This is a genomic window from Nocardioides sp. Soil777, assembly GCF_001428425.1.
Lineage (GTDB): Bacteria > Actinomycetota > Actinomycetes > Propionibacteriales > Nocardioidaceae > Nocardioides > Nocardioides terrigena.
Genome location: NZ_LMSN01000003.1, coordinates 1 through 55,956 on the forward strand (window position 1 = coordinate 1; position 55,956 = coordinate 55,956).

Genomic DNA, 55,956 nt, shown 5'->3' on the forward strand with positions numbered 1-55,956 from the left:
CGCCGATGGTACTGCAACCGAGAGGCTGTGGGAGAGTAGGACGCCGCCGGACATACATTGGGAGAGGGGCCGCCACCAGGCGGCCCCTCTTTCCCATTTGCCCACCTGTCCCAGCCTGCGCTGCAGGCAGTACCGTGGGCCGCGGTCGCCGCGAGCGACCGGCCCGCGCGTCAGCACGCCCAGCACCGCCCCCACATCTGCACAGTGAGTCATCACCCCCGGAAGGACCATCGACGTGGCCGAAGATCGTCGTAGCCAGCGCCCCACCCGCAGTGGAGGCGGCAAGCCGCCTGCCCGGGGAGGTGTCTCCGGTGCCGCCGGCGGGCGCGGAGGCAGGCCCACGAGCGGCGGGCGTTCGACCTCCTCCCGCTCGGGCGATGCCCGCTCCGGTGGGGGCCGCGCGGGTGGGCCCCGGACCGGGGACTCGCGCGGCGGTGACCGCAAGCCGCGCCAGGGCGACTGGAAGCGACCGCGGGAGGAGCAGGGCCCGCGCACGGTCGACCAGGCCGTGTACGACGGTCCGCCGCTGCCCGAGGAGATCACCGGGCGTGAGCTGGACCGGGGGATCGCCGCCCAGCTGAAGGGGCTGCCCGAGAAGCTGGCCGCTCGCGTCGCCCGCCACCTGGCCGCGGCCGGGATGCTGATCGACGAGGACCCGGAGACGGCCTACCAGCACACGCTCGCTGCGCGAGCGCGTGCCTCTCGGATCGCCATCGTGCGCGAGGCCGTGGGGGAGTCGGCGTACGCCGCCGGCCACTACGCCGAGGCGCTCTCCGAGCTGCGTGCCGCCAAGCGCATGAACGGTGCCACGGACTACCTGCCGATCATGGCCGACTGCCACCGCGCCCTCGGCCAGCCCGAGCAGGCGCTCAAGCTCGCCAAGAGCCCCTCGGTCGCCAACTTCGCTCCGGAGGCCAAGGCCGAGATGACCCTGGTCGAGGCCGGTGCCCGTCGTGACATGGGCCAGCTCGACGCCGCCCTGCGCACCCTTGAGCTGGCTCCGCTGCAGTCCAAGAGCCGGGGCACCTGGGTCGTCCGGCTGCGCTACGCCTATGCCGACACCCTCGAGGCGGCCGGACGCGAGTCCGACGCGCTCGCGTGGTTCCACCGTACGCACGCCATCGACAGCAACGAGATCACGGACTCGGCCGCGCGCGCCGAGCTGCTCGAGAAGCGGATGGACTGAACCACTGACGCGACTTGCGGCGTCCCACTGGTAAACGCCCGCAACTTCCGCCACAATGGAGCCACTAATCACATACGTGTCACTCGACTGACTGAGGACCGCTGCAGGCCGCTGGGGAAGGCGCACCTGGGCGCCGGTACTCAAGGAGGTCACGGTGACCACACGCACGCACGCCCGCCCGGACGGACCCGGGACGCGGGGCATTCTCTACGTGCACTCAGCTCCCTCTGCCCTGTGCCCCCACATCGAGTGGGCGGTGGGTGGAGTCCTCGGCGTTGCCGTGAGCCTCGACTGGACCCCCCAGCCGGCCCAGCCGGGCACCTACCGTGCCGAGCTGTCGTGGAGCGGCTCGGCCGGCTCCGCGGCTGCGGTCGCGTCCGCGCTGCGCGGGTGGAACCACCTCCGCTTCGAGATCACCGAGGAGCCGACTCCCTCCAGCGAGGGCACCCGCTTCTCCTTCACCCCCGAGCTCGGCGTCTACCACGCCGTCACCGGCCTGCACGGCGACATCATGATCCCGGAGGACCGGCTCAAGGCGGCGGTGGTCAAGGCGGCGCTGGGCGAGACCACGCTGCTCAACGAGATCGACAAGCTCCTCGGCAAGCCCTGGGACGACGAGCTGGAGACCTTCCGCCACGCCGGCGACGGTGCTCCGGTCCGTTGGCTGCACCAGGTGGTCTGACGATCGGCGCGGTGTGAGAGGTTGGCCGCATGGGGGCCCACCACTCTCACCGCGCGCTGCGGGTGCGCACGTCCGGCCCGGTGACCAGGATCCTCCTGGTCGGACTCGCGCTCGCCGGCCTCGCGACCATCGTGGGGCTCGTCGTGCTGTGGCCCTCCGGCGACCGCCCGGCGAGTCCGTACGCCGCCGAGGGCGTCACCTACCCACGGGCCGAGGTGGTCGAGATCGGCGAGCCCTGCCCCGTCATCACGTCGGAGACCGGTGGGGAGTTCCCGGAGGGCTGCGACCGCATCAGTGTGCGTCTGGTCGACGACCCGGGCGTCGAGTCGACGGTGGCCGTTCCCCCCGGCACAGCGGGAGGGGTGCTCGAGGTCGGTGACCGGGTGGTCCTGGCGTCGCTGCCGCAGGAGGGTTCGACCCAGTACGCCTTCGTCGGTGTGGACCGGACGATGCCCATCGCGGTGATGACGGCCGCCTTCGTGATCATCGTCGGCCTGATCGCCCGGCTGCGCGGCCTGCTGGCCCTCCTCGGCCTCGTGCTGGCCGGCGGGGTGGTGGGCTACTTCATGCTGCCCGCGCTGATGACCGGTGCGCCCGGTCTGCTCGTGGCGCTGGTCGGGTCCAGCGCGATCATGTTCATGGTGCTGTACCTCGCCCACGGGGTCTCCGTGCGCACGTCCACGGCGCTCGCCGGGACGCTCTTCGGGCTGCTGGTCACCGCGGCGCTGGGGGTGGTGGCCATCGACGCCGCCCGACTCACCGGGCTCGGTGACGAGTCGGCCCTGAACCTGCGCCTCAACGCGACCGGGCTGGACTTCCGTGGCCTGCTGACCTGTGCCGTCATCGTGGCCGGGCTCGGCGTGCTCAACGACGTGACGATCACCCAGAGCTCAGCGGTGTGGGAGCTGCGGTCGGCCGCGCCGGAGATGTCACGGGCGCGGATCTTCGCCTCGGGCATGCGCATCGGCCGCGACCACATCGCCTCGACCATCTACACGATCGTCTTCGCCTACGCCGGGACCGCGCTCGCCTCGCTCCTCCTGATCGCGCTGTACGACCGGCCGCTGCTGGACGTGCTGAGTGACGAGCTCATCTCCGAGGAGATCATCCGCACCCTCGCCTCGGCCATCGGCCTGGTGCTCGCCGTGCCGGTGACCACCGCCATCGCGGCCGCGACGGTCGCGCCGGCCGTCCACCAGCGGGAGGAAGCGGCGGCGCCGGTGGGGTCACCGGTCACGTAGCCAGGGGTCGCGCGAGGGCCGGGGCGTCGTACGCCGTCCGGAGCGCTCCGCGGACGATGTACGACACCCGGTCAGAGCGGGATGTTGCCGTGGTGCCCGCGGTGCACGCCGGAGGTGTCGATCTCGTGGCGGAACGCCGCGGCGATGGCACTGCGGGTGCGAGACGGCTCGACCACCTCGTCGACGACGCCGATCTCGACGGCCTTGTCGACGCCACCGGCGATCCGCTCGTGCTCGGCGGCCAGCTCGGCCTCGACCTGCGGCCGGATCTCGGGGGAGACCTCCGCCAGCTTGCGCCGGTGCAGGATGCGGATGGCGGCCACGGCGCCCATGACGGCGACCTCCGCGCCCGGCCAGGCCAGGACGCGGGTGGCACCGAGGGAGCGCGCGTTCATCGCGATGTAGGCGCCGCCGTAGGTCTTGCGGGTCACCAGGGTCACCCGGGGGACGACGCACTCGCCGAAGGCGTGGAGCAGCTTGGCGCCGCGGCGTACGACGCCGTCCCACTCCTGGCCCACGCCCGGGAGGTAGCCCGGGACGTCCACGAGCACGATCAGCGGGACGCCGAACGCGTCGCACATGCGCACGAAGCGGGAGGCCTTCTCGGCCGACAGCGAGTCGAGGCAACCGCCGAGGCGCAGCGGGTTGTTGGCGACGACGCCCACGGTGCGACCGCCGAAGCGGCCGAGCGCGGTGACGATGTTGGGGGCCCAGCGGGCGTGGAGCTCCTGCATCGTGCCGTCGTCGAGCACCGCCTCGACGAGGGGGTGCACGTCGTAGGCACGCTTCTTGGACTCCGGAAGGAGCGCCTCGAGGTCGCGGTCCTCGACGGCGTCGGCGTCGAGGCTGTGCTGGGCTCCGAGGAGGGACGCCACGGTGCGCGCCCGCTCCAGGGCCTCGGTCTCCGACTCGGTGAGGATGTGCACCACGCCCGAGCGGCGACCGTGCGGCTCGGGTCCGCCGAGGCGCAGCATGTCGACGTCCTCGCCGGTGACCGACCGGACGACGTCCGGGCCGGTGACGAAGATGCGGCCCTCGGGACCGAGGATGACCACGTCGGTGAGGGCGGGGCCGTACGCCGCGCCGCCGGCGGCGGGGCCGAGCACCACGGAGATCTGCGGGATCGTGCCAGACGCCTGGGTCATCACCTGGAAGATGCGACCCACGGCGTGCAGCGACAGCACGCCCTCGGCCAACCGGGCGCCACCGGAGTGCCACAGCCCGATGATCGGCACGCCGTCGGTGATCGCGCGGTGGTAGGCGTCCACGACGACCCGACAGCCCACGTCACCCATGGCGCCGCCCATCACGGTGGCATCGCTGCAGAAGGCGACCACGGCGGTGTCGTTGACCCGGCCGGTGGCCGCGAGCATGCCCGAGTCGTCGTCGGGCGTCAGCAGCTCGAGGGTGCCCTCGTCGAAGAGCGCGGTGAGCCGGTGGACGGGGTTGCGCGGGTCCTGCTCGCGGGGGAGCTTGGCGGGCTTGGCCGGATTGGCGGTGGCAGTCACGGTGGGTCCTTCCGGAGGGTGGTTCAGGCGCTCCCGAAGGCGACGGCGACGTTGGCGCCCCCGAAGCCGAAGGAGTTGTTGAGGGCGACGATGTCGCCGTCGGGGAGCGAGCGGGCCTCGGTCGGGATGTCGAGGTCGACCTCCGGGTCCTTGTCGTCGAGGTTGATCGTCGGCGGGCTGGTGCGGTCGTGCAGCGCCAGCACGGTGGCGATCGCCTCGAGGGCCCCGGCACCGCCGAGCAGGTGGCCGGTCATCGACTTGGTGCTGGTGACCACGCACCGGTCCACGTGCTCGCCGAGGACGGCGTGCAGCATCAGGCCCTCGGCGATGTCGCCCTTGGGCGTGGACGTGGCGTGCGCGTTGACGTGCACCACGCTGGCCGGGTCGACGTCGCCCTCGCGCATGGCCATCTTGATCGCACGGGTGCCGCCGCGACCCTCGGGGTCGGGCTGGGCGATGTCGTGGGCGTCGTTGCTGATGCCGGCGCCGAGGGCGTAGGCGTAGATCTTCGCGCCGCGGGCCCTCGCGTGCTCCTCGGACTCGAGGACGAGCACGGAGCCGCCCTCGCCCAGCACGAAGCCGTCGCGCGCGACGTCCCAGGGGCGGGAGACCGAGGTGGGGTCTCCACCCTCCTCGCTGCCGGTCTTGGAGAGCGCCATCATGTTGGCGAACGCCGCCATCGGCAGCGGGTGGATCGCGGCCTCGGTGCCGCCGGCCAGCACGACGTCGGCGCGGCCGAGGCGGATCAGGTCGATGGCCATCGCGATGGCCTCGTTGCCCGACGCGCAGGCGGAGGTGGGCGCGTGGACAGCCGCGCGGGCGCCGTACTTGAGGCTGACGTTGGCCGCCGGCGCGTTGGGCATGAGCATCGGGACGGCGAGCGGCGAGACGCGGCGCGCGCCCTTCTCGAGGAGGATGTCGTAGTTGGCGAGCAGCGTGGTGACGCCGCCGATGCCGGAGGCGAGCGCCACGGCGAGGCGCTCGGGCTCGAGGCCGGAGTCCTCCAGGCCGGAGTCGGCCCAGGCCTGGTCGGCCGCGACCATGGCGAACTGGCTGGAGCGGTCGAGGCGGCGGGCCTTGACGCGGTCGAGCACGTCGCCGGGCTCGACGGCCACGCGACCGCCGATCTTGACGGGCAGCTGGTCGACCCAGTCGTCGGTGAGATGGCGGATGCCGGACTGTCCGGCCAGCAGCGCCTGCCAGGTGGTGGGGACGTCACCGCCGACGGGGGAGGTGGTGCCCAGTCCGGTGACCACTACGCGGGTCGAGCTCATCTGGTCTTCCGTTTCTCGAGGAGGATGGTGCGACGACTGCCGGTGGCCGGGCGGACCCGGCCACCGGACGGGGGTCGTCAGCCCTGGGCGCGCTCGATGAAGGCGACGGCGTCGCCGACGGTCTTGAGGTTCTTGACCTCGTCGTCGGGGATCGTGACGCCGAACTTCTCCTCGGCCGCCACGACGACCTCGACCATCGAGAGCGAGTCGACGTCCAGGTCGTCGACGAACGACTTGTCGAGCTGCACGTCGTCGGCGTCGATGCCGGCGACCTCGTTGACGATCTCGGCGAGGTCGGCGCGGATCTCTTCGGTGGTGGCCATGGGGCCTTCCTTTCTGATGGCTACTGCGGTGGTGGTGAAACGGGGAAATCTGGCGGAGCTGGTGACAGGCGGGTGGCGGTCAGGGGACCGTGACGACCTGGGCGGCGTACGAGAGTCCGGCGCCGAAGGCGATCAGGAGAGCCGTGTCGCCGGACCTGGCCTCGCCCTCGGCGATCATCCGGTCGAGCGCGAGCGGGACCGAGGCAGCCGAGGTGTTGCCCTGGTCGGCAACGTCGCGGGCGATCCGCACGGTGCTGGGGAGCTTCATGGAGCGGGCCATCGCGTCGATGATCCGCATGTTGGCCTGGTGCGGGACGAAGACGTCGAGCTCGTCGAGGCTGATGCCGGCGCTGTCGAGCGCCTGCTGGCCGATCTTGGCCATGGCGAAGGACGCCCAGCGGAACACGGGGTTGCCCTGCATCACCAAGTGGGGCATCACGCCGCTGCCGGGGACCTCGGGGCTGCCCACGACGTCGCGCCAGTCCTCGCGCTGCCGGATCAGGTCGAACTGCTCGCCGTCCGACCCCCACACGACCGGGCCGATGCCCGGGGTGTCGCTGGGACCGACGACCGCGGCACCCGCGCCGTCGGCGAAGATGAAGGCCGTGCCGCGGTCGGTGAGGTCGAGGATGTCGGTGAGGCGCTCGACGCCGATGACCAGGACGTGCTTGGCGCTGCCGGCGCGGACGAAGTCGGAGGCCAGCGAGATGCCGTGGCAGAAGCCGGAGCACGCCGCCGAGATGTCGAAGGCAGCGGCCTGACCGGTGCCGAGCTCGTGGGCGATGGCGGTGGCCACGGCGGGGGTCTGGAGCAGGTGGCTGACGGTGGCGACGACGACGCAGTCGATCTGGCTGGCGTCGAGGCCGGCGCGCTCGAGGGCGATCCGTGACGCCTCGACCGACATCATCTGGACCGACTCCTCGGGACCCGCCCAGCGCCGCGTCTTGATGCCCGAGCGCTGCTGGATCCACTCGTCGCTGGAGTCGATGGCGTCGACGACGTCGGCGTTGGGGACGACCCGCACCGGGCGGTAGGCACCGATGCCGAGGATCGCCGCGTGGGGTGCGCCGGTGGTCGTGCTGATGGTGGCGCCCATCAGGCGGCACCACCCTGCGGGTGCAGGCGCACGAGGGGCTGGCCGGGGGAGACGATGTCGCCGTCCTCGACGAGCCACTCGACGACCTGTCCGCCGTGCAGGGCCGTGACCGTGGTCCGGTCGCGCGTGCTGGCGACCTCGCCGATCACGCAGCCCGCGGGCAGGACGTCGGCGTCGGCCGCCTCCGCGGAGCGGTGGAAGGTGCCCTTGCCGGGGGAGACGACCATCCGCCAGGTCGGCGTGGTCTCGATGACGGACCGCTCGCCGTGCTTGTCGACGAAGGCCCGGGCGTCGTCGAGCTGGTCGGGGGTCTTGAGGGCGAAGGTCTCCACGCCCTTCATGGCGCGCTTGGCGATGCCCGTGAGGGTGCCCGCCGGCGGCATCTCCAGGACGCCGGTGACTCCGAGGTCGAGCATGGCGTCCATGCACAGGTCCCAGCGGACCGGGGCGGCGATCTGGCCGACGATCCGGGCCAGCACCTCACGCCCGTCGTGGACGACCTGGCCGTCGCGGTTGGAGATCACCGCCGTGCGCGGGTCGTGCGTGGACACCGAGCGGGCCAGGCCGGCGAGGTGGCCCACGGCCGGCTGCATGTGCGTGGTGTGGAAGGCGCCCGCGACGCTGAGCGGGATCAGCCGTGCCTTGGCCGGGGGAGCGTCGGCGAACGCCGCCAGCTGCTCCATGGTGCCGGCGGCCACGATCTGGCCGGGACCGTTGTCGTTGGCAGGGGTGAGGCCGTGCCGCGAGATCGACTCCAGCACCTCCTCGCGGTCGCCACCGAGGACCGCGGTCATGCCCGTCGGGGTCTGCGCGGCGGCGCCGGCCATCGCCTTGCCCCGCTCGCGGACCAGCACCATGGCCTGCTCGGCGGTGATGACGCGAGCGCCGGCCGCGGCCGCGATCTCGCCGACGCTGTGGCCGGCCACCGCGCCGACGCGCTGGAACGCGTCACTGGGGTGCGGGAAGAGGTCGAGCGCGGCGATCAGGCCGGTGGCGACCAGCAGCGGCTGGGCGATCTCCGTGCGCCTGATGGTCTCGGCGTCCGCCTCGGTGCCGTAGTGGGCCAGGTCGAGGCCCGCCACGGTGGAGAGCCAGTCGAACCGGCTGGCGAACGTGGGGTCCTCGAGCCAGGGCGTGAGGAATCCGGGGGTCTGGGCACCTTGGCCGGGAGCGACGATGACGAGCACACGTCAAGACTGGCGGGTCGAGCCCCCGCCGCGCCGGGTCGACGTCCACGAAAAGAGGACCCCTTTCTTTGTGGGATCCCTACAAAGATGTGGAGGTCGTCACTCGCGACCGGACTGGCGGCCGAGGATCAGGGCGATCTGGACGGTGAAGGCGTCGCGCGGTCGGGTCGGGGTGAGGCCGGTGACCTCGGCGGCCTGCTTGAGGCGGTAGCGCACCGTGTTGGGGTGCACGAACAGGGTGCGGGCGGTGGCCTCGATGGAGCCACCGTGGAGGAAGTACGTCGAGAGCGTCTCGATCAGGGTCCCGCGCGCTCCCAGGAGCGGGAGGTAGACGTCGTCGACCAGGCTGCGCCGCGCATGGCCGTCCCCGGCGAGGGCCCGCTCGGGCAGCAGCTCGTCGCTGCGGACCGGTCGGGGCGCCTGCGGCCAGCCGGTGGCGGAGCGGTGGGCCGACAGTGCCGCCCGGGCCGAGCCGTGCGCGTGGGACAGGTCCGGGGCGACCGGACCGACCACGACGGGACCCTCGCCGAAGTGCTCGACGATGCGCAGCGCGGACTTGTGGGGATCGTCCACCCCGCCCAGGATCACCACGAGCTTCTCGCCCTGCGTGGCGCAGAGCGCGTCCATGCCGCAGGCCAGGGCCGTGCGGCGTACCTCCTCGAAGACATCGGTCTCGGTGCGCTGGGCCGGGACCCGGCCCAGCACCACCGCGACGTCGCCTCGCGCGCCCCACCCGAGGGCGCTGGCGCGGGAGAGCACCGTCTCGTCGGCCTCCGAGCGCAGCACGGCGTCCACGACGAGTGCCTCGAGGCGGGCGTCCCAGGCTCCCCGCACCTCTGCGGCGCGGGCGTAGACCTCCGCGGTGGCGAAGGCGACCTCGCGGGCGTAGCGGAGCACCGCCTCGTGCACCGACGGCGCGTCGTCGGGGCCGAGGATGTCGTCGATGTTGGCCTCGACCACCTCGATGGTCAGCCGGACCAGCTCGACGGTCTGCTGGAGGTTGATGGCCCCGGTCAGCTCGCGGGGGGCCGCCCCGAAGACCGACGCGGACAGGGGGGCGGAGCTCACGCCGCCGGTGTCGCCGTACCAGTCGACGAACCCCTTCACACCGGCCTGGACGATCACGCCGACCCAGGAGCGGTCCTCCGCGCTCAGGTCGTCCCACCACGTCATCCGGGTCGACATCGCGGCCGTGGCGGCCGTGCTCAGGCTGCCGGTGGCGCGCTGGAGGGCGGCCGAGATCCGGTCCCGCTTCTCCTGCTCCGCCCGGCCCATGGACCGAGGCTAGTCACACCCGCACCAGCCGTCACGCGCCGGACGGGCCTGAGCCTCGTTCAGGTAACGAAATCGCGACGTTGCGCCCGTCCGGACGAGGTTCGGGGGGCCGAGATGGAACAGGTTCTGGTTGAATCGTCCTCCAGACACCACCAGGGCACCACCTACCTACCCCCGGAGGTCCGGTGAGCAGCAGCGGCGCACCCGTGCAGGCACGGGTCCAGCACGTCACGATCCACGGACACCGTCGCGCCTACGTCGTCACCGGCTCCGGTCCCGCGCTGCTCCTGCTCCACGGGCTCGGTTGCGACCACACCACGTGGGCGCCGGTCATCGACTCGCTCGCTCGCCGCTACACCGTGATCGCCCCCGACCTCCTCGGCCACGGGGAGTCGGACAAGCCCCGCGCGGACTACAGCGTCGGCGGCTACGCCAACGGCATGCGCGACCTGCTCACCGTCCTCGGCATCGACCGGGTGAGCGTCGTGGGCCACAGCTTCGGCGGGGGAGTGGCGATGCAGTTCGCCTACCAGTTCCCCGAGCGCACTGAGCGCCTCATCCTGGTCGGCTCGGGCGGCCTGGGTCCCGAGGTGACGCCCGCGATCCGAGCGATCACGACGCCCGGCTTCCACCAGGCGATGGGGCTGCTCACGCTTCCCGGGGTCAGGCACGTCGGCACGGCGGGCATGCGCGCCCTGGCCGCCACCGGGGTCCGCGCCACGCGCGACCTGACCGAGCTCGCCGACATCTACGACTCCTTCAAGGACCCGCGCACCCGGGCGGCGATCCGCCACGTCGTCCGCGCCGTCGTCGACTGGCGCGGGCAGATCGTGACCATGGCCGACCGGGCCTACCTCACCGAGGCCATGCCGATGTGCGTGGTGTGGGGTCGCAACGACCAGGTCATCCCGGTGCGGCACGCGGGCAACGCCGCGGCCCTCGCGCCCAGCGCCCGGGTCGAGATCATCCCCAACGCGGGACACTTCCCGCACAAGGACCACCCGCAGCGCTTCGTGAAGATCGTCAACGACTTCATCCGCTCGACCGAGCCCGCGGTCTACGAGCGGGACCACTGGCGGACCCTGCTCGAGCACGGGCCCGACCTGGTGCCGCTGCAGGCCGAGGCCGGGGACGCGCCCGTCGCGCCGGTGCACACCCTCAAGAAGATGGGCACCGGCGCGTAGGTCACCTCAGGCGTCGCCGCCAGGCCTCGGCACGCGGGTCGCGACCTCGCTGGCTCGGTCGCGCCGCTCGCTCGACCACCGTCAGGGCGGCAACGCCTTCGTCCCTCAGGCGTCGCCGCCCTCCTGCTTGACGTCCTTGACGGCGGTCGGGTCGTCGATGCGGTACTTCGCGACGGCCTTGGTGACGAGGTCGGGCTCGATCTCGCCGGCGTCGGCGAGCGCACGCAGCGTCCGGACGACGACCGACTCGGCGTCGATCCGGAAGAACCGGCGAGCGGCCGGTCGGGTGTCGGCGAAGCCGAACCCGTCGGCGCCGAGCACGCAGTAGTCACCGGGGACCCACCGGGCGATCTGCAGCGGGACGGCCGACATGTAGTCGGTCACCGCGACGTACGGGCCGTCGTGACCGGAGAGCTTGCCGGTGACGAACGGGGTGCGCTGCGGCTCCTCGGGGTGCAGGAGGTTCCAGTCCTCGGCCTCCACGGCCTCGCGGGCCAGCTCGTTCCAGGAGGTGACCGACCACGTGTCGGCCGTGACGCCCCAGTCCTCGGCGAGCATCGTGGCGGCGTCCTTGATCCAGGGGTAGCCGACACCGGACGAGAGCAGCTGGACCCGCGGGCCCTCGCCCTCGCCGGTGCTCACCTTGTGGATGCCCTTGAGGATGCCCTCGACGTCGACGTCGGACGGCTCGACGGGCTGGCTCACCGGCTCGTTGTAGACCGTGATGTAGAAGATCACGTTCTCCGCGTCGGCGCCGTACATCCGCTCGAGGCCCGACTGCATGATGTGGCTGACCTCGAAGGCGAACGCCGGGTCGTAGTGCACGACCGCCGGGTTGGTCGCCGCGATGAGCGGCGAGTGGCCGTCGGCGTGCTGGAGGCCCTCGCCGGTCAGCGTGGTGCGACCGGCGGTGGCACCGATGAGGAACCCGCGGGCGAGCTGGTCGGCCATCGCCCAGATCGAGTCACCGGTGCGCTGGAACCCGAACATCGAGTAGAAGATGTAGAACGGGATCATGTGCTCGCCGTGCGTGGAGTACGCCGAGCCGGCCGCCGTCGCCGACGCCACGGCGCCGGCCTCGGAGATGCCCTCGTGCAGCATCTGGCCCTGCGCCGACTCCTTGTAGGACAGCAGCAGCTTGCGGTCGACCGACTCGTACTGCTGGCCGCCGGGGTTGTAGACCTTCGCGCTCGGGAACATGGAGTCCATGCCGAAGGTGCGGTACTCGTCGGGAGCGATCGGCACGATCCGGTTGCCGATCCCCGGGTCCTTCATCCAGTCCTTGAGGAGCCGGACGACGGCCATCGTGGTGGCGATCTTGTTCTTGCCCGACCCCTGCTTGAGCTCGGAGTAGATCTTGTCGCCGGGGAGCGTGAGCGGCTCGGCGCGCAGCACCCGGCGCGGGACGGAACCGCCGAGCTGCTTGCGGCGCTCCATCATGTACTCGATCTCGGGGGAGTCCGCGCCGGGGTGGAAGAACGGTGCCCCGCCGGTCTTCTCGTAGGACTCCTCGAGCTCCTTGTCGCTGATCGGGAGGTAGAGCCGGTCGCGGAACTTCTTGAGGTCCGCGGGCGTGAGCTTCTTCATCTGGTGGGTGGCGTTCTTGCCCTCGAGGGCGTCGATCGTCCAGCCCTTGATGGTGTGCGCCAGGATCACGGTCGGCTGGCCGGTGTGCTTGGTCGCGGCGTCGAACGCGGCGTACACCTTGCGGTAGTCGTGACCACCGCGGGGGAGCTTCTCGATCTGCGAGTCGCTCATGTGCTCGACCATCTTGCGCAGGCGCGGGTCCATGCCGAAGAAGTGGTCGCGGATGTAGCCGCCGTCCTCGGTGGAGTAGGTCTGGAACTGCCCGTCCGGGGTGGAGTTCATCTGGTTGACCAGGACGCCGTCGACGTCCTTGGCGAGCAGGGCGTCCCACTCACGGCCCCAGATGACCTTGATGACGTTCCACCCGGCGCCGCGGAAGTTGGCCTCGAGCTCCTGGATGATCTTGCCGTTGCCGGTCACCGGGCCGTCGAGCTGCTGCAGGTTGCAGTTGATGATCCAGGTGAGGTTGTCGAGCTCCTCGCGCGCGGCGATGCGGATCGCGCCCAGCGACTCGGGCTCGGCCATCTCACCGTCACCCATGAAGGCCCACACGCGCTGCTGCGAGGTGTCCTTGATCTTGCGGTTGTGCATGTAGCGGTTGAAGCGCGCCTGGTAGATCGAGTTGATGGCCGTGAGGCCCATCGACACCGTCGGGAACTCCCAGAAGTCCGGCATGAGCCGGGGGTGGGGGTACGACGGGAGGCCGGCGCCGGCACCGTGCTGGACCTCCTGGCGGAAGCGGTAGAGCTGCTCCTCGGTGATGCGGCCCTCGAGGAACGCCCGGGAGTAGATGCCCGGCGAGCCGTGGCCCTGGATGTAGATCTGGTCGCCACCGCCCTCGTGGTCCTTGCCCTGGAAGAAGTGGTTGAAGCCGACCTCGTAGAGGCTCGCGGAGGACTGGTAGGTCGCGATGTGGCCGCCGACCTCGAGGCCCTTGCGGTTGGCGCTGGACACCATCACGGCGGCGTTCCACCGGATGAAGGCGCGGATGCGACGCTCGATGTCCTCGTCGCCCGGGAACCACGGCTCGCGCTCCGGCGGGATGGTGTTGATGTAGTCGGTGCTGCGCAGGGCGGGGACGCCGACCTGCTTCTCGCGGGCCCGCTCGAGGAGCCGCAGCATCACGTAGCGCGCACGCTCGCGACCCTTGTCGTCGAGCATGGCGTCGAAGGAGTCGAGCCACTCGACGGTCTCGTCCGGATCGATGTCGGGCAGCTGCGTGGGCAGCCCCTCGTGGATGACCGCACGCGGCTGGGCGGCGGTGGAGGAGGGGGTCTCGGCGGTCTTGGACTCGTCACTCACCTGTGCATCGTGTCACGCACCGCCAGCCTGCGAAATCTACCCATGAGTACGCACAATCATCGGACGGAGACGCCCGTTCAGCGGGACAACGCAGGCGCAGGGTTGCGACTCTGCGGCAACTCCGATGGACTACCACCCACTTCCGCACTCGTGCGGACCCCTTGACGAACGGAGGCGTGGCGTGAGCTCGACGGTGGGTGGCGGAGCTGCCCCGGCAACAGGTGCCGCAGAGCGACTGGGCATTGCGCCCGGAATGGTCATCCAGGAACTCGGCTGGGACAACGACGTCGACGACGAGCTCAGGGTCGCGATCGAGGACACCATCGACGCCGACATGGTGGACGGTGACTACGGCAACGTGGTCGACGCCGTCATCCTGTGGTGGCGCCGGGACGACGGTGACCTCGTGGACGGGCTCGTCGACGCGCTGACCGACCTGGTCGGCGGTGGAGCGATCTGGCTCCTCACGCCCAAGGTCGGACGACCCCAGAGCGTGGACGCGGCGGACGTCGCCGAGGCGGCACCGATCGCGGGCCTCTCGCAGACGACGACGGCGGCAGTGAGCGCCGACTGGCAGGCGAGCCGTCTGGTCGCTCCCAAGACGCCCGTCTGACCCGACACCCCCTACTCACGCCAGGACCGACATTGGTGAACTCTCTGCGCGCCCACGCGTCCAACGCGGCCACGACCCTGCGGGTGCTCGGTGGCGCGGGCGTCATCCGGCCCTACGGACCCCGCACGCTGGTGGCGCTCGGGCGCACCGTCGTGCGCTGGGGGACCGGACCGGCCGGTGGCTTCGCCTCGCTGGCGGTCCGCAACCCCGACCGGGTCGGGCTGGTCGACGAGCTCGGCGAGCTCACGTTCGGCGAGATGCAGCGCCGCAGCAACGCGCTGGCACGTGGACTGGCCGGTCTCGGCGTCGGCGAGGGCGACTCGGTCGCGATCATGTGCCGCAACCACCGCGGCTTCGTGGACGCCTCCATCGCGGTGGCCAAGCTGGGCGCCGACCTCCTCTACCTCAACACCGCGTTCGCCGGCCCCCAGCTGGTGGACGTGCTGGAGCGCGAGCAGCCGAGCGTGGTCATCCACGACGAGGAGTTCACCGGGCTGCTCGCGAATGCGCACGTCGAGCAGCGGCTGATCGCCTGGACCGACTCGGACCAGGAGCGGACGATCGAGGCGCTCATCGTCGGCCACGACGACGCCGAGCTCGACCCGCCGCGACGGCACGCGCGCATCGTGATCCTCACCAGCGGCACCACCGGCACCCCCAAGGGCGCACCCCGCAACGAGGCCGGCATCGACGCCGCCGTCTCGATGCTCTCGCGGATGCCGCTGCGGCACGGCTGGCGCACCCACATCGCGGCCCCGCTCTTCCACACGTGGGGCTTCGCCCACCTCGCGCTGGCGATGCTGCTGGGCTCCACCGTGGTCCTGCACCGCAAGTTCGACCCGGAGAACGCGCTGCGGACCGTCGAGGAGCACCGGTGCGAGTCGCTGGTGGTCATCCCGGTGATGCTGCAGCGGATCCTCGCCCTCGACGAGGACGTGCTCGCCGAGCACCGGATGCCGACCCTCCGGGTCGTGGCCGCCTCCGGCTCCGCCCTGCCGGGCACGCTCGCGACGTCGTGGATGGACCACTTCGGCGACAACCTCTACAACATCTACGGCTCGACCGAGGTGGCCTACGCCTCCATCGCCACGCCGCAGGACCTGCGTGAGGCGCCCTCCTCGGCCGGCCGGCCGCCGTACGGGACCGTGGTCCGGATCTACGGCGAGGACGGGCACGAGGTGCCCGCCGGCACGTCGGGACGGATCTTCGTCGGCAACAACCTGCTCTTCGAGGGCTACACCGGCGGCGGCAGCAAGGACATGGTCGACGGCCTGATGGCCACCGGCGACGTCGGCCGCTTCGACGAGGACGGACGCCTGTACGTCGACGGGCGCGACGACGAGATGATCGTCTCGGGCGGCGAGAACGTCTTCCCCAAGGAGGTCGAGGACTGCCTGGTCGCCCACGAGGCGGTGGCCGAGGCGGCCGCGGTCGGGGTGGACGACGACGACTACGGCACGCGCCTGCGCGCCTTCGTCGCCCGCCGGGGCGACGTGACCGAGGACGAGCTGAAGGACCACGTGAAGACCCACCTGGCGCGCTACAAGGTGCCCCGCGAGATCGTCTTCCTCGACGAGCTGCCGCGCAACGCCACCGGGAAGGTCCTCAAGCGCGACCTGGCCGGGTGGGACGACGACCGGGGCGGGGGCCGGGCATGACGGGCCTCACCCTCGGCGCGGGGGCGCCCGACTTCACGCTGCGCGACCAGTTCGGCCAGGACGTCACCCTGTCCTCCTACCGCGGGGTCAAGGCGGTGGCGCTGCTGTTCTACCCGTACGCCTTCTCCGGGATCTGCACCGGCGAGATGTCGGGGATCCGGGACCGCCTCGACGAGTTCATGACCTTCGACACCGAGGTGCTGGGCATCTCCTGCGACCCGGTCTACTCGCTGCGGGCCTTCGCGGACGCCGAGGGCCTCAACTTCCCGCTGCTGTCGGACTTCTGGCCGCACGGGGAGGTGTCGCGTGCCTACGAGGTCTTCAACGAGGCCAAGGGCGCGCCGTACCGCTCGTCGTACGTCATCGACAAGGACGGGGTGCTGCGGTGGGCGGTGCACAACGCCAACGCCGACGGTCGCGACCTGGACCAGCACCTCGAGCAGCTCCGCGCCGCCCTCGGGTAGGCCTGGTCTAGACGGCTGGGCGGGAATTTCGGCTGATCTGCGAAAAACGCGGGACACGCTTGGGCGGCCCTCGTATTGTTCATGGTGTTGAACCGCTGGTGACCCGAGACGCCAGCGGTTCAACTCATTTCATAGGGTGGTCGGACACGCGTCGGTAGCTCAGCGGTAGAGCACTCGGTTTACACCCGAGCGGTCGGCGGTTCGAAACCGTCCCGACGCACCACGTCCCGTGCGGCAGCAGCCCGCATGAGAACGGTCTCATCGACGGCTCATGGCCGCCTCACACCTCGTCGCCAGAGTGGTCCCAGTCCACCGGGGCCACCGGCCCCCGACGAGAGGAACCACGATGAAGAAGATCATCCCCACCGCCCTGCTCGGTGTCGCCAGCCTCACGGCCATCGGCCTGATCGGCATGCAGGCCCCGGCCGTCAACGCCGACGAGGCCCTCAAGCGCGACGACGACTCGGTCGAGCTGGTCCTGGTCGCCGATGACGACGACGACGACACCAACGACGACGACAACACCAACGGTGACGACGACGGTGACACCCAGTCCCGCAGCCGCGAGACCAACGACAACACCAACAGCCGCTACAGCGCGGTGAGCCGGGACCGCGACAACAGCCGTGGCGACAAGACCCGCGACTGGACCCGCGACGGTGCCGGCGACAAGAAGCGCGACTGGTCGGCCAACAAGACCAACGACCGCAGCCGCAACGACACCCGCCGCTGATCAGCATGGGACGCGAGGAGCAGAGCTGGCGGCTCGCCGAGGGCGACGCCATCACCGGGGAGCTGACCGCGGTCCGCAAGCTCGGTGGGGGAGCTGCCTACGAGGCGTGGCTCGCCTTCGACGAGGTGACGTACTCACCCGTCGTGGTCAAGCTGCTCCGTCCCGACCAGGTGGACGACGGCTCCTCCCGGCGCGGCCTGCGCCGGGAGGTGGCCGCCCTGGCCGCGGTCAACCACCCCGTGGTGGTCCGCGGCCTGCGCCACGACCTCGACGGGCCGCGACCGCACGTGGTGCTCGAGCACATCGACGGGCCGCGCCTGTCGTCCCTCGTACGCCGCTACGGCCGCCTGCAGGAGCAGCAGTACCTCCCGCTGGCCATCGACGTGGCCGCGTCGCTGCACTACCTGCGCCACATCGGCTGGACGCACCTGGACATCAAGCCCAGCAACATCATCATGGGCGCGCCCGCGCGGCTCATCGACCTCTCGGTGGCCCGCCCGGAGGAGGACGCCCGCCGGTTGAGGCACCTCATCGGCACCGACGCCTACATGTCGCCCGAGCAGTGCGACCCGGGTGAGGTCGAGCCGTCGTACGCCAGCGACGTCTGGGGTCTCGGCGCGACCCTCTTCGAGGCGGTCGCGGGACACCGGGCGTTCGACGACCCGCGACCCCGGGCCGACACGCTCGAGGAGCGCCTGCCGCAGGTGGCAGCCGCCCCCCGCGCCCTGCCCGACGGGGTGCCGGACGAGGTCGTCAAGGTCATCGGGGCGATGCTCCTGCACGACCCCGCAGCAAGGCCCGCCCCGCACGAGGTCGTCGACGCGCTCGAGCCCGTGCTCGCGCGTCAGCCCCGCGGGAGCCTCGCGGGCTTCAAGGTCCGCGGCTGACCCGTCCCGGCGATCCCCCCGACGCCGGGACGGGTCACGCCGGCCGGAAGCGGTAGCCGACCCCGCGCACGGTCGCGATGGTGTCGCTGCCGACCTTGCGCCGCAGGTAGCCGACGTACACGTCGACGACGTTGGACCCGGGGTCGAAGTCGTAGCCCCAGACGTGGTCGAGCAGCTGCTCACGGGTGAGGACCTGGCCGGGGTTGAGCATGAATATCTCGGCCAGCGCGAACTCGCGTGCCGAGAGGTCGAGCTCGGTGCCGCCCACCGTCACCCGGCGGGTGCGCCGGTCGAGCTCCACGCCGGCGACCCGCAGCACCTCCTCGTGGGGTCGGGCGTCGGCGGCGTCGGCCGTGCGCAGCCGCAGCCGGACCCGCGCCATCAGCTCGGCGAAGCGGAACGGCTTGGCCATGTAGTCGTCGGCCCCGTTGTCGAGAGCAGTCACCGTGTCGGTGACCGAGTCGCGGGCCGTCAGCACGATCACCGGCATCCTGCTGCCCTGGGAGCGCAGCTGGTCGAGCAGCTCGAACCCGTCCATGCCGGGCAGGCCGATGTCGAGCACGAGCAGGTCGAAGCGGCCCGAGAGCGCCTCGTCGAGACCTCCGGGACCGTCCCCGACGACCGTGGGCTGGTGGCCCTCGGCCCGCAGGCCCTTGGCGACGAAGGAGGCGATGCGCTCCTCGTCCTCGACGATCAGGATCTGGGCCATGGGGACGCCTCCTCGGCGTGGGTGGGCAGGACGAGCTCGAAGCGGGCTCCCGGCGGGTCCGCGTCACCGACGGTGACGGAGCCGCCGTGCGCCTCGGCGATGGCGCGGACGATCGACAGTCCCAGGCCGAAGCCCTCGTCGCCGGCGCGCACGTCGCCGCGGCCGAACCGCTCGAAGATGGCGGCGCGGTGGCGCTGGGGGACACCGGGGCCGGTGTCGCGGACCCACAGGCGCAGCGTGCCGTCCGCGAGCGAGGAGCCGATCGCGATGGTGTCGCCGGGGTCGGTGTGCTTGACCGCGTTGTCGGCGAGCTGGAGGACCGCCTGGGTGATGCGCTGCTCGTCGACGGTGACGGTGCCGTCGGCCACGGCGTCGAGCTGCCAGTCGCGGTCACCGAGGCCCCGCGCGGTCGCCAGCAGCGTGGGGGTCAGTGCGGCCACGTCGACCGGCACGGGTGCGAGGAAGTCGGGGCGTCGGGTCTTGGCCAGCACGATGAGGTCGCCCACCAGCCGGGACATGCGGTCGGACTCCGCGAGCAGCAGGTCGCGGGTCTCCCGCACCTCGTCCGGGTCGTCGGGGTCGAGGAGCTCGAGGTGCCCGCGCAGCACCGTGAGCGGGGTCTTGAGCTCGTGGCCGGCGTCGTCGAGGAACCGGCGCTGGTCGGAGAACCCGGAGTCGAGCCGCTCGAGCATCAGGTTGATCGTGCGGGTGAGGGCGGTGATGTCGTCGTTGCCCTGCTCGGGGATCCTCCGGGACAGGTCCGTGGTCGTGATGTCCCGGGCCGTCTCCTCGAGCACGCGCAGCGGGGCCAGCAGGCGCCCGGACTGGAAGCCGGCGATGGTGGCGATCAGCCCCAGCGACAGCAGCGCCACGAGGGCGTAGGTGCGCAGCGTGCGCTCGAGCTCCTCGTGCTCGTCGGCCAGGAAGTTGACGAGGATCAGCGCGCCCGAGCTCTGGGCGTTGCGCACCGGGACCACGGTCACCCAGACCTCGCCGTAGCGGTCGGACTCGATGACCTCGGTGCCGCCGTCGGTCGCCCCTGCCTCGACGGCGCCCTGGTAGGCGGGGTCGTCGAGGAAGTCCTGGCCGTAGCGGTTGGCGCTGCGCTCGATGAACTGGCCCGCGACGTAGCTGACGAGCATCTCGTCGTCGTCGGGCACGTTGCGGGTCAGGAACACGTTGAGCCGGCGGCCCACGTCGTCGAACGGGTCGCCGGTGTTGGGGTCGACGCGGAGCTCGCGGAACTCGGCGATCTCCTGGTCGATCTGCTCGTTGACCGCGCGCTCGATGCGCGCCGACTCCAGGGCGTAGACGAGGCCTCCGGCCCCCGCCATCGCGATGGCGGTGAGCAGGGAGATGACGACCGTGATCCGGGTGCGGACCGACACCTGGGCGAGGGGGCCGTTGCGTGGCGCCCGGACGGCATCAGTCGTCGTCCCCGTCGTCGTCCCCCTCGTCGTCATCGCTCTCTTCCGGGCCGTCGTCGTCATCGTCATCATCGTCGTCGTCCACCGACGTGGGCGGCGGCAGGACGACGGTGGCGTCATCATCCTCGACGGTGCCTGAGGGTGGCGGCTGCCCGGTGCCGCGACCGGCGCCGGGACCGGTGGGTGCGCGTGTCGGAGCGGGTCGCGAGGAGCGCGTCGTGCCGGTGGCCGGCGTCGGTGCCGTGGCGTCGGGTACGGGGCTAGACGTCGGCTCCCGCAACGGCGCGTCCTGGATGATCACCGGCCGGCGGTCGCTCGGCTCGTAGGAGCTCGAGGCCACCAGGGAGCCGGCGACGTACGCCGTCATGGGCACGACCAGTGCCAGCACGACCAGCGTCTTCACCCACGAGCTCATGCCGCCACTGTCGCGGTCGTTGATGGAGGGCCGATGAGACGACCATGAGAGGTCTCTCATGCGGCCACTCGTCGCGCCGGGGCGGCCGTCCGTCGCTTCCGGCGGACGATCCCTCGCGACGCCCGGGTGACGCGTGCCACAGTGGCGACCAGCGTGCAGTGTCGACCCGTCCGACCATGAGGAGTGCCATGTTCGTCCCGTTCAGCGTCACGGACTTCATCGACCGCGCCCGGGCCGTCTACGGCGACCGGGTCGGCGTGGTCGACGAGCCGGACCAGCCGGCGCCCTCGCTGGGCGACCTCACGTACGCCGAGCTGGCGGCGCTGGCCCGTCGGCAGGCGGCCCGGCTCGACGAGCTCGGCCTCGAGGTCGGCGACCGCGTCGCGGTGGTCTCCCACAACTCCGCCCGGCTGCTGACGTCGTTCTTCGGCGTGGCCGGCTCGGGACGCGTGCTCGTGCCCGTCAACTTCCGGCTCCGCCCCGACGAGGTGTCCTACATCGTCGAGCACTCCGGCGCCCGCGTCCTGTACGTCGACCCCGAGCTCGACGAGGCCCTCTCCGGCGTCACCGCGGAGCACCGCTTCGTGATCGGCGACGACAGCGACATGTTCGCCGCGGAGGGCGTCGAGCCCCGCGCGTGGGAGCCCGACGAGAGCGCGACGGCCTGCATCAACTACACCTCCGGCACCACCGCCCGCCCGAAGGGCGTGCAGATCACCCACCGCAACATCTGGGTCAACGCCGTCACGTTCGCGATGCACGCCGCCGTCACCGACCGGGACGTCTACCTCCACACGCTGCCGATGTTCCACGCCAACGGGTGGGGGATGCCGTTCGCGATGACCGGTCTGGGCGTCCCGCAGGTGGTGCTGCGCAAGGTCGACGGCGCCGATATCCTGCGCCGGGTCCGCGACCACGGGGTCACCGTCATGTGCGCTGCCCCGGCGGTCGCCGCGGCCGTCCTCGAGGCCGCCCAGACCTGGGAGGGCGAGATCCCCGGGCGGGACAGGGTCCGGATCATCATGGCCGGCGCTCCGCCCCCGACGAAGACCGTCGTCCGCGTCGAGGAGGAGCTGGGCTGGGAGTTCGTCCAGATCTACGGCCTCACCGAGACCTCGCCGCTGCTGACCTTCAACCGCACCCGCGCCGAGTGGGACGGTCTCTCGGCCGAGGAGCGCGCGACCCGGCTGACGCGCGCGGGCGCCCCGGCGCTCGGCGTACGGCTGCGGACCGACGAGAACGGCGAGGTGCTGGCACGCTCCAACGTCGTCCTCGAGGGCTACTGGGAGCAGCCGGAGGAGTCGGCCAGGGCGCTGGACGGTGGGTGGTTCCACACCGGTGACGGCGGCGTCATCGGCGACGACGGCTACCTCACGATCAGCGACCGCAAGAAGGACGTGATCATCACCGGCGGCGAGAACGTCTCGTCGATCGAGGTGGAGGACGTGCTCTTCTCCCACCCGGCGGTCGCCGAGGTCGCCGTGATCGGGGTGCCCAGCGAGAAGTGGGGCGAGACCATCAAGGCCCTCGTCGTGCTCGCCGAGGGGTCGGACGTGACCGAGGCCGAGCTGATCGCCTGGTGCAAGGACAAGGCGGCCGGCTACAAGGCGCCCACCTCGATCGAGTTCCGCGAGGTCCTCGCCCGGACGGCGACCGGCAAGCTCCAGAAGTTCAAGCTCCGCCAGCCCTACTGGGAGGGCCGGGACCGGCAGGTCAACTAGCCTGCCCGCATGTCCACCCCCGCGGCCCCTCCGACGCTCGCCGAGGTCGTCGACCTGCTCCACGGCTGGTACCCGCCCGCCACCGCCGACTCCTGGGACGCGGTCGGGCTCGCCGCCGGCGACCCGGCGACCGACGTACGGCGTGTCCTCCTGGCCGTCGACCCGACCCCGGAGGTCGCCCGGGAGGCCGTCGACTGGGGCGCCGACCTGCTGGTCACGCACCACCCGTTGTTCCTCGCCGGCGTCCACGGGGTCGCCGCCACCACGCCCAAGGGCCGCACCCTGCACACCCTCGTGACGGGCGATTGTGCGCTCCTGACCGCCCACACCAACGCCGACCAGGCCTCCGGCGGGGTGTCGGAGTCGCTGGCCCTCGCCCTGGGCCTCACCGACCTGGCCCCGATCCTCCCGGCGGAGGACGGGGCGTCCACCGGCACCGGCCGGAGCGGCTCCGTGGCGCCCACCACGCTGCGGGCCTTCGCCGAGCACGTCGCTGCCGTGCTGCCGAGCACCGCCCACGGCGTGCGGGTGTCGGGCGACCCGGACCGGCCCGTACGACGCGTGGCGCTGTGCGGGGGCGCTGGCGACTTCCTGCTCGACCGGCTGACGGCGTCGGACGTCGACGTCTACCTCACCAGCGACCTGCGGCACCACCGCGCGGGGGAGTTCCGCGAGCACGACGGGCCCGCCCTGGTCGACGTCGCCCACTGGGCGGCCGAGTGGACGTGGCTGCCGGTGGTGCAGGCCCGCCTCGCCGGCGCGCTGGGCGATAGGGTCGAGGCGCGCGTGAGCACCCGCTGCACCGATCCCTGGCAGTTCCGGGTCGAGCAGGGGACCCCCTCCGCGAGCACCAGCCAGCACAGCCCCATCCGAGGAGAGCGTTGAAAGCCGACCCGCAAGCCCAGTTGAAGCTGCTCGACCTCCAGGCCGTCGACGCGCGACTCGACCAGCTGCGCCACCAGCGACGTGCGCTGCCCGAGATCGCCCGGATCGCCGAGCTGGAGACCGGTCGGGGCGACGTCGACGACCGGCTGCGCGACGCCCGGATCGTGGTCGACGACCTCACCGCCGAGCAGCGCAAGGCCGACGCGGACGTGGAGCAGGTCAAGGCCCGCCGCACCCGCGACCAGCAGCGCATGGACGCCGGCCTCATCACCAACCCCAAGGACCTCGAGCGGATGCAGCACGAGCTGACGTCGCTCGACCGCCGGGTCAGCACCCTCGAGGACGCCGAGCTCGAGATCATGGAGCGGCTCGAGGAGGCCCAGGCGACCCTGGACCGGCTCACCGCCCAGCTCGCCGAGACGGACGCCCAGGTGGCCGAGCTCGCCACCGCCCGGGACGCCCGCTGGGCGGAGATCGACGAGCAGCTGGCGGCCGCGGAGGCCGAGCGGGCGCCCGCCGCCGACGGGATCCCCGAGGACCTGATGGCGCTCTACGAGCGGCTGCGCGCCAAGACCGGCATCGGTGCCGCGGAGCTGCGGGCCCGCCAGTGCGGCGGGTGCCACATCACCGTGGACGCCGCCGAGCTGGTCCAGATCCGCCGGTCGCCGGTCGACGAGGTCGTGCGCTGCGAGGAGTGCCAGCGGATCCTCGTCCGCACCGCGGAGTCGGGTCTCTGACCCCGGTCAGACCTCGCTGACGACGACGTCGAGCTGGGTCCCGCGGGTGGTCGGCTCGCCGACCTCCACGGTCCAGCCGAGGTCGGTCAGCAGCCGTGCCAGTGCGGCCGGGGTGCGCGGGTTGCCGCCGTCCTCCAGCAGGGCGCGCACGATCCGCCCCTTGGTCGCCTTGTTGAAGTGGCTCACCACCTTGCGCACGCCACCCGACTCGTGCAGCACGCGGACGGTGGCCACCCGCGGCGCGAGCCCGGCCGGCGGTCGCCAGAACGCGGCGTACATCGTGGATCGGAGGTCGACGAGCAGCCCGGAGCCGACCGCCTCCTCGACCGCCTCGCCCAGGGCCCCGCGCCACAGTCCCGCCACCGGACCCAGGCCGGGGAGGCTGACGTCGCCGGAGAGGCGGTAGGACGGGATGCGGTCGCCGGGGCGCACCAGGCCGAAGACCGACGAGGTGATCGCCACCCGGCTGGTCGCACGCCGCTTGGCGGCGCTGGAGAGCGTGTCGAAGCCCAGCGCGTCGTACAGGACACCGGTGTAGACCCGGTCGGCCCGCGTCGTGGGGGAGGTCCGCAGCCGCGCGTCGAGCTCGACGAGGTCGGCCTGGGTGCCGCCGAGGCCCAGCAGGTCGGCGGCGTCGGGACGGGCCGCCAGGGCGACCACCGCCTCGACGACCCGCTCGCGGGTCGGGGTCAGGACCGGTGACCCGAGGGTGGACAGGTCGAGGGGCCTGCCGCGTCGGGGAGCGGTCTTGCCCTCGCTCGGCGGCAACAGGATCAGCACGCGGGCCAGAGTAGGGGGCTCGGCCGTGCCCGCCTTGGCTAGGGTGCTGGGCATGCCCAGCAACCGCGTGATCACAGTCCGCACCGGCGACGACACCGTCTCCGCCGAGACGCTGCGTGAGGGGATCGCCGCGATCCAGGCCGAGATGAAGGTGACGCCCGAGTTCCCCGAGGCCGTGGAACGCGCCGCTGCCGAGGCCGCGGCCAGCCCGCGGATGCCGGACCTCGACAGGACAGACGTGCCGTTCGTGACCATCGACCCGGCCTCGGCGCGCGACCTCGACCAGGCGATGCACATCGAGCGCGACGGCGACGGGTACGTCGTGCGCTACGCGATCGCCGACCTCAGCGCCTTCATCACCCCCGGCGACCCGGTCGACGTGGAGGCCAACCGGCGGGGGGAGACGCTGTACGGCGCGGACTCCAAGATCCCGCTGCACCCGACCGTCATCTCGGAGCAGGCCGGCTCGCTGCTGCCCGACGAGGTGCGTCCGGCGCTGGTCTGGACGATCCGCGTCGACGAGACCGGGGAGGGCACCGACGTGGACGTCGAGCGCGCCCGGGTGCGCTCCCGGGCCAAGCTCGACTACGCCACCCTGCAGGAGCAGCTCGACGCCGGCACGGCCGACGAGATGTTCACCCTGCTCCAGGAGGTCGGCGAGCTGCGGCTCGCCCGGGAGGCCGCGCGCGGAGGGGTGTCCCTGCCGCTGCCCGAGCAGGAGATCATCGACGAGGGCGGCCGGTGGCGCCTGGAGTTCCGCACGATGCTGCCGGTCGAGACGTGGAACGCGCAGATCTCGTTGCTCACCGGCTTCGCCGCGGCCTCGCTGATGGTCTACGCCCGCGTGGGACTGCTGCGCACCCTGCCGCCCGCCGACCCCCACGACGTCCAGCGGCTGCACCGCACCGCGCGCGCCCTCGGCATCGAGTGGCCCGCTGAGCAGCTCTACCCCGACTTCATCCGCTCGCTGGACGTGTCGAAGCCCCACCACGCGGCGATGGTCGTCGCGTGCACGCGCCTGCTTCGCGGCAGCGGTTACGTCGGCTTCAACGGCGACCTGCCCGAGCAGCCGCAGCACTCCGCGCTGGCCTCCGAGTACGCCCACGTCACCGCCCCGCTGCGGCGGCTCGTCGACCGCTACGCCCTGGAGATCTGCGTCGCGCTCTGCGCTGGCGAGGAGGTCCCGGACTGGGTGCTGGCCAGGCTCGGCGACCTGCCCGACACGATGCGCGAGTCCGGGCGCCGGGCCAACCAGTACCAGAACGCGGTGCTCAACCTCGTCGAGGCGGCCATGCTCGCCCCACGGGTGGGGGAGTCGTTCCCGGCCGTGGTCCTCGAGACCGACGAGAAGGACGACCGGCGCGGGGACGCGACCGTGCAGGAGCCGGCCATCGAGGCCACGGTGGTCAGCGCACGGCCGCTGCCCGTCGGCGAGGACGTCACCCTCACCCTGACGAAGGCCGACGTCCCGACCCGGTCGGTGGAGTTCACGCTGGAGTGACCCAGTGGCCCCGACTGCGGCAGGCGACGGAGACGCCGGGTTGGCGTCCGCTGTGACCTGCGGTCCCCAGTACCGCAGGTCGCACCGCTGACCGAGCCCGCGGGTCCGCTGTGACCTGCGGTCCCTGGTACCGCAGGTCACAGCGCGTGGGTCAGAAGTCCTCGTCGAACCCGACCGAGCCCGAGACGCCGACCTGGTAGGCCGACACCTTGCGCTCGAAGAAGTTGGACAGCTCCTGCACGTCCTGGAGCTCCATGAACGCAAGCGGGTTGCTGGAGCCGTAGATCGGCTCGAGGCCCAGGCGCTGCATGCGCCGGTCGGCGACGTACTCCAGGTAGGAGCGCATGTCGGTCGTCGAGAGGCCGGCGACCCCACCCCCGAGGAGGTCCTCGGCGAACTGCGCCTCGGCGTCCACGCCGTCGACCAGCATCTGGCGCACGTCCGCAGCCAGCTGGTCGTCGAAGAGCTCGGGCTCCTCCTCACGGACGGTGTCCACGACGTCGAACGCGAACGCCATGTGCATCGACTCGTCGCGGAAGACCCAGTTGGTGCCCGAGGCGAGACCGTTGAGGAGCCCGCGCGAGCGGAGGAAGTAGACGTAGGCGAACGCGCCGTAGAAGAACAGGCCCTCGATGACCGCCGCGAAGCAGATCAGGTTGAGCAGGAACCTGCGCCGGTGCTCGCGGGTCTCGAGCGCGTCGAGGTCGAAGACCGAGTCGATCCACCGGAAGCAGAAGTCGGCCTTGGCCTTGATCGACGCGATGTTGTCGACGGCCGCGAACGCCTCGTGCCGCTCCTTCTCGTCGGGGACGTAGGTGTCGAGCAGGGTCAGGTAGAACTGCACGTGCACCGCCTCCTCGAAGAGCTGCCGGGAGAGGTAGAGCCGGCCCTCGGGGGAGTTGATGTGCTGGTAGAGGTTGAGCACGAGGTTGTTGGCCACGATGGTGTCGCCGGTTGCGAAGAACGCCACCAGCCGCGACACGAGGTGCCGCTCCGCGTCGCTGAGCCGCTGCAGGTCCTTGAGGTCGGAGTGCAGGTCCACCTCCTCGACGGTCCAGGTGTTCTTGATGGCGTCGCGGTAGCGGTCGTAGAAGTGCGGGTAGCGCATCGGCCGCAGGGTGAGGTTCATCCCCGGGTCGAGGAGCATCCGGGTCGCGCTCGTGTCGGTGGCGGTGCTGTGGTCGCTCGTGCTGTGGTCGGTGGTGGTGGGCTCGGTCGTGGTCACTGGCAGGCCTCGCAGTTCTCGGGGTTCTCGAGGGAGCACGCGAGCGCGTCCGGGTCGAGGAGGGGGTCGCTGACGGGCAGGGGAGCGGCGGCCGGGTCGTTGACGGACGTCGTCGTCTGCTGGATGCGCGTCGCGGGTCGCGAGCGCAGGTAGTAGGTGGTCTTGAGGCCGGCCTTCCAGGCGTGGAGGTACATCGAGCTGAGCTTGCCGATGGAGGGGCCGGCGATGAAGAGGTTGAGCGACTGGCTCTGGTCGATGTACGGCGATCGCGCGGCCGCCATGTCGATCAGCGCGCGCTGCGGCAGCTCCCACGCCGTGCGGAAGAGGCGGCGTACGTCCTCGGGCAGCGCGGCCACGCCCTGCACGGACCCCTCGGCCCGCTTGACCTGCTCGCGCACCTCGGAGGTCCACAGCCCCCGCGCCTTGAGCTCGCGCACCAGGGCGGTGTTGACCTGGAGGAACTCGCCGGAGAGCGTCTCGCGCTTGAACAGGTTGGACACCTGCGGCTCGATGCACTCGTAGCACCCGGCGATCGAGGCGATCGTCGCCGTCGGGGCGATGGCGATCAGCAGCGAGTTGCGCAGCCCGTGCTCGGCGATCCGCTCGCGCAGCGCCGCCCACCGCTCGGTCTGCGTCCCGGTGACGTCCCACAGGTCCTGCTGGAGGACGCCCCGGGCGGCCCGCGTCTCGTCGTACGACGGGTGCGGACCGTGCCGCTCGGCCAGCTCGCAGCTCACCTCGAGCGCGGTCAGGTAGATCTCCTCCGAGATCCGGGTCGAGAGCTCGCGGGCCTCGTCGGAGTCGAAGGGGAGCCCCAGGGCGAAGAAGACGTCCTGGAGGCCCATCAGCCCCAGGCCGACCGGGCGCCAGCGGGGGTTGGACGCGGCCGACTCGGTGCTCGGGTAGTAGTTGATGTCGATGACCCGGTCGAGCAGGGGCACCGCGGTCCGCACGGTCTCGCGCAGGCCCTGCCAGTCCACCGAGAGGCGGTCGGCAGCCAGGTGCCGCGCCAGGTTGACCGAGCCGAGGTTGCAGACGGCCGTCTCGCCGTCCGAGGACACCTCGATGATCTCGGTGCAGAGGTTGGACAGGTGCACCACCGGGCCACCGGGGGTGTCCCGGGTCTGGTTGCACGTGCGGTTGGAGGCGTCCTTGAAGGTCATCCAGCCGTTGCCGGTCTGCGCGAGGGTGCGCATCATCCGCGCGTAGAGGTCACGCGCCTGCACCTGCCGCACGAAGCGGCCCTCCGCCTCCGCGGCGCGGTAGGCCTCGTCGAACGCGGCTCCCCACAGGTCGGGCAGCTCCGGCGCGGCGTCGGGGTCGATGAGCGACCAGACCTCGTCGGCCTCCACCCGGCGCATGAACTCGTCCGGCACCCAGTGGGCGAGGTTGAGGTTATGGGTGCGACGCGCGTCCTCGCCGGTGTTGTCGCGCAGCTCGAGGAACTCCTCCACGTCGGGGTGCCACGGCTCGAGGTAGACGCAGGCGGCGCCCTTGCGGCGACCGCCCTGGTTGACCGCGGCGACCGACGCGTCGAGGGTGCGCAGGAACGGCACGATGCCGTTGGACTGCCCGTTGGTGCCCCGGATCAGCGCGCCACGCGAGCGCACCCGGCTGAAGGACAGCCCGATGCCGCCGGCGAACTTCGACAGCTTGGCCACCTGCGCGTAGCGCGAGTAGATCGAGTCGAGGTCGTCACGGGGACTGTCCACGAGGTAGCACGAGGACATCTGGGAGTGCCGGGTGCCCGAGTTGAAGAGCGTCGGCGACGACGGCAGGTAGGCCAGCCTCGACATCAACCGGTAGAACTCGATGGCCTCGCCGGGGGAGCGGGCCAGGCCGCAGGCCACCCGGAGCAGGAAGTACTGCGGCGTCTCGACGACCAGGCGGGCCGAGGGGTGCCGCAGCAGGTAGCGGTCGTAGACCGTGCGGAGCCCGAAGTACTCGAAGCGGCGATCGGCGTCCCGGTCGATCGCGAAGTCCAGCTTGCGGGCGTTGTCCTTGACGAACGCCGCGGTCTCGTCGCCGATCAGCCCCTCGGCATGGCCCAGGGCCACCGACTGGCTGAACGACGCGACGCCCTGGTTGCGCACCTCCTTGTCGATGAAGCCGGACAGGAGCCGGGCGGCGAGCTGGCTGTACTGCGGCTCCTCGCCGATCATCTCGGCGGCGGTCTGGATGGACAGCCGGTCGAGCTCGGCGGTCGTGGCGCCGTCGTACAGGCCACTGATGGTGCGGGTGGCGACCCGCATGGGGTCGACCTCGGACAGGTCGTCGCTGCACCGGTCGACGGCGCGAACGATCTTGTTGACGTCGACGGGCTCGTCGTCGCCGTTCCTCTTGCGGACCTGCATCCCGGTGCGCAGGTCGGTGGTGACCGTCATTCTCTCTCCTCGCGAGACGGACTCTGGATGGTCCGGGCGCGCGAGGGGGTGACGGTGGAGCGCGACGTACGCCGGGTGGGCGCAGCGTCGTACCTGCCGTCAGCCGTCCCGCGCGGCATCGGACCGCCACACCCGACGGGTGCGGCGCGCTGGCAGGTCTTCGGACTCGCGGGCGCGTCTCGCGGCTCTCACCGGTCGACCCCTACCGGCCGTCGCTTCCCAGGTCGATCGCTCGACCCAGTGCGTGTGACGGCTGTCGTTCCCACTCACCGCTGCGGGGCAGTCCCGGACTCACACCGGGTTCCCTCTTGCCTCGCGACGTCTGGCTGACGCCGCGAACCAGCTGCGTCGCACACCATATGTAGGGCTTGCGAGGAAGTGGGGGACCACATCTTGTGTCGGCGTGTTTCCCTCGTCGGGGTGGTCGTAGTACCACCGGACGATGGCGGCGCGCCGGTGCGCGGACGATGCTGGAGGCTCGCCGACGAGGAGACCCGCGATGACGAAGCTGCCCACCCGACTGGCCACGGCCGTGGCCGTGACGGCGACGGTCGGTGCGTCCGTGCTGCCGGTCGGCACGGCGCGCGCCCTCGACCGGGACGACGACCGCGTGGAGCGCCGGGGCTTCTGCACCAACGGGGCCCGGTGGGACATCCGGGCCGAGTCCGACGACGGACGGATCGAGGTGGACGCGGAGATCGACACCTCGCGCACCGGTCGGCGGTGGGCCTGGGTGCTCAAGCACAACGGCAGCGTCTCGGCGCGCGGCACCTCGCGGACCCGGGCGCCGAGCGGCTCGTTCGAGGTGGAGCGCTACTCCATCGACCTGTCCGGCACCGACACGTTCCGCTTCCGCGCCAGCCGCAAGGGCGCCAGGTGCGTCGCGACGATCAGCTGGTGACACCGGTTCCGCGCATGGCGGAGACCGTTCCTCGCCATACTGGGCGGACCATGTCCCGGTCCCGGTGGCGCGTCCTGCGGAGCCCGGTGGCGCTGTTCCTGGCCGTCGGGCTGCTGGCGCTGGCCGCGATCGTGGTCGGGGCCCGCCTCCTCGCCTCCGATGCGGCCCACGAGGAGGCGCTCTCCGACGCCCGGGCCACGACCAGCCTGCTCGCCCACTCGGTCGCCCAGCCGGCCCTGCCTCGGGGCCTGTCCGCCGGCGACCCGGGAGCGCTCGACCGCTTCGACCGGCTCGCGACGCAGCGCCTGCTGGTCGGCGACGTACGACGCGTCAAGCTGTGGGCCGCCGACGGCACCATCGTCTACTCCGACGACGTCCGGCTGATCGGCGAGCGCTTCGCGCTGGACGAGGAGGAGCTGGACATCCTGCGCCACGGCGGCTCCGACGCCGAGGTCTCCGAGCTGGACGAGCCGGAGAACCGCTACGAGCGGGGCGGACCGGCGCTGGTCGAGGTCTACACCCAGGTCATGACGCCGGAGGGGGAGCCCCTGCTCTTCGAGGCGTACTTCACACTGGCCCGGATCGAGGACCGCCAGTCCGAGGTCATCGCGCCCTTCCAGCAGATCACGCTCGGTGCGCTGGCACTCCTCGTCGCGGTGGCGACGGCCCTGCTCCTGGTGCTCACCCGACGGGTCACGCGGGCCGCCGCGGATCGCGAGCGGCTGCTCCGCGGTGCGGCGACCGCGTCGGCGGCGGAGCGCCGTCGGATCGCCCGCGACCTCCACGACGGGGTCGTCCAGGACCTGGCCGGGTCGGCGTTCGCCGTCTCGGCGCTCGCCCGCGAGCAGGACGGCCCGGCCCGCACCACGCTGCTCGACACCGCCCGGTCGCTGCGGGGGAGCCTGCGCTCCCTGCGGTCGCTGCTGGTCGAGATCCACCCCCCGGACCTGACCGCCGCCACGCTGCCGGCCGCGTTGGACGACCTGTGCGCACCGGTCACCGCTGCTGGCGTCGCGGTCGACGTGCACGTCGGCGACCTCGGTCCCGTCGGCGAGCAGGAGGCGACGCTGGTGTGGCGGGTGGCCCAGGAGGCGGTGCGCAACACCCTGCGGCACGCCCGGGCGACGGCGATGGAGGTGGACCTGCACCGGGAGGGACGTGCGCTCGTGCTCACCGTGGAGGACGACGGCATCGGGTTCGACCCCGCGACGGTCGACGCCACGGCACACTACGGACTACGCGGGCTGGAGAGCCTCGTGCGCGACCGCGGCGGCGAGCTCACCATCCGCTCCGCCCCGGGTGCGGGGACGACGACACGGTTGGAGACGCGCGCATGACGATCAGGGTGGTGCTCGTCGACGACCACGCCGTGCTGCGCAGCGGGCTCGAGCAGCTGCTCTCCGGCGAGCCGGACCTCGAGGTGGTGGGCACCGCGGCGGACGGCGCCGCGGCGCTGGAGGAGGTACGCCGTACGCGACCGGACGTCGTCCTGATGGACCTGCAGATGCCGGGCACCGACGGCGTGAGCGCGACCCGGCAGATCGTGGCCGAGGGCGGGCCGGACGTCCTGGTCCTGACGTCGTTCTCCGACGCCGACCGCATCGTCGCGGCTCTCGACGCGGGTGCTGTCGGCTACCTGCTCAAGGACGCCGACCCCGACGACATCATCGAGGGCGTGCGTGCCGTCGCCCGCGGCGAGTCGCCGCTGCACCCGCGAGCGGCACGGCAGCTGCTGGGAGCGCGCCATGCGGCGGCGGCCGAGGTGGACCTGACGCCGCGCGAGAACGAGGTGCTGGTGCTCGTGCGCCAGGGCCTGGCCAACAAGCAGATCGCCCGCCGGCTCGGCATCTCCGAGCGCACCGTGAAGGCGCACCTCACCTCCGTCTTCGCCAGCATCGGCGTCGTGGACCGCACGCAGGCCGCCCTCTGGGCCGAGCGGCGCGGGCTGGGGGACTGACCCCCCACCCAGGGGTGGTGACGCCCTTGACCTGGCGGATGACCGGGGTAGGTTCTGGACATGACAGATTCGAACATGCATTCGACAGGCCCGACGACCGAGACCCTGGGCGGGGCCCAGAGCAACAGCACCGAGAAGGACCCGGAGGAGTGGGTGACCGGTGACGAGCCGATGACCGGCGCGCAGCGCAGCTACCTCGACACGCTGGCCCGGGAGGCCGGCGAGGAGCTGTCGGCGGACCTCACCAAGGCGGAGGCCTCCGAGCACATCGACCGGCTCCAGGAGAAGAGCGGCCGGGCCTCCTGACGAGGGCGGCGGTCAGCTGCCGCCGGCGGGGAGGGCCTCGAGCATCACGTCGGGGTTGTCCCGTGCGGTGACCATGGCGCGCCACTGGTCGACGAAGAGCGCCATCCGGGTGCCGTCGCTGCGCTCGAGCACCTCGACCCCTCGCATCCCGGCCAGCGCCGCGGCGCCGGCGGCGTCGGTCCGCCGGGCGACCTGGTAGTCGAGCCGGGAGAACCTGATCGGGGAGTTGAACTCGTTGGCCATCCGGTCCTCGACCACCTCGAACTGCATCGGACCGACCGCCGCGAGCACCGGGCTCTGGTCACCGCGGAGGTCGGACCGCAGCACCTGCACGACGCCCTCCTGGTCGAGCTGCTCGATGCCGCGCCGGAACTGCTTGTAGCGGCCGATGTCGCCGGCGCTCGCCGTCACGAAGTGCTCGGGCGCGAAGCTGGGCACGGGCGGGTACTCGATGGGGTCGCCGACGTAGACGGTGTCCCCGACGCGCAGGGCCTGAGCGTTGACGAAGCCGATGATGTCGCCGGGCTCGGCCCGCTCGACCGAGGTCGTCTCGCGACCGAAGACGGCCTGGGCGAACTTGGTCGCGAAGGGGCGCCCGGTGGTGGCGTGGGTGACGACCATGCCGCGCTCGAACGTCCCGGACACGACCCGGGCGTAGGCGAGCCGGTCGCGGTGGGCGTTGTTCATCCCGGACTGCACCTTGAAGACGAACGCGCTGAACTCGTCGTCCACACGGCGCACGGAGCCGTCGACACCCTCGGTCGGGCTGGGGTCCGGTGCGACGTCGAGCAGCAGGTCCAGCAGCTGCGCGACACCGAAGTTCTGCAGGGCCGATGCGAACATCACCGGCGTCGTCTCCCCGGCCAGGAAGCGCTCCTGGTCGTGGTCGGCGTCGTCCAGGGTGAGCAGCTCGTGCTCCTCGACCGCCTCGGCCCACAGCGGGGCGTCCTGCTCCTCGACCTCGTCGGAGCCCAGCCGCTGCTCGGGGGCCCGGGTGGCGCCGCCGGCGGTGCGGGTGTACTTCACGAACTCGCCGGTGCGGCGGTCCAGGACACCGCGGAAGTCGCCGGCCTCGCCCACGGGCCACGTGAGCGGGGTGGGACGCAGCTTGATCTTCTCCTGGATGAGGTCCATGAGCTCGAGCGCCGACAGCCCGGGACGGTCCCACTTGTTGATCACGGTGATCACCGGGATGCCGCGCAGCGCACAGACCTTGAAGAGCTTGAGGGTCTGCGGCTCCAGCCCCTTGCCGGCGTCGACCAGCATCACGGCGGAGTCGACCGCCGACAGCACGCGGTAGGTGTCCTCGGAGAAGTCGCTGTGGCCGGGGGTGTCGACGAGGTTGATCACGTGGTCGCGGTAGACGAACTGCAGCGCCGCGGAGGTGATGGAGATGCCGCGCGCCTTCTCCATGGCCATCCAGTCGGACACGGTGGCACGCCGGTCGCCCTTGCCGTGCACGGCACCCGCCTCGGTGATCACCCGCGCGTGCAGCGCGAGTGCCTCGGTGAGCGTGGACTTGCCGGCGTCGGGGTGGCTGATGACGGCGAAGGTACGGCGGGGACGGGTGTCAGGCACCGCCCGAATCTACCGGTCGCGTGGCCGAAGCGTCGCTTCGCCGGCGGCTGTGGGCGGGGCCCGCGTCGAGGGACCCGGCACCACCTCGCCCGGATCGGGCGATGACCACGCGACGGCCGCGGCCTAGGGTCGCCGTGACGCACGGCCCCCGCTCCACGCGGGAGCCGCACAGGTCGCGTCTCCCTCCCGGAGCACACGAGGTGTCGTGGAAACACACTCCGCACAGCATCGACCGGACCTGCCCGGCGACGGAGCCCACTCCGACGCCGAGGTGGCCCTGCTCGACCTGTCCGGCACCGTCGTCGCCGTGAACGAGGCGTGGGAGCGCTTCGCCCGCGAGAACGGCGGGGATCCGGACCGGACCGGGGTGGGGACGTCCTACCTGGGGGTGTGCGAGAGCGCGGGCGAGGACCCCGTCGCGGCCCTGGCCGCCGCCGCGGTCCGCGCCGCGCTGGCCGGACAGCTGCCCGCGCCGCTGTCCGCGGTGATCCCGTGCCACGGGCCGGACGGTGATCGGTGGTTCGACATGCTGGTCTCCCCACGCCTCGACGACGAGCACGTCCTGGTCGGCGCGGCGGTGACGCTGTCACCTCGCACGGACCCACCGGACCGGGAGCCAGGCGACGTACGCGTGCACGAGCAGCTGCGGATCGCGGCCGAGCTGCACGCGAGGGTCGTCCACAAGCTGTTCGCCATCGCCATGGACCTGCAGGGGCTGGCCGCGCTGGTGGGCGACCAGCGCACGAAGCGTCGCCTCTGGGCAGGCGTGGACGCCGTCGACGACACCATCCTCGCCATCCGCCGGACGGTGTTCGACCTGGACGAGTCACCGTCGCCGCCGCCGGGACTGCGGCAACGCCTGTCCCAGGTGCTCGACGAGGTGTCCGCCGGGTCTGGCCTCGCGACCACGCTGGCGGTGCCCGGGATGATCGACCGGAGCGTGTCCGACCGGCAGGCGGTCGATGTCGCGGCCGTCGTCCACGAGATCGTCCTCGGCGCCGTGCGTGACGTCTCGGCCACCGCGGTCGACGTGCGCCTGCGACTCGACCGCGACGAGATCGTCGTCGACGTGCTCCAGGACGGCTCGGGCCGACCGACCGGGCACGGGCACGCGCCGCTCCCGGTGGACCGCTGGGGTGGGCGCTGGATCTCCGAGGTGGCGCCCGGGGGAGCGGGTCGCCGGACGCTGTGGGCGGTGGGCCTCGACCCGCCGGCGACAGCCGGGGACCGCTGACCCGCCGCTCAGGCCGGGGCCAGCGCGTCGCGGATGGCGGCGATGTGCGTCGGTGTCGAGCCGCAGCAGCCGCCGACCAGGTCGATCCCGAGCCCGGCCAACCGGGAGGCGTGCGCGGCCAGGTCACCGGGAGTGGCGTCGTACTCGAAGTGGTCACCCACCACTTGGGGAAGACCGGCGTTCGACTGGGCGACCAGTAACAGTCCGTCCGGTCGGGCCTGCACCAGCTGCGAGGCGATGATCTCCATCTCGGCCGGACCCCGTCCGCAGTTGGCGCCGACGGCGTCGGCACCGGCGGCGGCGAGGTGAGTCACGGCGTCGCCCGGGCGGACACCCATCATGGTGCGCACGTTGGTGTCGAAGCTCATCGTCACGACGACCGGGAGGTCCGGTGCGACCTCCCGCGCGGCAGCCAGGGCCGCATCGGCCTCCCCGAGGTCGCTCAGGGTCTCCACCAGGACCAGGTCGATGCCGCCCTCGACCAGCGCCGCGAGCTGCTCGGCGAAGAGCGCCTGCGCCTCCTCGGGCGTCATTGTCCCGAGCGGCGACAGCAGCTCACCCGTCGGGCCGAGGTCGCCGGCGACGAGCAGTCCGTGCTCGTCCGCCACCGACCGGGCGATCTGCGCCGCCGTCCGGTTGACCTCGCCGAGCCGGTCACCGAGCCCGTGCATGTCCAGGCGTGGCCGGGTGCCGCCGAACGTGTTGGTCGTGAGCAGCTGGGCACCCGCCTCGGCGTACGCCGCGTGCGCGGCGCGGACGGCGGCCGGGTTCTCGAGGTTCCAGAGCTCACCGGGTGCGCCGTCCTCGAGGCCGCTGTCCTGGAGCAGGGTGCCCATCCCACCGTCGAGGAGCACCGGACGGTCCGCGCCCAGCAGCGTCGCGAGCCTGTTCACCGGTCCAACCCGTCGAGATAGTCCGCGACCCGCTCGGCCGGCCACTCCGCCTCGAGCTCGGCCACGACCCGGTCGAGCACCTCGGTCGGCGTGCCGGTCGCCTCGGTCCAGGAGGACCGCTCCCAGCCCGCGAGGTAGTCGTCCGCGCCGGTGTCGCCGAGTCGCATCGCGGCCTCGTCGATGGCCTCCTGGAACCGCGTCGCGAGCTGGGACTTCACGGTCTCGTCGCCGGCCCGGGCCGCGACCATGGAGGGCAGCTCGCGCCACCGCGTCACCTGGTAGTCCGTCATGCAAGGGAGCGTAGGTGCGACGGAGCCTCCCGGGGGAGGCGTTCGAGGGTTGGAACCCGCGCTTCGGGGGAGCATGGACGCATGGGGTTGTTCTCACGTCACTCGTCCGGGCCCGTCGACCTTCGCGACCGGGACTACGTCCTCTCCGGCAGCCCACTGGTCGCGCAGGACGACCGGGTCGTGCTGGTCGACGCCACCGTGCGCCTGGCCGTGCGTCAGCCGGCCGACGACAAGGATCCCGTGCTGGGATACGACCCGGCAGAGGAGATCGGTGTGCACGCGGTCTGCGTCGCGGTGCTACGCCTGATGGCTGCCGACGTGCCGTCCGACGAGCTCCTGGTGGGGCGTGCGCGCGTGACCGAGGTCCTCGAGCAGGCGCTCGCGTTCGCCCCTGTCGGTGCGGGCGTCGACGCACGCGTGCTGAGTGTCGAGGTGCGTCCCCACGACCCCGACCGTGTGTCCGTCCGGCACGAGTTCCGGGTCGTCGGTTCCTGAGCTGGGCGAGCCGGCTCTGATCGAGGGGGAGACCTCGGTAGCGTCCGGGGGTGGCCAGTCGTGGACGATCCGGTGCTCGTGGACGCAGCACGTCCGCGCGCCGGAGCGGCACCCGGCAGCAGCAGCGGCCGTTGCCGGTCGCCGGGCCGGGGGAGCGGCTGTGGGTGCTCGACGTGCCGTACGGGACGCAGGTCGACGGCGCCGCGTGGCACCCCGCCGTCAAGACCCACCTGTACGTCGGACGCACCCTGCCCGCACACCTCGCGCCCTATGCCCCGGGGTCCTACACGCTCGGTCGGTTCACCGAGAACACCCTCAATCCTGACGATCCGACGCCCGGCCCCGAGCCGACCGACGACCTCGAGCCGCGGAGGATCCAGTTCGAGGCAGCCGACGCGATCGCGGCACGCGCCGCGGCGGGCGGACGGCAGTTCCTGCTCGCCGACGAGCCCGGCGTCGGCAAGACGATCGCCGCGGTCCTCGGGGCGACGGCGGTGGGCGACCTCCGCGGTGCGCGACGCGTGCTCGTCGTGGCCGACCGGCCGGCCGCGATCACGATCGGCCACTGGTGTCGCACGATCACGGCGCTGGGGGACGGCGGCCTGGAGTGGGTCGTGATCACGTGGGACCGGCTGGAGAAGGTCACGGACCACACCTGGGACGTGATCATCGCGGACGAGGCCCACGCCCTGCGACGTACGACGACGAAGCGGTGGAAGCTCTGGGCGAAGATCTCCGGACACTGGAAGCCGCACGACACGGCGCCGTTCGTCATCGCGACCACCGCGACGCCCGGGCACACGCCGCTCGAGCTGCCCTATCTCGCACCGGCGTACGCGCAGGTGCTCGGCGAGTCGATGAAGCAGTGGACCTCGGCGACGCAACCGGGGGACACGTTCGCCACCGCGCTCGAGCGACACGGCGTCGGGGTGGAGCGGGGACGCTACGGCGCGACGTGGACCACCGATCCGGCGCGGCGCGCTGCGGACCTCAAGCTCGTGCGCGGCTGGCTCGACGAGGAGCGTCCCCCGGCGATGCTGCACCGGGCGGCGCCGTGGGGGCCGGTGCCGATCTCCGGGATGCCGGTGGCGCTCACGCCGGCGGAGCGGACGGCGTACGAGGCCGAGTGGGGCGAGTTCTGTCGTGAGATGGACATCGCCCGGCGCGGCCGCAACGTCGCCAAGGGTCGGGCCGCACTGCTGCGCTTCCGGCAGAAGGCCGGGCTGATCCGCGTCGACTCGACGGTCGCCTGGATCGCCCAGCAGGTCGAGGCCGAGCGACAGGTGGCGTGCTCGGTGGAGTTCGTCGGGACCGCCGCCGACCCGATCGCCGACCGGCTGCGTGACTCCGGCATCGAGGTCGCCACGATCTACGGCCGCGACCGGTTCGATCCGGAGGCCGAGCGGCTCCGGTTCCAGACCGGGCAGGCCAAGGTCTGCGTCTTCACCACGGTCGCCTCGATCAGCCTGCACTCCGGCGAGACGCTCGCCGACGGCCACCGTGCGAGCACGGAGCCGCGGGTCGGTGTCTTCCACCAGGCCCGCTTCTCCGGCATCGCCGGACGGCAGGTCACCGGCCGCACCCACCGCGACCACCAGGTCTCGCCGTGGCACATCGCGTATGCCGAGGGAACCGTCGAGGAGCAGGTCGGCAAGGTGATGGTGGAGCGGATCGCCGCGGCCTCCGACACCGTGGGCGGCGACACCACCGGCCTCGCCGACCTCGCCCAGCTCCTCGGAGCCGACTGGCTGCCCGTCACGACCCTGACCGAGGACGGCGCCTGACCGGGCGCGGCTCAGGTGGGGGACATCGGCGGCGTGGAGAGATCGCCCGCTGAGGCGATGGGTTCCCGCGACCCGTTCTGACAGGGTGAGCTCATGGAGGGCAGTCCCGGCGAGCAGCGCGGCACCCGAGCCCTCAGCGTCCCGAGCACCGCACAGGCGGTGTCGGCCTCGGTCACGTGCGCTCGGGCGTGCGGACTCCCAGCCGACGACCCGGAGGTCATCGCCGAGGGCTACAGCGTCCGAGTACGACTCAGGCCCGCGGCCGTTGTCACCCGTGTCGTGACCGTCGGACGAGAGCTGCGTCCGGACCCGTGGCCGTGGCTCGAACGTGAAGTGTCAGTCGCTCGGCACCTCGCCGCATCGGGGGTTCCCCTTGTCGCCCCGTGGCACGACCCCGGACCACACATCGCTGACGGGCTGGAGGTGTCGTTGTGGCACTGGGCCGACCACGACTCGACCGAGGTGTCCGCCGCGGAGTTCGGGACCGTGCTGGGACCGCTGCACGAAGCACTCGGGTCCTACACCGGCTACCTGCCCCCACTCGTCGGGCCGCTCACGGACATCTCCACGGCGCTGGCGGTCTCCTCCGACCCAACCCTTCATCGTGCGGCAGCCGAGCTGGTTCCGTCGGCGCTGTCCTGGCCGCGCCGTCCGCTCCACGGAGACGCCCACACCGGCAACGTGCTCATGACCCCGGCCGGCCCGCTGTGGACCGACTTCGAGGATGTCTGCGTCGGTCCCGTCGAGTGGGACCTGGCGTCGATGACGATCACGGACGACGCCCTCGCCGCGTATGCCGGCTCCATCGACCGGACCCGACTCGCCGACTGCCGAGACCTGCGCCGTCTCCAGGTACTCGCCAGCCTCCTGGTCGGGCACCACGACGATCCTGTGCTCTACAGCAGGCTCGCCACGCACCTCGACCAGCGAGCCTCCTGATGCACGAGGTCCTCCTCGGCCAACGAAGGACAAGTCCCACCTCGTCGACCACAGCCGAGCATCCGTGGCGCCCACCGAGGTGACGCGGCAACCCGCGGCTACGTCACCGGGAAGGCTCTCCGGCTCGCACAGGGTCGAGCCCGGCGGTGGCGGAGCTCGCTGCTCGCAGGCTCCCCGCGACGGCCGGGATCACCAGCGCCGCGGCGACGAGGTGCAGGAGGACGAGCGTGACGCTGGTGGACGCTGAGGCCCCGATCAGCCACGGCGGGACCAGCGACACGGCGGTCAGCGCCACCGTCGTGAGCACGAAGTGTCCGCTGGGGTGGGAGCTCCACCGGAGCAGGGCGGCCGCGATCACGATGCCCACGACCGAGAAGACACCGGTCACGAAGGCGATTCCCGACAGCGGGATGGTCTCGCCTCCGTCGGGCACTTCGAACACGACGCCGACGGCCCTGGCGAGCGCGGCGGTCATCGTGGTGGCCGTCACGGCGGCGAGCGTGGCGAGCAGGCCGGTCCGCACCAGGCCCACCATGCGGCGCCTCATGCCGACTCACCCGCCGACAGGCGCTCCGGGAGTCCGATCCGGGGGAACTGGTCGCGGTCGAAGATACTGACCTCGGTGATCTTGCCGCCGCTGATCCGCAGCACGTCGATCGTGAGCGGGACGTAGGCGCCGTCTCGCTCCTGCCAGATGTAGTAGCCCACGGCGGGCTGCCGGTTCACCGAGGTGGCGACCGAACGCAGGCCGGCCATCTCGGGGTAGCCGCCCGCCACCCAGTCAGCGATGACGGCCTCGCGCCCCACGATCAGGCCCTGCGTGGGCGGCATGGCGAAGCGGACGTCGTCGCGCAGCATGGAGGCGATGGTGTCGACGTCGGCCGCCACACTGGCCTCGGTGAAGCGACGTACGAGCTCGCGGTTGTCCGCGTCGTCCTCGTCGCCGGTCCAGTCCTGGCGCTCGACGGGCAGGTGCTCGCGCATGCCGGCGCGGGCCCGTTGCAGCGCGCTGTTCACGGAGTTGACGGAGTCGCCGAGCAGCTCGGCCACGTCCTTGGCAGGCCAGCCAAGCACGTCGCGCAGGATCAGCACGGCCCGCGGTCGCGGCGCGATAGCCTGGACCGCGACCAGGTAGGCCAGCTCGATCGTCTCCCTCGCGACCGCGAGGGCCTCCGGCTCGTCGGCGTCGACCGCAGCCAGCTCGTCGAGCAACCGGTCCGGGTAGGGCTGCAGCCACAGCACCTCACCGCCGGTCGCCGGCTTGGGCCGCCGCTTCTCGAGCAGGTCGAGGCAGGCGTTGGTGGCGATCTTGTAGAGCCACGCGCGGAACGTCGAGCGCCCCTCGAAGGTTTCCCGCCGCCGCCACGCACGGAGAAACGTCTCCTGCACCGTGTCCTCCGCGTCCTCGAACGACCCGAGCATCCGGTAGCAGTGCACGTGCAGCTCCCGCCGGTGGCGCTCCGCCACCCGCGAAAATACCTCCTCGTCCATCGCACCGGCTTGGCACAGCGGCGGTATCACCGCCTGCCCCGCCGACTCCTCTATGGCAGGACGGCTCCCCGTGCGCGGGCTGCCGACGAACCACAAGGAGCCGCCGGTGACGATCGCCCCGCCCTTCTCCCCGACCCCGCGGCAGCGGCGTCATGCCGAGCCGCGCGTCGGCCCGACGAGCGCTCCGACGACGCCGATCCTCACCGTCGACCTGGGAACGGTCCGCGACTCCTACCGGCAGCTGCATGCCGCGCTACCTGGCGTCGACCTGCACTACGCGGTCAAGGCGAACCCGTCCCAGCCGGTGCTCGACGCGCTCCTCGACGAGGGCGCCTGCTGGGACGTCGCCAGCCCCGGCGAGATCGACGTCGTCCTCGCCGTCGACCCCGATCCCGCGCGGATCTCCTACGGAAACACCGTGAAGAAGCCCTTCGACATCGGATACGCCCACGCCCGCGGCGTGCGCCAGTTCTCCGTCGACTGCGACGCCGAGCTGGACAAGCTGATCGACCTGGCACCTGGCGCCACGCTGCTTGTACGGATCGCCACGAGCGGAGCCGGCGCCGACTGGGCACTCGGTCAGAAGTTCGGCTGTGACGAGGTGACGGCCGGCCGGTTGCTCGCCCGGGCGGTCACGCACGGCCACCCGGTGGGCATCTGCTTCCACGTCGGAAGCCAGCAGCACGAGGTCACGGCGTGGGACGAGCCGCTGGCGACGACCACCCGGCTCCGTGGCGTCGTCCGAGCCCGTGGCTCCGACCTCGCCGTCGTCGACCTCGGCGGAGGCTTCCCGGCGCACGGCGCCGATCCGACGCCGGACGTGTCGTCGTTCGGCAACGCGATCATGGCGGCGGTCGGGCGCTCCCTCGGTCCGGACGTACCGCCGCTCATGGCCGAGCCGGGTCGTGCGCTCGTCGCCGACGCCGGCACCCTCGAGACCGAGGTGGTCCTCGTCTCCGAGCGCGCCGGCCGGCGCTGGGTGTACGTCGACGTCGGGCTGTTCTCCGGGCTGGCCGAGACGATGGGCGAGGCGATCCGCTACCGGATCACCGCACACCGCGACGGGCGCCCGCTCCGAGGACGGGTCGCAGATGTGGTCCTGGCCGGACCGACGTGCGACAGCGTCGACATCCTCTACCAGCAGCACCGGCCCCAGCTGCCGCTCGACCTGCGGGTGGGCGACCGGTTGCGTATCCATGCGACCGGCGCCTACACGACGACGTACTCATCCGTCGGGTTCAACGGGTTCGCGCCCCTCCGCGAGGTCCACAGGTGAACGCCCCGGGCTTCCGGTCGGCGCTGGCGAGCGGGCCATTTCGCCGGCTCTGCCTCGCTCACGGGCTGGCCACGGTCGGGCAGCTCGTCCTCACCCTCGCGGTGGGGGTCCACGTCCTGGTGGAGACCGGGTCAGGCGTGTGGGTCTCCGTCACGGTCGCGCTGGCGTTCGCGCCGTACGCCCTCTGCTCCGCGCTCGCTGGTGTCCTGGCCGACCGCCGGTCGCGCAGCGCCGTGCTCGCCGGCGCCGCGTGGGTGCGAGCGGGCCTCGCGCTCGGGCTCGTCATCGGCACGGCCGTCGGTTGGCCGGTCGCCGCCATGGTCGGCGTCACCGCCCTGGTCGCGGTGGCCGCGACACCGTCGTACCCCTCGCTCGCCGCTGCCACGCCGGAGTGCGTGCCGGACCGCGACCTGCCGGCGGCGAACGCGCTCGTCACCTGTGTCGAGAACGTCACCTGGATCGGCGGGCCGGGTGTGTTCGGGCTGCTCGTCCTGGCCGGGGCCGGGACGGAAGGCGCGGTGCTCGTCGCTGCTGTCCTGTTCGTCGTCGCCGGCACCGTCGCCGCGCCCGTGCGACTCCACCGACCGGTGCGGTCCCAGCCGACCAGCTGGCTGGGCGACCTCGTCGCCGGGGTGGCGACCGTGGCCCGTCGGCCCGAGATCCGCCGACCCATGAGCCTCGCCGTCCTCGACAACTTCCTCTACGGCTACCTGGTCGTGGTGATCGTGCTGCTCGCCGACGCAGCGCCGGAGGGCGACAGCCCGCTCGGTCTGCTCAACGCCACCCTGACCGCGGGGGCACTGGCGTCGATGCTGGTCGTCAACCGGTGCACCCGCGGCGACCGGACCTCCGCGGTCCTGGTCGTGACCCTCCTCGGCTTCTGCGCCACCCTCGTCGTCCTGGGCGCGGTCGGCGCATCCGCGCTCGGCGTCGCGCTCGTCGCGGTCGCCGGTGGCACGACCCTGGTGGCGGAGGTGGCTGCGGTGACGCTGCTCCAGCGCGGGACCGACAGCGGGACGCTGGCCCGGGTGTTCGGGATCTACGACCAGCTCAACGTGGGCGCCATCGCGCTCGGCTCGCTGCTGGTCGGTCCGCTCTCGGCGGTGGCGGGTCCACGCGGCGGACTGGTCGCCGTCGCAGGCACGGGAATCGTCCTCACGCTTCCGGTGCTCGTGGGGCAGCTCCGCCGCCGTGCGCCGGCGTTCTCGCCAATGCCGACGACCTCGACCTCGAGCTCGTCCTCGCCGTCGACGGCCAGGCCGGCCGCGCCGTCCCGCTCGTCCACGAAGGTGCCGGCCAGGAGAAGGCCTTCGGCAACCCCGTCGAGGGCGCGATGACCGGCTCGTATCGGGGTGCAGCGATCAGATGCCTACCAAGGCCAGGAATCCCATTCCCGGAGGACGGCGAACGGCGCGATCGGAGCAGGCCACACCACGAGAGCGAGCTGCTCGTCGCTGTTCCCCTGCTCGTACATCCCTTCGGGCAGCCCGGGTACGAGACCTCCCCAGTGGACGCGCAGCCGCACGGATCCCGCTGGGATCTCATGCTTGGACCTCGGCCCGTGGTCCCCGGGCCAGCTCAAGATCTCCAAGGGGCCGCCACCCTCGAGCGACACCTCTGCGACATGCTGCCAATCCTCTGAAGGAGGATCAGGTTCGTCCGCGACGACGTGCAGGGTGAGTGGTGTCGTTCCGAACTTGCGGAACGTGCCGATCACGACGAACCCACCGTCACTCCACAGGCGATGCCGGTAGGTCTCATCGGTCACGTCGGAGAGCCACGGCGCTCCCTCTCGCTTCGCATAGAACTGGAAGTAGTCCGGCTCGACCACGCCGCTCCATCTCATGCCGCGAGTGTTCCAAACGCCGAGGCAATCCGTACGACGTTCGCACCACGTCTGCCGGGACGACGAATGGTTGCGCCTGACAAATCTGGATCGTTAGCCTGTCGACATGGAGCGCACGTGTGCGAGGCGCGGGTGAGATGAAGTTCGACCTGGTCACGCGAGCGTCGCCCGAGCAGGTGCTCGAGGCAATGACGGACTTCACGGATCGCAGGCCCAGGATCTGGAGCAAGACGCTCGACCCAGAGACTTACGAGGTCATGGAGCTTGGTGACACCTGGGCGGTGGCGCGGGAAGGGTCGCCGCACTCGCCGTTCTGGGTCGTCGCCCGCTACGACTGGTCCGACCCCCGTCTGATCCGGTGGACGGAGTTGGAGACCAATCACGGAGACCCCGGAGACGGATTCATGCGGATCGAACCGCATGGAGAGGGAGGCAGCCGGCTTCACGTCGAGTGGAGCACCAATCCAGTTCGCATACGCGACAAGCTGGCCATATTCCTGCTGCACCACACCATGAACGGCGTCATAGCCCGCATGTGGCGGAGGGCGCTGGATCGATTCGTGCTCGGGTGATTCGACCGACTTCCGTCCTGAGGCTAGATGTCTGCCACCTGACACCTGTCCTCGATGCGGGTCGCCGCTCGTGAAGAAGGACCGGGGAAGGCCCCCGACGTGGTGTTCGCAGAGGTGCCGCCGTGCTGCCTATGAGGAGCGGCGAGGTGCGCGTCCCCGAGGGCGGTCGGCCGCAGCCACGGTCGCGCCCAGCTCAGAAGCTTGGTCACGACGTGCCATCAGCGGCGGATGGGTGCGGGGGCGATCTTCGTGCGAACGCGGCCACGGAGGGAGCGCGCACAGTCTGCGCCGTGTGGTCCGACTGGTCAGTACCTGCGAATTCCGGAGTGTAGGGATCCGGGCCTTCAATCGAGCACTCATCGGGAGACCCGCGCGCATCGCGGCTACAGATTCGGGCGGGCGTAGCCGCCGTCCGGCCCCTACTCGTCGGGACCGAGGTATCGAAGCGCTGTGCTCAGGTTGTCCTCCGCCGCACCCTCAGCATGGAGTCGAAGCCAGTCATGCTCTGGGTGGATTAGTTGGTCCTGCCAAGCCTCGAGGGTCGCCTTGGGGGTGCCGAACTCCCAGTCAGTTCCGGGAACGGGGGCGGTTGCCGATGCCACCTGCGAAACTCTGGGGGACCGTTCGTCGAGGCGACCCAGCACGACCGACCAGTCTCGAACCCACAGTTCGATGAAAGCGTAGCGAACCCCGAGGGCGCCAGCCTTACGGCGACGGGAATCCAGCAGTTGCTGATACCTGCATGGCGAGTCCAGGACAACAGTCCTGCCTTGCTCCAACAGGTCTTGAGCAAGCGCCAATGCCGCGCCGTACGTCACGGGTCCTGCGGCTGCTACGGGTACACCAGAACCGACGATCGAACTTTTCAAGACGTCTGTGTCTACAACCACGAAGCCTGTGGCCTCCGCGATGGATCTTGCGAGCCTGGACTTGCCTGAGCCCGGCACACCGGAGAGTTGAACGAGCACACTCGAACCTATCCGCTCATCGGCATTCCGCGAGTCTCACTGTCCGCGGCATGTCCGGACGTTGGCCTATGCCCGGGGGAGGCGCGGCAATGCTGTCCGTCCAACGTCGGACACACACGCGACCCAGTCCGGCCATGATGCCGGGTCGTTGGTCCGGTGGGCTTCGTCCGTCGGCTCCATGCTCACCAGGAGAAGTTGCAGCGCCTCGTTGCTGGGCTCTCGCTCGGCGTACTGCCAGACGAAGCGGTAGGCGGCCTCGTATGCCTCCGCGACGGTGAGTTGGCGCTCCTCAGCACTCATGTACTCACCGTAGATGCGCGCCATTGGAGCCAGGCGCACATCGGCAGAACCGCGCAATCAGCGGCAGATCCGGATGTTCGCAGAGGCGTCTGCGGGACGGTCGAGGCAGCGCCGCTCGACTCTCGCAACCCGACGAACGCCCACAACCAACCATGAGGTCGACGCGTCTTGGCAAGGACCGTCGCATGCGACGTACCGTCACGGACACGGCCCACCACCATCGGGGGATAGCTGAGTGGCGGAGCGTCACCGTTCGTCTGATCTCGGGGTGCGCCACAACCAATCCTGCTTTGCGCTCGTCACACCAGAAACTTCAACCAGCCCGTCGGCACCGCTAGCAGCATTGCGCTCGATCTTGCGGCACCCGGCTCATCAGGGGGAATCGTGCTCCATCGCTCATCAGTGCTTACCGTCGCCACGCTCCTCGGCGGTGCGTTGCTGGTCTCGGTGCCTGCTACGGCCGCGGGTGAGACCTGCCAGGGCAGGCCGGCCACGATCGTCGGCACTGGCCCGGACATTCAGGGCACGCCGGGTGATGACGTCATCGTCACCGGAGCCTCATCCCTAACCGACGCCGGAGCAGGCGACGACCTCGTCTGCGTGTCGTCGTCTGATCACGGGAGCGTTTTCGTGTTCGCGGGGGATGGCGATGACGTGGTCGACGCCTCTGCGTCGAACCCGACGTGGGTGCTACGGACCGTCTATCTAGGCACTGGGCTCGACCACTACGTCGGTAACGTCGGTGGTCCCACCCAGGGCGACGTGCACGCGAACGGTGCCGACGACAACGTGGCAGACGCCACCACGGTCCTGTTGCAGGTGACCGACGCGTCGACGGGCCCACTTGGCGCCTACTCCGGCGGTTTGATCCAAGTGTGGAGCGCCGACCATGACGTGGAGATCGAGGTCGACGAGCACATCGTCGTGGCAGGCAGAGTGGCGGCCGACATCACTGGCTTCAACCGTGTCCTAGCAGTCGCACCACGCGTAATCCTCCGTGGCAACAGTCAGGACAACTCCCTGCTGGCCTCGGGCTGCCACGTGCACCTCATGGGTAAGGGTGGGGACGACTATCTCAGCGGATCCTCTGCCGAAGGGGCACCGAGGTTCGATTGTGTGAGTGAGGCCACGATGCGTGGCGGGTCGGGTGACGACCAGATCAAGGGGTGGCTCGGACGGAATCGACTGATCGGGAACGCAGGCAACGACGTCCTGCAAGGTCGTCCCCGCGACGATGTGCTGCTCGGTGGAAGTGGCCACGACGAACTCTCCGGAGGTTCGGGTGCAGACGTGCTGCGCGGAAATCAGGGGCGGGACACGCTGCGCGGCCGGCCGGGTCGTGACGTTCTGCTCGGCAACCAGGGGCGTGACAGTGCCGACGGGGACCAGGGGCGGGATGTGTGTGTCGCCGAGCGCGAGCTCCGGTGCGAGCGCTGAGCCCCCACGGACTCACTCTCGTCGGCTACAGATCCGGTCGAGCGGATCGCGGCATGAGCGGTCACACGGAATCCGGTTGTGTCCCCGCGGGCTTCGATGATCTTGTCCGGCTGTGAGCCCATACTCCACCGCGTCGGGCACCGCTGTCCCGGACCCCAGCATGGTGACCCGGCTACTGCGCGACCAGGCTCCAGATCTGGCCAACCTGCGCATCCGGATGATCCCCTCGTCCGGGAGCAGCAACTGGGTCTTCCGCATCGGTGAGGCGCTGGCCATCCGTCTTCCACGGTCGGACGACTACGTGGCCGACTTGGAGAACGAGGTGCAGTGGCTGCCCCGCCTCGCACCACGCCTGCCGACTGCCGTCCCAGACATCGTTGCCACCGGTCGGCCCAGTGAGACCTTTCCCCGGCCGTGGGCGGTCGTGTCCTGGGTGGCCGGAGACCCTCCGCTCGCGCTGGGTGATTCTCAACAGCTGCTGCTTGCTGAGTCCCTCGGTCAGTTCCTCCAGACCCTCCACGAGATCGACGCCTCCGATGTCCCGTCGGGACCTGAGCGCTGGGGGTACCGGTGCGGTGACCCGGTCACCGACACCATCGATCGGTGGGCCGAGCACGCGGCTGCTGAGCTGGCGGACCTGTTCGACCCCAGCCGTGTTCGCGAGGCATGGCGGCGCCTTCGCGACGTTCCGGCAGCCACAGGGGCACCCTGCTGGGTGCACACCGACTTGTCGGAAGAGAACCTCTTGGCACACGCGGACGGGCTCTTGTCGGGAGTGATCGACTTCGGCGGCATCGGCGTCGGCGACCGGTCCGTGGACCTGCTCTACGCCTGGAGCATCTTCGATGCCCCTGCCCGGGCAGTGCTCCGGCTCGCATCCGGGGTCGACGACCAGACATGGACCCGCGCCCGCGCGTGGGCATTCGCCGGCCCCGGCCTGCTCACTATCGCCAACTACCGAGACACCATGCCCGCGCGCGTCGACCGGCTCACCTCCATGGTCGAAAAGGTCGCAGCAGAGGTAGACGTTCAACTTCGTTGACGGGCAGAGGCCTGACATGCGCCGCCCCGAACATCCGACTCTCGACAATGGCCGTGCTGACGTCGGCACGACCGTGCGCTGACAGCGGCAGATGCGGACGTCCTACGAGACCTACGATCGCGTTGACCACGCCTGGTGCATTGGCCGGGACAGCCCTCTACATGGCTGGTGTACGTTCCGCGGATGGAAATGCGGGGGATCGTCCTGTCACTGCTCGGCGCTCTCATGTTGGTGCTGTGCGGTCCCGTGAGTCCCGCGCCGGCGGCCGTCGCCTTTGAGGGCGTCACCTCGACGCACGCGGTCGGGATGCCGTCGGCCAATGCGCCCTGGCGCACACTCGTCCAGGGCGGGATGGAGACCGAGACGGCCTTCAACACGTGGGCGGCCTCGGCGCAGCTGGCCGGCCCCATCCCGGCCGGGGAGACGATCGAGCTCACGTGGGTGGCCGGACGCCGGACCCCGACCAGCTGCGAGCCGATCACGACCTTCGTCGAGCGGACCAGCGAGGCCTCCCACGACAACACGGTCTCGATCATGCGCATGAACTTCCCGACGGAGGAGGGCGAGACGCCCGGCGCGACGCCGACCTGCCTCGAGGTCTCGATCACGTCGCGAGGCATGCTCACCGACAGGCTCGTGGGACCCGTGAGAGCGGACGACGCGGCGGCCGCCGTCATCGGCGTGGAGGCAAGTGCCACCGAGCACAGGCTCGACCACCCGAAGGTCACCGATCCGTGGCGCACCCTCGAGTCGGCGAGTCTCCGCGGCGATGTCGTGACCGGGACCGTCCAACTGTCCGCCACCCTGGGCGGTCCGGTGCCGGAGGGGCAGTGGGTCTCCGTGACCTGGGCCCTCGGACGGCGGCACCCGCACGGTTGCGAGACCCTGGTCGCCTTCAGCTGGCCCAATCTCCCCCAGGACTCCAGCCACACCATGAGCGTCGAACGTGACTACGACAACGACGACATCGCCAGCGAGTTCACCTGCATCCAGGCAAGCCTCTACACGCTCGACACGAACACGACCGGCGACATCGTGGACGGGCCGGCCTCGCCCCTCATGGCCGACGTGACGGTGGACGCGGCCCCGGCTGCGGAGGAGTTCGTGGTCGCTGCCGGCCGCAGCACCCCGGTGATCGTGACGGCGTCCTCGCGGGTCGGCGCCCGGAAGGGTCTGACCGTCGCGGGCAGGGGCAAGGACGTCCGGGCGGCCAAGACCTCGACCGGGGCCGTCGAAGCCCGGCGTGAGCGTCCCGTGGTGGTGCGTGTCGCCGCCGAGCGTCCCGGGCGCTCGCAGCTCCGGCTGACCGCCCGCGATGTCCGTTTCGACGTCGCTCGCAGCACGACCCGCTGGCCCGTGAAGGTGAGGCGGGTCGAGGCGCAGCGCCCCCGTCCCGGCCGCTACGAGTCGGCCGACGGCACCGTCGGCTTCAAGGTGACGCGCGACTTCGTCGTCCGGGCGTTGCGTGTCGCCGACGTCCGTTGCGAGGGCGCGGCGACCCTCCCGACCGCTCGTCTACCCCGCGGCGTACGGCTGCCCAGCAACGGAGCGGCAGCCCGCGTGGTCCGCAGCGGCGACCCTGGCCTCGGGAGGGGCTTCCTCGGCGCCCAGCTGCTCACGACGTCTCCCACCCGTGTGGTGGGGACTCTCACCGTTGCCACACGGAACTGCACGGGATCCGCTCGATTCGCCGCCGTACGCCAAGGCTGACCGTCGAGCCTGCTCGAGCGTGCTGGTGGTAATCGCGCTTCCGAAGGACGAGTCATGCCGACGCGCGTGCAACCGGGCCGCGGCCGTCTATGCCTGTCGAGTCTGTCGGGGGACCCCGCCGCGTTTTCTCTCCTGGCGCGGATGATCGTGGGTCCGCCGAACGCCCCAGGCGAGGAGTCCTTCGACGTCACCGTCTGCGCCCCGGAGCGGCTCGCTGCGCAATGCCAGGCGCGAGGCGGGCTCTACGACCCGCGACATCATCTGGTGGTAACGCTGGACACCTTCGACCAGGAGACGCTGCGAGCATGGCTCGAAGCGCGAGTCCGAGCGGTGGAGGCTCCGACATGGGGCGAGGTCGGCGAGCGGCTTGGCCGTCTCGGTTGCTGGGCGTCAGAGGACTACACGCCCTAGTCGAACATCCTCAACTCGGCACGTCCGCGCCCGTTGAGGAGGTCCGCGCGTGGAGGCAGGCGGTACGGGCGCCTGCGAAAGGCGTGTGAGTCCCCACCTTCACTGGCTTCCTCCGGGTCGCGCCCTCCGCCAGCGCCAGGAGACGAGGGCGTAGCCGCTTCCGAACAGACCTAGGACTGCCCCCATCTCCCCGGAGTCGTCTCGCGTGTAGGTGATAGCGATGGCGACCATGGTCAGCACCGCGATGAGGTTGCTTGGGACCAAGCCGACCGCTCGGCGAATCCACTCTGCGAAGAGGCCAAGCGCGACCCCGGCGATGAAGGCGACGACGACGAGCTCGAGACCTTCCGTCGGCATGCATCGCAGGCTAGTCAGGATCGAGGCGGCCTAGCGGGAGAATCCCGAATCGGGGGGTAGGGCCTGTTGCCGACATCGCGGCACATGCGGACGTTCGTCGGGAGTCGGGCTCACGTGACGTTCACCGTGCTGAGCAGTCCGGAAGTGCCCTTAGGTCACCCCAACCCTTTCGCTTCGCGTAGGTAACGAGCACCACTGCAAGCACGATGAAGGGTGCCGCGAGGTTCAGTTCGCTGACTGCCGAGGTCTGCCACGTCGGTCCGTCGACGAGTCCGCCGATGCGGGCGACGTCGTTCGACAACCCGTGCATCGCGACCGCGAGCAGTGTTGCCTGTCCGGCACGGGCCCAGAAGAAGGTCATGACCACCGAGATGGCGACAATCTTGATCGTGAACGCGCCGAGGTAGGCAAGCGCTCCCCATAGGCCGTAGTCGAGGAACGCGTCGAACTTCACCGGGTAGTGCCACGAAGCCCATGCCAGGCCGACGATCACTGAGGCCGCTATCGGGCCGTGGGTGCGCAGGAGGACCGGTAGAGCGAAGCCTCGCCATCCGTTCTCTTCGAGGAGTGCGCCTGCGTCGAGGAACATGGCCACGGGCAAGAGGGCAAGCATGCTCCAGGAGAACTGCCAGACGAGATCGCCGGGGACGAAGGCGCGGTGGAGCAGTCCACTGACGACGTTGCAGGCGGTGAAGACTCCGATCACCACCAGCCAGATCCCGACTCCCGTCCGGGCTCCGACCTCGCGGGACCACGGTCGGAACCGAACCGCGACCAAACGCAGGAGTCGAGGAGCGCGTCGGATCCGGGCGAGGAGCACCACGGCGAGGTCCGGTGCGGCTACCTGTGCCAGTGCGAGGGTGACGGCGAGCAGGGCTGCCGGGTAGGCGAGGACCACACGCCCCGCCGTCAGCAGGTCCGAGCCGAAGTCGATGCCTGCGCGCGACAACCCCTCCTCGATAGCGGCGTCGGCACCGCTGAGCAGGAAGGCGACCCCGAGAAGCACTTCGAGTGCCACGGCGATCAACCAGAAGGTCAGGACTGGTCGGCGCCCCAGATCGTGGGCAGGAAGCGGCGTGGTGGTGAACGATGCGCTGGTGTGGCCCATGGTGCCAAGCCTTCGGTACGCAGATCGTGGCGACCATCGGGGAACACCCTGAGCCACCCCGAACCTGTGACATCAGCGAGCGCGGATCGCGGCAGATCCGGACGTTGACGGTCCCTGGCTACGTCACGCGCTAGGGTCCCGAACGTGGAGGACAGGGGACTAAGAGATTGGTTCGCGGAGTACCTGGCCGCCTTCGCTGCCCTGGGTCGCGGCGAATCCCGGCCCGGCGACGTAGTTGCCCGCTACGGCGTTCCGTTGCTCTTAACGACCGATGACGTCGTCATCTCGCTCCAGACCGTGGACGAGGTCGAGGCCTGGCTGCAAACGCAAGCGGATGCCATGTCGGCGGCCGGATACGCGAGCACGAAGACGTTGGCGAGTGATGTGTCGATGTTGAACCGCAATACCGGATTGCTTTTCGGGAAGTTCTCACGCCAGCGCACCGACGGTGCGGAGATCAACCAAATGTCCGTGTCCTATCTCATCACTCGTGAGTCAGAGACCTTCCGTATCTCCGCGCTGGTGTTGCACACGTTCTGATGTCCAAGTGTGTGAGCGCTCATCAACAGGAGCGCGCGGATCGCGGCAGATGCGGACGTTCAGATCCGGATGGCTGGCCGCGCGTGCGAGTAGGAGCCTTACCTCGTACGAAGGACAGAGTGCGCTGCGCTACGTCGCTGACTCGGCTTGTTGTCTGACCCATCGAACGAAGCGGTCTGCGGACTCGACCTGTGCAGCGGTGCTTGTGGCGCGTACGAGTGCGAGCTGCTCGTCCAGCGCCCGGGAGGGGCCCGCATCCATGAGGAGGAGGGCCTCGGCTGTGGCGAAGTAGCCGGGGACGTTCTCCTTACGCCAAAAGCCGAGGTCGCCCTGCCGGATCCGGTCCAACATCTCATCGCGCTCGAGTAGGCGACCGAGCACCGGCCATCCTTGCCGTTCAAGCTGTGCGTGCATGTCGTCGACGACCTGAGGGACGCGACGAGGCGAGTCGACCTGCCACCATCCGTCATTGCTGTCCGGCGTGTTGGACGGCAACAGCCGCTGCTTGTACAGCCCCATCGACTCGGGAATCGCCTTCGGCATCGCAGTCCCCGTCTGCACGCGGGTCCACCGCAGCCACGGTTCAGGAGCGACAGAGGTGTTGAGGACGCACCGGACAGAGCTCGCGCTGCTAGACCTGGAGGACTGGAGGTTGACGATGGCCCAGTCGCCCGATGGCGTTGACCGACGCCACGTGGGAGATGTCCCCTTGAATCCGTGGGAGCGAGCGGCCGGACCAAGGACGTCCCTCACCTCGGCTCGAAGGTCATCTCGCACGCCCACGCTCGCATCCTCACACAGCATCGAGATGTGATCGGGCACCAGCGGCGACCCGGTCGTGGTTCCATCGTGCATTGGCCGCCCCACGGTCCGCTTGCCGGCTCGTTGCCTGCCTCCTATCCGCAAGGTGGACGCGCTGATCGCGGCAGATCCGGACGTGTCCTGGTCAGTCGATACGCTCAAGGCCATGTCGCGTAGCCCGTCACTCTCGCCAGGAACGGCCCAGATGCTGAATGACTTGCGGAGTCTGGTCGAGGTGGAGTCTCCGTCCGGCGATCTTCGGGGCTTGGCGGCGTCAGCCAAAGTCCTCAGCGAACTTCTCAAGCGCAGACTGGGCGGTGAGGTTGTACTCGTTGAAAGCGAGGCGGGCCCGCATGTCCATTGGCGCGGAGGCGGGACTCCCCGGGTGCTGATACTGGGGCACCACGACACGGTGTTCCCACGAGGAACTCTTGAGCGCAGACCCTTCTCGGTCGTCGACGGTCAAGCAACAGGCCCAGGAGTCTTCGACATGCTCGGGGGACTCGTACAAGCGATCCACGGGCTAGAAATGCTCGCAGACCGATCCGGAGCCGAACTGTTGGTAACTGCAGATGAGGAGGCGGGTTCGCAGACGTCCCGCGACCTGATCGAGCAACGAGCGCGTGCGTGTGGCGCTGTACTCGTTGTGGAAGGAGCCGCCGAGGGAGGTGCGCTGAAGACCGGTCGAAAAGGCTGCGGAACGTACAGAATCGAAATTGCTGGACGCGCCGCGCACGCTGGGCTCGGACCTGAAGCCGGTGTGAATGCAGTGATCGAAGCGGCGAATCAGGTACTGGTGCTCGCTTCGGCGAACGCGCCAGAGGTCGGCACAACCATTACGCCTACCGTCATCTCTGGCGGCACAACCGACAACGTCGTACCGGCTAGTGCAACCATTCTCGTTGATGTTCGAGTTGCTACCGAGGCCGAACGCGAGCGAGTCGAACACCTCTTTGCAAGTCTCACCCCGAAACTTGACGAAGCCGGGCTCACCGTTCGGGGTTCCATCACGCGTCCTCCCATGCCAGAAGAGACTGCCTCTTCACTCTTCGCCATCGCCGCGCAACTCCTCCCAGGGGTTGAGAATCGCACCGTGGGTGGGGGAAGCGACGGCAACTTCACCGCTGCTCTGGGAATTCCCACCCTAGATGGGCTAGGGGCAGTAGGCGGTGGGGCGCATGCGGATCACGAGTTCATCTCGGTAGACCACATGTCTGAACCGGGCTCAACTGCTCGGTGGGCTGGTAGACGCCATTCGGCAGGGGAACCTTGAGCAATCGGGCAGAACCAGCCTCCCCCACAAGTAGCGCGGACTCCTGCGACCCCAAGGCCCATCCGCATCTCGGCAGATGCGCGCACCATCAGCGGCATGTCGTCGTCATCAACTGACCCATCTGCACCTGTCCTCGAGGTGGGGCAGGATCAACGCATGCGAATCAGTGTGCGGACGCCGACCCAAGATGGGCTGGGCCCTGTCATGAGGGTCTTGGCTTCGTGGCAACAAGAGGGGATGCCGGTCCAGCTTCACCCGGGCGACCTCGGCTGGCAGTGGCGATTCGGGCCCGACACGCTGGCAGATTCGCTGCGCGTATGGAGCCGGGACGAAGAGATTGTCGCCGTCGGATCCGTGGACCGGGACGTACCAGTCGACGAGGTAGCCGTTATCCGCATGGCCCTCTCCCCGGAAGTCAACCAAGATGAGGATGTTGCGCGAGTGCTCGTGCGGGACTTGGAGG

At 70.8% G+C, this 55,956-nt stretch carries 55 protein-coding genes, 1 tRNA gene and 1 riboswitch (1 of these 57 only partly in view); of the genes, 32 read left to right on the forward strand and 24 right to left on the reverse strand.

The features are described 5' to 3' along the window. Positions 1 to 508 precede the first annotated feature (508 nt). The 3 genes from ASG88_RS04370 (at position 509) to ASG88_RS04380 (ending at position 3,109) form a co-directional block, all read left to right on the forward strand. Positions 509 to 1,186, forward strand: coding sequence for a hypothetical protein (locus ASG88_RS04370; protein WP_235534723.1), 678 nt, complete (start codon positions 509 to 511; stop codon positions 1,184 to 1,186). A gap of 154 nt (positions 1,187 to 1,340) precedes the next feature. After that, entirely contained in the window at positions 1,341 to 1,868 is a 528-nt protein-coding gene (locus ASG88_RS04375; protein ID WP_056886220.1) for a DUF3145 domain-containing protein, read from the forward strand. A gap of 29 nt (positions 1,869 to 1,897) precedes the next feature. After that, positions 1,898 to 3,109 (forward strand): YibE/F family protein, encoded by a 1,212-nt coding sequence (locus ASG88_RS04380; RefSeq protein WP_082599899.1) that lies wholly within the window; start codon positions 1,898 to 1,900, stop codon positions 3,107 to 3,109. Positions 3,110 to 3,180: 71 nt separating this feature from the next. On the opposite strand, the gene ASG88_RS04385 is transcribed toward ASG88_RS04380, so the two are convergent. From ASG88_RS04385 to ASG88_RS04410, 6 genes are all read right to left on the reverse strand, one after another. Further along, a complete protein-coding gene (locus ASG88_RS04385) occupies positions 3,181 to 4,617 on the reverse strand; it encodes an acyl-CoA carboxylase subunit beta (protein ID WP_056886221.1) in 1,437 nt (478 codons plus the stop codon). Positions 4,618 to 4,640: 23 nt separating this feature from the next. Next, positions 4,641 to 5,891: a beta-ketoacyl-[acyl-carrier-protein] synthase family protein gene (locus ASG88_RS04390; protein ID WP_056886222.1), complete on the reverse strand. Its 1,251-nt coding sequence runs from the start codon at positions 5,889 to 5,891 to the stop codon at positions 4,641 to 4,643. A 77-nt stretch (positions 5,892 to 5,968) separates the two neighbouring features. After that, positions 5,969 to 6,214 (reverse strand): acyl carrier protein, encoded by a 246-nt coding sequence (locus tag ASG88_RS04395; RefSeq protein ID WP_056886223.1) that lies wholly within the window; start codon positions 6,212 to 6,214, stop codon positions 5,969 to 5,971. A 79-nt stretch (positions 6,215 to 6,293) separates the two neighbouring features. Then, a complete protein-coding gene (locus ASG88_RS04400; protein WP_056886224.1) occupies positions 6,294 to 7,310 on the reverse strand; it encodes a beta-ketoacyl-ACP synthase III in 1,017 nt (338 codons plus the stop codon). Continuing rightward, the gene (locus ASG88_RS04405) at positions 7,310 to 8,497 is read right to left on the reverse strand and encodes an acyltransferase domain-containing protein (protein ID WP_056886225.1); all 1,188 of its coding nucleotides are present in this window, start codon (positions 8,495 to 8,497) and stop codon (positions 7,310 to 7,312) included. The genes ASG88_RS04400 and ASG88_RS04405 overlap by 1 nt, the downstream gene beginning before the upstream one ends. Before the next feature lie 99 nt (positions 8,498 to 8,596). After that, complete coding sequence (locus ASG88_RS04410) at positions 8,597 to 9,772, reverse strand: PucR family transcriptional regulator (RefSeq protein WP_056886226.1); 1,176 nt, start codon at positions 9,770 to 9,772, stop codon at positions 8,597 to 8,599. A gap of 185 nt (positions 9,773 to 9,957) precedes the next feature. Between ASG88_RS04410 and ASG88_RS04415 the strand changes: the two genes are divergently transcribed. Beyond that, positions 9,958 to 10,956: an alpha/beta fold hydrolase gene (locus tag ASG88_RS04415; RefSeq protein WP_235534724.1), complete on the forward strand. Its 999-nt coding sequence runs from the start codon at positions 9,958 to 9,960 to the stop codon at positions 10,954 to 10,956. A gap of 105 nt (positions 10,957 to 11,061) precedes the next feature. On the opposite strand, the gene aceE is transcribed toward ASG88_RS04415, so the two are convergent. Further along, on the reverse strand, positions 11,062 to 13,845 hold the full coding sequence (gene aceE, locus ASG88_RS04420) for a pyruvate dehydrogenase (acetyl-transferring), homodimeric type (protein WP_056886227.1): 2,784 nt from the start codon (positions 13,843 to 13,845) through the stop codon (positions 11,062 to 11,064). Positions 13,846 to 14,026: 181 nt separating this feature from the next. Here aceE and ASG88_RS04425 point away from each other — a divergent pair, with 181 nt between their 5' ends. From ASG88_RS04425 to ASG88_RS04450, 6 genes are all read left to right on the forward strand, one after another. Beyond that, entirely contained in the window at positions 14,027 to 14,458 is a 432-nt protein-coding gene (locus tag ASG88_RS04425) for a DUF3052 domain-containing protein (protein ID WP_267895263.1), read from the forward strand. 35 nt (positions 14,459 to 14,493) lie between these two features. Then, positions 14,494 to 16,116 (forward strand): AMP-binding protein, encoded by a 1,623-nt coding sequence (locus ASG88_RS04430; RefSeq protein ID WP_235534725.1) that lies wholly within the window; start codon positions 14,494 to 14,496, stop codon positions 16,114 to 16,116. Further along, positions 16,113 to 16,580 carry a peroxiredoxin gene (locus ASG88_RS04435; protein WP_056886230.1) on the forward strand — a complete coding sequence of 156 codons (468 nt, stop codon included), beginning with the start codon at positions 16,113 to 16,115 and terminating at the stop codon, positions 16,578 to 16,580. Before ASG88_RS04430 ends, ASG88_RS04435 begins: the two co-directional genes overlap by 4 nt. Positions 16,581 to 16,728: 148 nt before the next feature. Next, positions 16,729 to 16,803 (forward strand) — tRNA-Val (locus ASG88_RS04440). Between the two features lie 123 nt (positions 16,804 to 16,926). Further along, positions 16,927 to 17,313, forward strand: coding sequence for a hypothetical protein (locus ASG88_RS04445; RefSeq protein WP_056886231.1), 387 nt, complete (start codon positions 16,927 to 16,929; stop codon positions 17,311 to 17,313). 5 nt (positions 17,314 to 17,318) lie between these two features. After that, positions 17,319 to 18,200, forward strand: a complete 882-nt coding sequence (locus tag ASG88_RS04450; RefSeq protein WP_056886232.1) for a serine/threonine-protein kinase — start codon at positions 17,319 to 17,321, stop codon at positions 18,198 to 18,200. A 34-nt stretch (positions 18,201 to 18,234) separates the two neighbouring features. On the opposite strand, the gene ASG88_RS04455 is transcribed toward ASG88_RS04450, so the two are convergent. From ASG88_RS04455 to ASG88_RS04465, 3 genes are read right to left on the reverse strand one after another with little or no spacing between them, the layout of a single operon-like run. Further along, a complete protein-coding gene (locus ASG88_RS04455; protein WP_056886233.1) occupies positions 18,235 to 18,909 on the reverse strand; it encodes a response regulator transcription factor in 675 nt (224 codons plus the stop codon). Then, positions 18,894 to 20,372 carry a sensor histidine kinase gene (locus ASG88_RS04460; RefSeq protein ID WP_235534726.1) on the reverse strand — a complete coding sequence of 493 codons (1,479 nt, stop codon included), beginning with the start codon at positions 20,370 to 20,372 and terminating at the stop codon, positions 18,894 to 18,896. The genes ASG88_RS04455 and ASG88_RS04460 overlap by 16 nt, the downstream gene beginning before the upstream one ends. Further along, the gene (locus tag ASG88_RS04465; protein WP_056886235.1) at positions 20,335 to 20,751 is read right to left on the reverse strand and encodes a hypothetical protein; all 417 of its coding nucleotides are present in this window, start codon (positions 20,749 to 20,751) and stop codon (positions 20,335 to 20,337) included. The genes ASG88_RS04460 and ASG88_RS04465 overlap by 38 nt, the downstream gene beginning before the upstream one ends. A 188-nt stretch (positions 20,752 to 20,939) precedes the next feature. Between ASG88_RS04465 and ASG88_RS04470 the strand changes: the two genes are divergently transcribed. The 3 genes from ASG88_RS04470 to ASG88_RS04480 are packed head-to-tail and all read left to right on the forward strand — an operon-like array spanning position 20,940 to position 24,094. Beyond that, on the forward strand, positions 20,940 to 22,472 hold the full coding sequence (locus ASG88_RS04470) for an AMP-binding protein (protein ID WP_056886236.1): 1,533 nt from the start codon (positions 20,940 to 20,942) through the stop codon (positions 22,470 to 22,472). A gap of 9 nt (positions 22,473 to 22,481) precedes the next feature. Further along, positions 22,482 to 23,357: a Nif3-like dinuclear metal center hexameric protein gene (locus tag ASG88_RS04475; RefSeq protein ID WP_056886237.1), complete on the forward strand. Its 876-nt coding sequence runs from the start codon at positions 22,482 to 22,484 to the stop codon at positions 23,355 to 23,357. 20 nt (positions 23,358 to 23,377) lie between these two features. Beyond that, positions 23,378 to 24,094 (forward strand): zinc ribbon domain-containing protein, encoded by a 717-nt coding sequence (locus tag ASG88_RS04480; protein ID WP_082599902.1) that lies wholly within the window; start codon positions 23,378 to 23,380, stop codon positions 24,092 to 24,094. A gap of 6 nt (positions 24,095 to 24,100) precedes the next feature. Here ASG88_RS04480 and yaaA read toward each other — a convergent pair whose 3' ends face one another. After that, the gene (gene yaaA / locus ASG88_RS04485) at positions 24,101 to 24,928 is read right to left on the reverse strand and encodes a peroxide stress protein YaaA (protein WP_235534727.1); all 828 of its coding nucleotides are present in this window, start codon (positions 24,926 to 24,928) and stop codon (positions 24,101 to 24,103) included. Between yaaA and ASG88_RS04490 the strand changes: the two genes are divergently transcribed. Continuing rightward, complete coding sequence (locus ASG88_RS04490; protein ID WP_056886240.1) at positions 24,927 to 26,375, forward strand: RNB domain-containing ribonuclease; 1,449 nt, start codon at positions 24,927 to 24,929, stop codon at positions 26,373 to 26,375. The two genes, yaaA and ASG88_RS04490, sit on opposite strands and share 2 nt — an antisense overlap. Before the next feature lie 151 nt (positions 26,376 to 26,526). Here ASG88_RS04490 and ASG88_RS04495 read toward each other — a convergent pair whose 3' ends face one another. Further along, complete coding sequence (locus tag ASG88_RS04495) at positions 26,527 to 27,600, reverse strand: ribonucleotide-diphosphate reductase subunit beta (protein WP_235534728.1); 1,074 nt, start codon at positions 27,598 to 27,600, stop codon at positions 26,527 to 26,529. Beyond that, entirely contained in the window at positions 27,597 to 29,984 is a 2,388-nt protein-coding gene (locus ASG88_RS04500; RefSeq protein ID WP_056886241.1) for a ribonucleoside-diphosphate reductase subunit alpha, read from the reverse strand. The genes ASG88_RS04495 and ASG88_RS04500 overlap by 4 nt, the downstream gene beginning before the upstream one ends. A gap of 133 nt (positions 29,985 to 30,117) precedes the next feature. Next, positions 30,118 to 30,343, reverse strand: a riboswitch (cobalamin riboswitch). A gap of 140 nt (positions 30,344 to 30,483) precedes the next feature. On the opposite strand from ASG88_RS04500, the gene ASG88_RS04505 reads away from it, so the two are divergent. Genes ASG88_RS04505 through ASG88_RS04520 form a run of 4 tightly spaced genes read left to right on the forward strand, consistent with a single transcriptional unit; the run spans position 30,484 to position 33,148 of the window. After that, positions 30,484 to 30,885 carry a hypothetical protein gene (locus ASG88_RS04505; RefSeq protein WP_056886242.1) on the forward strand — a complete coding sequence of 134 codons (402 nt, stop codon included), beginning with the start codon at positions 30,484 to 30,486 and terminating at the stop codon, positions 30,883 to 30,885. Between the two features lie 50 nt (positions 30,886 to 30,935). After that, on the forward strand, positions 30,936 to 32,222 hold the full coding sequence (locus ASG88_RS04510) for a sensor histidine kinase (RefSeq protein WP_157559551.1): 1,287 nt from the start codon (positions 30,936 to 30,938) through the stop codon (positions 32,220 to 32,222). Further along, positions 32,219 to 32,842 carry a response regulator gene (locus ASG88_RS04515; protein ID WP_056886244.1) on the forward strand — a complete coding sequence of 208 codons (624 nt, stop codon included), beginning with the start codon at positions 32,219 to 32,221 and terminating at the stop codon, positions 32,840 to 32,842. The genes ASG88_RS04510 and ASG88_RS04515 overlap by 4 nt, the downstream gene beginning before the upstream one ends. A gap of 60 nt (positions 32,843 to 32,902) precedes the next feature. Then, complete coding sequence (locus ASG88_RS04520; protein ID WP_056886245.1) at positions 32,903 to 33,148, forward strand: DUF3072 domain-containing protein; 246 nt, start codon at positions 32,903 to 32,905, stop codon at positions 33,146 to 33,148. 12 nt (positions 33,149 to 33,160) lie between these two features. Here the strand turns inward: ASG88_RS04520 and ASG88_RS04525 are convergent, their stop codons facing one another. Then, positions 33,161 to 34,726, reverse strand: coding sequence for a peptide chain release factor 3 (locus ASG88_RS04525; protein ID WP_056886246.1), 1,566 nt, complete (start codon positions 34,724 to 34,726; stop codon positions 33,161 to 33,163). 205 nt (positions 34,727 to 34,931) lie between these two features. On the opposite strand from ASG88_RS04525, the gene ASG88_RS04530 reads away from it, so the two are divergent. Continuing rightward, positions 34,932 to 35,960: a sensor histidine kinase gene (locus ASG88_RS04530; RefSeq protein ID WP_056886247.1), complete on the forward strand. Its 1,029-nt coding sequence runs from the start codon at positions 34,932 to 34,934 to the stop codon at positions 35,958 to 35,960. Positions 35,961 to 35,968: 8 nt separating this feature from the next. On the opposite strand, the gene ASG88_RS04535 is transcribed toward ASG88_RS04530, so the two are convergent. Further along, positions 35,969 to 36,853, reverse strand: a complete 885-nt coding sequence (locus ASG88_RS04535; protein WP_200956341.1) for a homocysteine S-methyltransferase family protein — start codon at positions 36,851 to 36,853, stop codon at positions 35,969 to 35,971. After that, complete coding sequence (locus ASG88_RS04540) at positions 36,850 to 37,143, reverse strand: virulence factor (RefSeq protein WP_056886248.1); 294 nt, start codon at positions 37,141 to 37,143, stop codon at positions 36,850 to 36,852. The genes ASG88_RS04535 and ASG88_RS04540 overlap by 4 nt, the downstream gene beginning before the upstream one ends. Before the next feature lie 81 nt (positions 37,144 to 37,224). Between ASG88_RS04540 and ASG88_RS04545 the strand changes: the two genes are divergently transcribed. The 3 genes from ASG88_RS04545 (at position 37,225) to ASG88_RS22415 (ending at position 40,361) form a co-directional block, all read left to right on the forward strand. Beyond that, a complete protein-coding gene (locus ASG88_RS04545) occupies positions 37,225 to 37,638 on the forward strand; it encodes a hypothetical protein (protein ID WP_056886249.1) in 414 nt (137 codons plus the stop codon). 50 nt (positions 37,639 to 37,688) lie between these two features. After that, positions 37,689 to 39,422 (forward strand): hypothetical protein, encoded by a 1,734-nt coding sequence (locus ASG88_RS04550; RefSeq protein WP_056886250.1) that lies wholly within the window; start codon positions 37,689 to 37,691, stop codon positions 39,420 to 39,422. Positions 39,423 to 39,515: 93 nt separating this feature from the next. Next, positions 39,516 to 40,361, forward strand: coding sequence for an aminoglycoside phosphotransferase family protein (locus tag ASG88_RS22415; RefSeq protein WP_082599904.1), 846 nt, complete (start codon positions 39,516 to 39,518; stop codon positions 40,359 to 40,361). 103 nt (positions 40,362 to 40,464) lie between these two features. Here ASG88_RS22415 and ASG88_RS04560 read toward each other — a convergent pair whose 3' ends face one another. Together ASG88_RS04560 and ASG88_RS04565 are read right to left on the reverse strand one after the other, a co-directional pair. After that, positions 40,465 to 40,908 carry a DUF6069 family protein gene (locus ASG88_RS04560; protein WP_056886252.1) on the reverse strand — a complete coding sequence of 148 codons (444 nt, stop codon included), beginning with the start codon at positions 40,906 to 40,908 and terminating at the stop codon, positions 40,465 to 40,467. Continuing rightward, entirely contained in the window at positions 40,905 to 41,852 is a 948-nt protein-coding gene (locus ASG88_RS04565) for an RNA polymerase subunit sigma-70 (protein ID WP_056886253.1), read from the reverse strand. Before ASG88_RS04565 ends, ASG88_RS04560 begins: the two co-directional genes overlap by 4 nt. 106 nt (positions 41,853 to 41,958) lie before the next feature. On the opposite strand from ASG88_RS04565, the gene ASG88_RS04570 reads away from it, so the two are divergent. Then, complete coding sequence (locus tag ASG88_RS04570; RefSeq protein WP_200956342.1) at positions 41,959 to 43,128, forward strand: type III PLP-dependent enzyme; 1,170 nt, start codon at positions 41,959 to 41,961, stop codon at positions 43,126 to 43,128. Further along, positions 43,125 to 44,465 carry an MFS transporter gene (locus tag ASG88_RS04575; protein WP_056886254.1) on the forward strand — a complete coding sequence of 447 codons (1,341 nt, stop codon included), beginning with the start codon at positions 43,125 to 43,127 and terminating at the stop codon, positions 44,463 to 44,465. The genes ASG88_RS04570 and ASG88_RS04575 overlap by 4 nt, the downstream gene beginning before the upstream one ends. A 32-nt stretch (positions 44,466 to 44,497) precedes the next feature. Here ASG88_RS04575 and ASG88_RS04580 read toward each other — a convergent pair whose 3' ends face one another. Continuing rightward, positions 44,498 to 44,974 carry a hypothetical protein gene (locus ASG88_RS04580; protein ID WP_157559552.1) on the reverse strand — a complete coding sequence of 159 codons (477 nt, stop codon included), beginning with the start codon at positions 44,972 to 44,974 and terminating at the stop codon, positions 44,498 to 44,500. 137 nt (positions 44,975 to 45,111) lie between these two features. Between ASG88_RS04580 and ASG88_RS04585 the strand changes: the two genes are divergently transcribed. Further along, positions 45,112 to 45,546 carry an SRPBCC family protein gene (locus ASG88_RS04585; protein ID WP_056886256.1) on the forward strand — a complete coding sequence of 145 codons (435 nt, stop codon included), beginning with the start codon at positions 45,112 to 45,114 and terminating at the stop codon, positions 45,544 to 45,546. A gap of 419 nt (positions 45,547 to 45,965) precedes the next feature. On the opposite strand, the gene ASG88_RS22420 is transcribed toward ASG88_RS04585, so the two are convergent. Together ASG88_RS22420 and ASG88_RS04590 are read right to left on the reverse strand one after the other, a co-directional pair. Then, a complete protein-coding gene (locus tag ASG88_RS22420; RefSeq protein WP_162259807.1) occupies positions 45,966 to 46,514 on the reverse strand; it encodes an AAA family ATPase in 549 nt (182 codons plus the stop codon). 66 nt (positions 46,515 to 46,580) lie between these two features. After that, positions 46,581 to 46,814, reverse strand: a complete 234-nt coding sequence (locus tag ASG88_RS04590) for a hypothetical protein (protein ID WP_157559553.1) — start codon at positions 46,812 to 46,814, stop codon at positions 46,581 to 46,583. Between the two features lie 402 nt (positions 46,815 to 47,216). Here ASG88_RS04590 and ASG88_RS04595 point away from each other — a divergent pair, with 402 nt between their 5' ends. The 4 genes from ASG88_RS04595 to ASG88_RS24175 all read left to right on the forward strand — a co-directional run bounded on the left by ASG88_RS04595 (position 47,217) and on the right by ASG88_RS24175 (position 51,414). Continuing rightward, the gene (locus tag ASG88_RS04595; protein WP_056886258.1) at positions 47,217 to 48,251 is read left to right on the forward strand and encodes a calcium-binding protein; all 1,035 of its coding nucleotides are present in this window, start codon (positions 47,217 to 47,219) and stop codon (positions 48,249 to 48,251) included. A 217-nt stretch (positions 48,252 to 48,468) separates the two neighbouring features. Next, a complete protein-coding gene (locus ASG88_RS04600) occupies positions 48,469 to 49,293 on the forward strand; it encodes an aminoglycoside phosphotransferase family protein (RefSeq protein WP_200956343.1) in 825 nt (274 codons plus the stop codon). Between the two features lie 183 nt (positions 49,294 to 49,476). Continuing rightward, positions 49,477 to 51,003 (forward strand): hypothetical protein, encoded by a 1,527-nt coding sequence (locus ASG88_RS04605; protein ID WP_157559554.1) that lies wholly within the window; start codon positions 49,477 to 49,479, stop codon positions 51,001 to 51,003. A gap of 54 nt (positions 51,004 to 51,057) precedes the next feature. Continuing rightward, complete coding sequence (locus ASG88_RS24175) at positions 51,058 to 51,414, forward strand: Imm8 family immunity protein (RefSeq protein WP_056886260.1); 357 nt, start codon at positions 51,058 to 51,060, stop codon at positions 51,412 to 51,414. 99 nt (positions 51,415 to 51,513) lie between these two features. Here the strand turns inward: ASG88_RS24175 and ASG88_RS04615 are convergent, their stop codons facing one another. Together ASG88_RS04615 and ASG88_RS04620 are read right to left on the reverse strand one after the other, a co-directional pair. After that, on the reverse strand, positions 51,514 to 51,771 hold the full coding sequence (locus tag ASG88_RS04615) for a hypothetical protein (RefSeq protein ID WP_056886261.1): 258 nt from the start codon (positions 51,769 to 51,771) through the stop codon (positions 51,514 to 51,516). 121 nt (positions 51,772 to 51,892) lie between these two features. Further along, the gene (locus tag ASG88_RS04620) at positions 51,893 to 52,879 is read right to left on the reverse strand and encodes a CPBP family intramembrane glutamic endopeptidase (RefSeq protein ID WP_056886262.1); all 987 of its coding nucleotides are present in this window, start codon (positions 52,877 to 52,879) and stop codon (positions 51,893 to 51,895) included. Between the two features lie 144 nt (positions 52,880 to 53,023). Between ASG88_RS04620 and ASG88_RS04625 the strand changes: the two genes are divergently transcribed. Continuing rightward, positions 53,024 to 53,419, forward strand: a complete 396-nt coding sequence (locus tag ASG88_RS04625; RefSeq protein ID WP_056886263.1) for a hypothetical protein — start codon at positions 53,024 to 53,026, stop codon at positions 53,417 to 53,419. A gap of 129 nt (positions 53,420 to 53,548) precedes the next feature. Here ASG88_RS04625 and ASG88_RS22425 read toward each other — a convergent pair whose 3' ends face one another. Continuing rightward, a complete protein-coding gene (locus ASG88_RS22425; RefSeq protein WP_082599909.1) occupies positions 53,549 to 54,388 on the reverse strand; it encodes a DUF4304 domain-containing protein in 840 nt (279 codons plus the stop codon). On the opposite strand from ASG88_RS22425, the gene ASG88_RS22430 reads away from it, so the two are divergent. Both ASG88_RS22430 and ASG88_RS04640 read left to right on the forward strand, forming a co-directional pair. After that, complete coding sequence (locus ASG88_RS22430) at positions 54,327 to 55,493, forward strand: M20 family metallopeptidase (RefSeq protein WP_235534729.1); 1,167 nt, start codon at positions 54,327 to 54,329, stop codon at positions 55,491 to 55,493. The genes ASG88_RS22425 and ASG88_RS22430 overlap by 62 nt on opposite strands. Before the next feature lie 156 nt (positions 55,494 to 55,649). After that, a protein-coding gene (locus ASG88_RS04640; protein ID WP_056886266.1) for a GNAT family N-acetyltransferase crosses the window boundary here: on the forward strand, positions 55,650 to 55,956 show its start. The gene runs 575 nt beyond the window's last position; the window shows 307 of its 882 coding nt (coding positions 1–307); the start codon lies at positions 55,650 to 55,652; its stop codon lies beyond the right edge, outside the window.

Coding starts and splice junctions, on each gene's coding strand:
- ASG88_RS04380 (WP_082599899.1), top strand. CDS start 1,898: ATGGGGGCCCACCACTCTCACCGCGCGCTGCGGGTGCGCACGTCCGGC.
- ASG88_RS04390 (WP_056886222.1), bottom strand. CDS start 5,891: ATGAGCTCGACCCGCGTAGTGGTCACCGGACTGGGCACCACCTCCCCC.
- ASG88_RS04395 (WP_056886223.1), bottom strand. CDS start 6,214: ATGGCCACCACCGAAGAGATCCGCGCCGACCTCGCCGAGATCGTCAAC.
- ASG88_RS04400 (WP_056886224.1), bottom strand. CDS start 7,310: ATGGGCGCCACCATCAGCACGACCACCGGCGCACCCCACGCGGCGATC.
- ASG88_RS04410 (WP_056886226.1), bottom strand. CDS start 9,772: ATGGGCCGGGCGGAGCAGGAGAAGCGGGACCGGATCTCGGCCGCCCTC.
- ASG88_RS04435 (WP_056886230.1), top strand. CDS start 16,113: ATGACGGGCCTCACCCTCGGCGCGGGGGCGCCCGACTTCACGCTGCGC.
- ASG88_RS04445 (WP_056886231.1), top strand. CDS start 16,927: ATGAAGAAGATCATCCCCACCGCCCTGCTCGGTGTCGCCAGCCTCACG.
- ASG88_RS04450 (WP_056886232.1), top strand. CDS start 17,319: ATGGGACGCGAGGAGCAGAGCTGGCGGCTCGCCGAGGGCGACGCCATC.
- ASG88_RS04455 (WP_056886233.1), bottom strand. CDS start 18,909: ATGGCCCAGATCCTGATCGTCGAGGACGAGGAGCGCATCGCCTCCTTC.
- ASG88_RS04460 (WP_235534726.1), bottom strand. CDS start 20,372: ATGACGACGAGGGGGACGACGACGGGGACGACGACTGATGCCGTCCGG.
- ASG88_RS04465 (WP_056886235.1), bottom strand. CDS start 20,751: ATGAGCTCGTGGGTGAAGACGCTGGTCGTGCTGGCACTGGTCGTGCCC.
- ASG88_RS04470 (WP_056886236.1), top strand. CDS start 20,940: ATGTTCGTCCCGTTCAGCGTCACGGACTTCATCGACCGCGCCCGGGCC.
- ASG88_RS04475 (WP_056886237.1), top strand. CDS start 22,482: ATGTCCACCCCCGCGGCCCCTCCGACGCTCGCCGAGGTCGTCGACCTG.
- ASG88_RS04490 (WP_056886240.1), top strand. CDS start 24,927: ATGCCCAGCAACCGCGTGATCACAGTCCGCACCGGCGACGACACCGTC.
- yaaA (WP_235534727.1), bottom strand. CDS start 24,928: ATGCCCAGCACCCTAGCCAAGGCGGGCACGGCCGAGCCCCCTACTCTG.
- ASG88_RS04500 (WP_056886241.1), bottom strand. CDS start 29,984: ATGACGGTCACCACCGACCTGCGCACCGGGATGCAGGTCCGCAAGAGG.
- ASG88_RS04505 (WP_056886242.1), top strand. CDS start 30,484: ATGACGAAGCTGCCCACCCGACTGGCCACGGCCGTGGCCGTGACGGCG.
- ASG88_RS04510 (WP_157559551.1), top strand. CDS start 30,936: ATGTCCCGGTCCCGGTGGCGCGTCCTGCGGAGCCCGGTGGCGCTGTTC.
- ASG88_RS04515 (WP_056886244.1), top strand. CDS start 32,219: ATGACGATCAGGGTGGTGCTCGTCGACGACCACGCCGTGCTGCGCAGC.
- ASG88_RS04520 (WP_056886245.1), top strand. CDS start 32,903: ATGACAGATTCGAACATGCATTCGACAGGCCCGACGACCGAGACCCTG.
- ASG88_RS04540 (WP_056886248.1), bottom strand. CDS start 37,143: ATGACGGACTACCAGGTGACGCGGTGGCGCGAGCTGCCCTCCATGGTC.
- ASG88_RS04545 (WP_056886249.1), top strand. CDS start 37,225: ATGGGGTTGTTCTCACGTCACTCGTCCGGGCCCGTCGACCTTCGCGAC.
- ASG88_RS22415 (WP_082599904.1), top strand. CDS start 39,516: ATGGAGGGCAGTCCCGGCGAGCAGCGCGGCACCCGAGCCCTCAGCGTC.
- ASG88_RS04560 (WP_056886252.1), bottom strand. CDS start 40,908: ATGAGGCGCCGCATGGTGGGCCTGGTGCGGACCGGCCTGCTCGCCACG.
- ASG88_RS04565 (WP_056886253.1), bottom strand. CDS start 41,852: ATGGACGAGGAGGTATTTTCGCGGGTGGCGGAGCGCCACCGGCGGGAG.
- ASG88_RS04580 (WP_157559552.1), bottom strand. CDS start 44,974: ATGAGATGGAGCGGCGTGGTCGAGCCGGACTACTTCCAGTTCTATGCG.
- ASG88_RS04585 (WP_056886256.1), top strand. CDS start 45,112: ATGAAGTTCGACCTGGTCACGCGAGCGTCGCCCGAGCAGGTGCTCGAG.
- ASG88_RS04590 (WP_157559553.1), bottom strand. CDS start 46,814: ATGAGTGCTGAGGAGCGCCAACTCACCGTCGCGGAGGCATACGAGGCC.
- ASG88_RS04600 (WP_200956343.1), top strand. CDS start 48,469: ATGATCCCCTCGTCCGGGAGCAGCAACTGGGTCTTCCGCATCGGTGAG.
- ASG88_RS04605 (WP_157559554.1), top strand. CDS start 49,477: ATGGAAATGCGGGGGATCGTCCTGTCACTGCTCGGCGCTCTCATGTTG.
- ASG88_RS24175 (WP_056886260.1), top strand. CDS start 51,058: ATGCCGACGCGCGTGCAACCGGGCCGCGGCCGTCTATGCCTGTCGAGT.
- ASG88_RS04615 (WP_056886261.1), bottom strand. CDS start 51,771: ATGCCGACGGAAGGTCTCGAGCTCGTCGTCGTCGCCTTCATCGCCGGG.
- ASG88_RS04620 (WP_056886262.1), bottom strand. CDS start 52,879: ATGGGCCACACCAGCGCATCGTTCACCACCACGCCGCTTCCTGCCCAC.
- ASG88_RS22425 (WP_082599909.1), bottom strand. CDS start 54,388: ATGGCCTTGAGCGTATCGACTGACCAGGACACGTCCGGATCTGCCGCG.